The 57,671-nt window shown below is 64.1% G+C and carries 48 protein-coding genes and 1 tRNA gene (1 of these 49 running past the window's edge); 30 read left to right on the top strand and 19 right to left on the bottom strand.

The features are described 5' to 3' along the window. A protein-coding gene (deoC, locus tag F6S87_RS02570) for a deoxyribose-phosphate aldolase (protein WP_163227078.1) crosses the window boundary here: on the bottom strand, positions 1-58 show its 5' portion. Its footprint begins 647 nt before the window's first position; the window shows 58 of its 705 coding nt (coding positions 1-58); its start codon is at positions 56-58; the stop codon falls past the left edge of the window. 554 nt (positions 59-612) lie between these two features. Next, a complete protein-coding gene (locus F6S87_RS02565; protein WP_163227077.1) occupies positions 613-2,001 on the bottom strand; it encodes a NupC/NupG family nucleoside CNT transporter in 1,389 nt (462 codons plus the stop codon). Between the two features lie 702 nt (positions 2,002-2,703). On the opposite strand from F6S87_RS02565, the gene F6S87_RS02560 reads away from it, so the two are divergent. Next, entirely contained in the window at positions 2,704-4,194 is a 1,491-nt protein-coding gene (locus tag F6S87_RS02560) for a hypothetical protein (protein WP_163227076.1), read from the top strand. A gap of 214 nt (positions 4,195-4,408) precedes the next feature. Here the strand turns inward: F6S87_RS02560 and F6S87_RS02555 are convergent. Beyond that, positions 4,409-4,482, bottom strand: a tRNA-Ile gene (locus tag F6S87_RS02555). Positions 4,483-4,672: 190 nt separating this feature from the next. Here F6S87_RS02555 and F6S87_RS02550 point away from each other — a divergent pair. The 13 genes from F6S87_RS02550 (at position 4,673) to F6S87_RS02490 (ending at position 21,095) form a co-directional block, all read left to right on the top strand. After that, on the top strand, positions 4,673-6,403 hold the full coding sequence (locus tag F6S87_RS02550; RefSeq protein ID WP_196779070.1) for a bifunctional aspartate transaminase/aspartate 4-decarboxylase: 1,731 nt from the start codon (positions 4,673-4,675) through the stop codon (positions 6,401-6,403). 116 nt (positions 6,404-6,519) lie between these two features. Then, positions 6,520-6,732, top strand: coding sequence for a 50S ribosomal protein L31 (gene rpmE, locus F6S87_RS02545; RefSeq protein ID WP_163227075.1), 213 nt, complete (start codon positions 6,520-6,522; stop codon positions 6,730-6,732). Between the two features lie 208 nt (positions 6,733-6,940). Then, a complete protein-coding gene (prfA, locus tag F6S87_RS02540; protein ID WP_163227074.1) occupies positions 6,941-8,029 on the top strand; it encodes a peptide chain release factor 1 in 1,089 nt (362 codons plus the stop codon). 7 nt (positions 8,030-8,036) lie between these two features. Beyond that, positions 8,037-8,939: a peptide chain release factor N(5)-glutamine methyltransferase gene (prmC, locus tag F6S87_RS02535; protein ID WP_163227073.1), complete on the top strand. Its 903-nt coding sequence runs from the start codon at positions 8,037-8,039 to the stop codon at positions 8,937-8,939. Between the two features lie 169 nt (positions 8,940-9,108). Continuing rightward, positions 9,109-9,879, top strand: a complete 771-nt coding sequence (locus tag F6S87_RS02530; protein ID WP_163227072.1) for an L-threonylcarbamoyladenylate synthase — start codon at positions 9,109-9,111, stop codon at positions 9,877-9,879. Beyond that, on the top strand, positions 9,876-11,069 hold the full coding sequence (locus F6S87_RS02525) for a glycosyltransferase family 4 protein (protein WP_163227071.1): 1,194 nt from the start codon (positions 9,876-9,878) through the stop codon (positions 11,067-11,069). The genes F6S87_RS02530 and F6S87_RS02525 overlap by 4 nt, the downstream gene beginning before the upstream one ends. 181 nt (positions 11,070-11,250) lie before the next feature. Continuing rightward, on the top strand, positions 11,251-12,789 hold the full coding sequence (gene guaB / locus F6S87_RS02520; protein WP_163227070.1) for an IMP dehydrogenase: 1,539 nt from the start codon (positions 11,251-11,253) through the stop codon (positions 12,787-12,789). Positions 12,790-13,301: 512 nt separating this feature from the next. After that, positions 13,302-14,585: a hypothetical protein gene (locus F6S87_RS02515; RefSeq protein WP_163227069.1), complete on the top strand. Its 1,284-nt coding sequence runs from the start codon at positions 13,302-13,304 to the stop codon at positions 14,583-14,585. Positions 14,586-15,232: 647 nt separating this feature from the next. Next, positions 15,233-15,883 carry an oligoribonuclease gene (orn, locus tag F6S87_RS02510; protein WP_163227068.1) on the top strand — a complete coding sequence of 217 codons (651 nt, stop codon included), beginning with the start codon at positions 15,233-15,235 and terminating at the stop codon, positions 15,881-15,883. Positions 15,884-16,177: 294 nt separating this feature from the next. Next, positions 16,178-17,035, top strand: a complete 858-nt coding sequence (locus F6S87_RS02505; protein WP_163227067.1) for a Cof-type HAD-IIB family hydrolase — start codon at positions 16,178-16,180, stop codon at positions 17,033-17,035. 198 nt (positions 17,036-17,233) lie between these two features. Then, positions 17,234-18,640, top strand: coding sequence for a PIF1 family DEAD/DEAH box helicase (locus F6S87_RS02500; RefSeq protein WP_163227066.1), 1,407 nt, complete (start codon positions 17,234-17,236; stop codon positions 18,638-18,640). A gap of 124 nt (positions 18,641-18,764) precedes the next feature. Further along, positions 18,765-19,199, top strand: a complete 435-nt coding sequence (locus F6S87_RS02495) for a permease (protein ID WP_163227065.1) — start codon at positions 18,765-18,767, stop codon at positions 19,197-19,199. Positions 19,200-19,265: 66 nt separating this feature from the next. Next, complete coding sequence (locus F6S87_RS02490) at positions 19,266-21,095, top strand: proline--tRNA ligase (protein WP_163227064.1); 1,830 nt, start codon at positions 19,266-19,268, stop codon at positions 21,093-21,095. A gap of 74 nt (positions 21,096-21,169) precedes the next feature. On the opposite strand, the gene F6S87_RS02485 is transcribed toward F6S87_RS02490, so the two are convergent. Together F6S87_RS02485 and F6S87_RS02480 are read right to left on the bottom strand one after the other, a co-directional pair. Further along, positions 21,170-21,829: a single-stranded DNA-binding protein gene (locus F6S87_RS02485; RefSeq protein WP_163227063.1), complete on the bottom strand. Its 660-nt coding sequence runs from the start codon at positions 21,827-21,829 to the stop codon at positions 21,170-21,172. 350 nt (positions 21,830-22,179) lie between these two features. Continuing rightward, positions 22,180-24,294, bottom strand: a complete 2,115-nt coding sequence (locus F6S87_RS02480; protein WP_163227062.1) for a M13 family metallopeptidase — start codon at positions 24,292-24,294, stop codon at positions 22,180-22,182. A gap of 200 nt (positions 24,295-24,494) precedes the next feature. On the opposite strand from F6S87_RS02480, the gene F6S87_RS02475 reads away from it, so the two are divergent. The 3 genes from F6S87_RS02475 (at position 24,495) to F6S87_RS02465 (ending at position 27,565) form a co-directional block, all read left to right on the top strand. After that, positions 24,495-25,133: an HdeD family acid-resistance protein gene (locus F6S87_RS02475; protein ID WP_163227061.1), complete on the top strand. Its 639-nt coding sequence runs from the start codon at positions 24,495-24,497 to the stop codon at positions 25,131-25,133. A gap of 131 nt (positions 25,134-25,264) precedes the next feature. Continuing rightward, complete coding sequence (map, locus tag F6S87_RS02470; protein WP_163227060.1) at positions 25,265-26,038, top strand: type I methionyl aminopeptidase; 774 nt, start codon at positions 25,265-25,267, stop codon at positions 26,036-26,038. Positions 26,039-26,272: 234 nt separating this feature from the next. After that, positions 26,273-27,565 (top strand): citrate synthase, encoded by a 1,293-nt coding sequence (locus F6S87_RS02465; RefSeq protein WP_163227059.1) that lies wholly within the window; start codon positions 26,273-26,275, stop codon positions 27,563-27,565. 127 nt (positions 27,566-27,692) lie between these two features. On the opposite strand, the gene rlmH is transcribed toward F6S87_RS02465, so the two are convergent. The 14 genes from rlmH to F6S87_RS02395 form a co-directional block, all read right to left on the bottom strand. Continuing rightward, on the bottom strand, positions 27,693-28,172 hold the full coding sequence (gene rlmH / locus F6S87_RS02460) for a 23S rRNA (pseudouridine(1915)-N(3))-methyltransferase RlmH (protein ID WP_163227058.1): 480 nt from the start codon (positions 28,170-28,172) through the stop codon (positions 27,693-27,695). 105 nt (positions 28,173-28,277) lie between these two features. Further along, a complete protein-coding gene (gene dapD, locus F6S87_RS02455) occupies positions 28,278-29,270 on the bottom strand; it encodes a 2,3,4,5-tetrahydropyridine-2,6-dicarboxylate N-succinyltransferase (RefSeq protein WP_163227057.1) in 993 nt (330 codons plus the stop codon). A 218-nt stretch (positions 29,271-29,488) separates the two neighbouring features. Next, a complete protein-coding gene (locus F6S87_RS02450; RefSeq protein WP_163227056.1) occupies positions 29,489-30,931 on the bottom strand; it encodes a tagaturonate reductase in 1,443 nt (480 codons plus the stop codon). 45 nt (positions 30,932-30,976) lie between these two features. Next, positions 30,977-31,642, bottom strand: a complete 666-nt coding sequence (gene eda, locus F6S87_RS02445) for a bifunctional 4-hydroxy-2-oxoglutarate aldolase/2-dehydro-3-deoxy-phosphogluconate aldolase (protein ID WP_163227055.1) — start codon at positions 31,640-31,642, stop codon at positions 30,977-30,979. A 59-nt stretch (positions 31,643-31,701) separates the two neighbouring features. After that, on the bottom strand, positions 31,702-32,694 hold the full coding sequence (locus tag F6S87_RS02440) for a sugar kinase (protein ID WP_163227054.1): 993 nt from the start codon (positions 32,692-32,694) through the stop codon (positions 31,702-31,704). Between the two features lie 215 nt (positions 32,695-32,909). Next, entirely contained in the window at positions 32,910-34,505 is a 1,596-nt protein-coding gene (locus tag F6S87_RS02435; RefSeq protein ID WP_163227053.1) for a UxaA family hydrolase, read from the bottom strand. Between the two features lie 198 nt (positions 34,506-34,703). Beyond that, positions 34,704-35,342, bottom strand: coding sequence for an RpiB/LacA/LacB family sugar-phosphate isomerase (locus F6S87_RS02430; protein WP_163227052.1), 639 nt, complete (start codon positions 35,340-35,342; stop codon positions 34,704-34,706). Positions 35,343-35,479: 137 nt separating this feature from the next. After that, on the bottom strand, positions 35,480-36,286 hold the full coding sequence (locus F6S87_RS02425) for a gluconate 5-dehydrogenase (protein WP_269202060.1): 807 nt from the start codon (positions 36,284-36,286) through the stop codon (positions 35,480-35,482). A 53-nt stretch (positions 36,287-36,339) separates the two neighbouring features. Continuing rightward, complete coding sequence (locus F6S87_RS02420; RefSeq protein ID WP_163227051.1) at positions 36,340-37,182, bottom strand: sugar phosphate isomerase/epimerase family protein; 843 nt, start codon at positions 37,180-37,182, stop codon at positions 36,340-36,342. Continuing rightward, positions 37,182-38,402, bottom strand: a complete 1,221-nt coding sequence (locus tag F6S87_RS02415; RefSeq protein WP_163227050.1) for a glycoside hydrolase family 88/105 protein — start codon at positions 38,400-38,402, stop codon at positions 37,182-37,184. The genes F6S87_RS02420 and F6S87_RS02415 overlap by 1 nt, the downstream gene beginning before the upstream one ends. 159 nt (positions 38,403-38,561) lie before the next feature. Beyond that, positions 38,562-40,232 (bottom strand): MFS transporter, encoded by a 1,671-nt coding sequence (locus tag F6S87_RS02410; protein WP_163227049.1) that lies wholly within the window; start codon positions 40,230-40,232, stop codon positions 38,562-38,564. A 330-nt stretch (positions 40,233-40,562) separates the two neighbouring features. Beyond that, positions 40,563-40,832: a hypothetical protein gene (locus F6S87_RS02405; protein WP_163227048.1), complete on the bottom strand. Its 270-nt coding sequence runs from the start codon at positions 40,830-40,832 to the stop codon at positions 40,563-40,565. Between the two features lie 47 nt (positions 40,833-40,879). Next, positions 40,880-42,286 (bottom strand): glucuronate isomerase, encoded by a 1,407-nt coding sequence (gene uxaC, locus F6S87_RS02400; RefSeq protein ID WP_163227047.1) that lies wholly within the window; start codon positions 42,284-42,286, stop codon positions 40,880-40,882. A 227-nt stretch (positions 42,287-42,513) separates the two neighbouring features. Beyond that, positions 42,514-43,560: a LacI family DNA-binding transcriptional regulator gene (locus tag F6S87_RS02395; protein ID WP_163227046.1), complete on the bottom strand. Its 1,047-nt coding sequence runs from the start codon at positions 43,558-43,560 to the stop codon at positions 42,514-42,516. 288 nt (positions 43,561-43,848) lie between these two features. On the opposite strand from F6S87_RS02395, the gene F6S87_RS08825 reads away from it, so the two are divergent. The 13 genes from F6S87_RS08825 to F6S87_RS02335 all read left to right on the top strand — a co-directional run bounded on the left by F6S87_RS08825 (position 43,849) and on the right by F6S87_RS02335 (position 57,636). Beyond that, positions 43,849-43,974, top strand: coding sequence for a hypothetical protein (locus tag F6S87_RS08825; protein WP_269202059.1), 126 nt, complete (start codon positions 43,849-43,851; stop codon positions 43,972-43,974). Positions 43,975-44,096: 122 nt separating this feature from the next. Next, the gene (prfB, locus tag F6S87_RS02390; protein ID WP_163227045.1) at positions 44,097-45,227 is read left to right on the top strand and encodes a peptide chain release factor 2; all 1,131 of its coding nucleotides are present in this window, start codon (positions 44,097-44,099) and stop codon (positions 45,225-45,227) included. A gap of 208 nt (positions 45,228-45,435) precedes the next feature. Continuing rightward, positions 45,436-46,902 carry a cell division ATP-binding protein FtsE gene (gene ftsE / locus F6S87_RS02385; RefSeq protein WP_163227044.1) on the top strand — a complete coding sequence of 489 codons (1,467 nt, stop codon included), beginning with the start codon at positions 45,436-45,438 and terminating at the stop codon, positions 46,900-46,902. 3 nt (positions 46,903-46,905) lie between these two features. Further along, a complete protein-coding gene (ftsX, locus tag F6S87_RS02380; protein WP_163227043.1) occupies positions 46,906-47,829 on the top strand; it encodes a permease-like cell division protein FtsX in 924 nt (307 codons plus the stop codon). A 202-nt stretch (positions 47,830-48,031) separates the two neighbouring features. Next, positions 48,032-49,504, top strand: coding sequence for a CHAP domain-containing protein (locus F6S87_RS02375; RefSeq protein WP_407925100.1), 1,473 nt, complete (start codon positions 48,032-48,034; stop codon positions 49,502-49,504). Between the two features lie 137 nt (positions 49,505-49,641). Then, positions 49,642-50,133: an SsrA-binding protein SmpB gene (smpB, locus tag F6S87_RS02370; RefSeq protein ID WP_163227042.1), complete on the top strand. Its 492-nt coding sequence runs from the start codon at positions 49,642-49,644 to the stop codon at positions 50,131-50,133. A 152-nt stretch (positions 50,134-50,285) separates the two neighbouring features. Then, a complete protein-coding gene (locus tag F6S87_RS02365; RefSeq protein ID WP_163227041.1) occupies positions 50,286-51,218 on the top strand; it encodes an ABC transporter substrate-binding protein in 933 nt (310 codons plus the stop codon). Between the two features lie 161 nt (positions 51,219-51,379). Then, positions 51,380-51,571: a hypothetical protein gene (locus F6S87_RS02360; RefSeq protein ID WP_163227040.1), complete on the top strand. Its 192-nt coding sequence runs from the start codon at positions 51,380-51,382 to the stop codon at positions 51,569-51,571. A gap of 322 nt (positions 51,572-51,893) precedes the next feature. Then, positions 51,894-52,832: an ABC transporter substrate-binding protein gene (locus F6S87_RS02355; protein WP_163227039.1), complete on the top strand. Its 939-nt coding sequence runs from the start codon at positions 51,894-51,896 to the stop codon at positions 52,830-52,832. A gap of 129 nt (positions 52,833-52,961) precedes the next feature. Next, complete coding sequence (locus tag F6S87_RS02350; protein ID WP_163227038.1) at positions 52,962-53,948, top strand: amino acid ABC transporter permease; 987 nt, start codon at positions 52,962-52,964, stop codon at positions 53,946-53,948. An 18-nt stretch (positions 53,949-53,966) separates the two neighbouring features. Continuing rightward, positions 53,967-54,749 (top strand): amino acid ABC transporter ATP-binding protein, encoded by a 783-nt coding sequence (locus F6S87_RS02345; RefSeq protein WP_163227037.1) that lies wholly within the window; start codon positions 53,967-53,969, stop codon positions 54,747-54,749. A 162-nt stretch (positions 54,750-54,911) separates the two neighbouring features. Further along, entirely contained in the window at positions 54,912-56,804 is a 1,893-nt protein-coding gene (gene glmS, locus F6S87_RS02340) for a glutamine--fructose-6-phosphate transaminase (isomerizing) (protein ID WP_163227036.1), read from the top strand. Between the two features lie 88 nt (positions 56,805-56,892). Continuing rightward, on the top strand, positions 56,893-57,636 hold the full coding sequence (locus F6S87_RS02335; RefSeq protein WP_331270759.1) for a pseudouridine synthase: 744 nt from the start codon (positions 56,893-56,895) through the stop codon (positions 57,634-57,636). Positions 57,637-57,671: the final 35 nt, after the last annotated feature.

Below are 57,671 nucleotides of genomic sequence, written 5' to 3'. Positions count from 1 at the left end.
CGGCCTTGAGCAGCGTCGCGTCCATGTACTTGGCGAGTTCGGCTTGCGTGAGATTCATCGGTTGGATCCTTTCTTTCCTTCTGTCCCGTCATCGGGACGATCTGTTGCCCAAACGTTTTACCCGGACTCTAGTCCGTTCCGCATGGCCTTTGGCTGAAGGAACACGGAGAAATCGTTGGGGAACACGATTCAATGGGGGAGTGGCCTCCGTTGGCAACACTAACCCTGATTTTTATTATTTGCCCAGTCACTGCGTTGCGCCCGTGGCGAACCGTGGGCGGGCCGTCTATCCGTCCGTGCGCATCGCTGCGGGCGAATCGTGCCAGCCTGGCGATATCCGACGGACGGAACGCAAAAGAGAAGGGACCCCTGCGCGGAGCGGAGGTCCCTATGAAGTGCCGGTGTTCCGGCGATTCCCCGTGGGTATGGCGACGTTGCGTTCCCCCCGGGGTATTCAGTTATCACCTTTCGTCGAAGTGCGTGGCTGGTTGCCGTGCAACGTCGCGAAATGAAAAAATCGGGAATCCAACGAGATTGGCGGCGGGAAGGTGACGAGGTGTCGGCAGCCTTCCCGCCGTTGTGAGTTGGATTCGTGGGTAAGTCAGGCGGTGATCACCACTCGAACAGGCCGACCATGGCGGCGGAGCAGAGGGAGACCAGGATGCCGGAGAGGAAGATGCGGCCGATCTGCTTGGAGATCGCGTCGTTCTTCTCCTTGTTGACCATGGACTTGAAGCAGGCGATGACCATGCCCAGGGTGCCGAGGTTGGCGAACGAGGTCGTGAACACGCAGATCTCGGCCTTGTAGTGCTGGGCGAAGTTGTTGACGGTGTCCTGGATCTCGCCCATGACGACGAACTCGTTGGTGACGAGCTTGAGGCCCATGAACTGCGCGAACTGCCAGGCTTCGTTCACCGGGAGGCCGAGCAGCCAGGCCGGGACGAACAGGATGACGGCGAGGATGTTCTCGAGGGAGAGGTTGCTCCAGATCAGGCCGAGGATGCCGTCGATGAGGCCGGTGAGGGCGACGAAGGCAGTGACGTTCGCGGCGATGATCAGGATCAGCTGGCCACCGGTGAGGATGGAGTCGCCCAGGAAGGTGAAGAACGGTTCCTTCTTCGGCTTGGCCGGGTTGTGCTTGAAGATCTTCTTGTACCACGGCAGGGCCTTGTAGGCGGCCACTTCCTTGGACTCGACCTCGCGGGCTTCCGGAGTGGAGGTGTCGACCGGGATCTCGTCGCCGGCGCCTTCGAGGCCGTAGATGACGTCCTCTTCCGGCGTGACCTCGACCGGGTACAGCATGTGGGAGATCAGCAGGGCGTTGATGCAGTTCAGCGGGATAGCCGTGATGACGAACTCGCCCGGGATCATCTGGATGTAGGCGCCGACGATCGACGCGGTGATGCAGGACATCGACATCATGGCCAGCGTGACGTTACGGTCGGCCTTCATGCGCTCGAGCTGGATCTTGGAGACGGCGAGGGCTTCGGTGTTGCCCAGGAACATCATCTCGACGGCGAAGAACGTTTCGAACTTCGGACGGCGGGTGATGAAGCCGAGGCCACGGCCGATCCACTTGATGAGCCACGGCAGGAAGCCGATGTAGGTGAGGATGTCGAACAGCGGGACGATCAGCAGGATCGGCATCAGCGTCTGGACGACGAAGTTGAGCGAGGTGGTGACGGTACCGATGACCTGGCCGCTGGAGTCAACCGCGTTGTAGACGACGGCGCTGCCGTCCGAGTTGATCCAGTTGCCGAACGTGAAGTTGACGCCCTGGTAGGCGATGTCGACGATCCAGGTGAAGCCGTTCGCGCAGGCCTGGACGGCGGCGCGACCCCATTCGAACGAGGTGAGGAACCAGGAAATCACGAGGTTGAGCAGCACCAGGCAGCCAACCGACTTCCACTGGATGTGCTTGCGGTCATGCGACAGCAGCCATCCAAGACCTATGAACACCAGCAAGCCCACGATGTTCACAATAAGGTAAAAGGGGTTCATGGGAAACCTACTTCCTTTTTTCTTGCCGCGGCTCTCTATTCCGCGGCTTGCTTGGCGCAGGGGCAAAGCACAGGTCGCTCAAGGGCAGGCCGCCATGGCTTCATGGTGGCGGTCGGTCATTCGATGGGTGATCTGCTGATTTGGCGCGTCTACGCGCGAGCAATCCTTTCTCTTTCAGAAAAGGGGAGAGAACTTGCCGTCGCTGGCAGATTCTTCACAAATCCTTCTCACAAGAAACATGGTAAACCCTTTTTCCATGTTTGTGGTTCCGCGTGTCATGCGTAACGTTCTGTGAAGTTTTGTGACACGTTTTTCACTGGAATCACTGGGAATCGCAGGAGCGATGTTACCGCAACTTCACGACTCGCGTTCGAAAATGTTTGTTTTTAGTCGGCAGGAATGGCATCTTGGTCTAATTTTCTTGTTCGTTTCCGTTGCGAAATGAACGTTTAGGCGGCAGTACATTATTGGTCAAAAAATAAATAAATGTATAGACGTCTCGATCTGTCGCCAACCCGGGGAGAACGGGAATGCGGTCGCATGTCACGATGCCGGGATCGTGACATGCGACGGGAGCAGATGCAAATCCAATGCATATTTAACTGGTTGTCGGCTGCGATTACACTGGACGACTGGTACCAACGGTGGGACGACGACCAGTGACGACGTGCCCACAGTCGCGAAGGATTCATCATAGTGGACTTGAACAACCGAAGCACCCGCGCCGCCGACGGCGCGGATATCCCGGCGCCGCCGTCCCCGTCCGAGGCGACCGCCGCCTATGATTTCGCCGACCTGCTCGACGACGACATGAAGCCGGCGGTCTCGCCGACCTTCGCCGGCGGCGGCTGGGCCAACACGGCATTCCCCGCGGCGTCCGCGAGCATCGACAAGGTCTCCCCGCGGGCAACGGCGACCGGAACGCCGGCGACGCCGGCATCCGCGACGACGGCTTTGCCGGGCACGATGGCGATGACATCGATGCCGCACGGCGTCGCGTCGGCCGAGGAATCGACGCTGACGAGCGAGTCGGCCGTGCTGACCGGCGCGAACGGCTTGACCTCGACGATGAAGACGAGGACGATGGCCGCGGCTTACGGCTCCGCTATCGACGACAATCCCGGCGAGGCGACGGTGGCGTTCGGCGCGGGCAACAGGAACGATTCGAGCGCGGCTTCCGGCGCAACGTCGGCTGCCGGCGCCGCCAGCGGCGAGACCGAGATCCTCAATCCCGACGACATCGCGCGAGCCGGCCGGGGCGAGGGCCTGCGCGGCGTCGCCGACGATGCGGACGACGATGACGACGACGGCAACAGTGGCAATGGCGGCAACGGCGGCGGCCACGGTCACGGCGGTCATGGCCGGCACGGCCAGCCGCAGCCCGACGACGACAGCCGGTTCTACAAGTGGATCACGATCGGCTGCATCGCGTTCCTGCTCGTGGCCGCCATCGTGTACGGATCGGTGATGCTGTGGCACCACAACGCCCAGAAGAAGCTCGATGCGGCGCGTGAATCGTGCACGAGCGCACTGGCGACCGTCGACAAGAAGATCGAGGCCTACGACGCGCTCGTCAAGGGCGACGCGGCCACTGCCCACGCCGTGACGAGCGACGAGGTGCTCGACTCGACGACCGTCGACAAGCTGACGACGGCGCTGGCGACGGCGCAGCCGGCCTCGATCAAGTGCAACGCGTCCAGCATCGCCGAGCTCGACAGCCGCACGAAGCAGCTCGACGAGCAGGCCACCTGGTACGACAACCAGCAGTCGGCGCTGCAGACGGCGGTCGACAACGTCAACGCGAGCAAGCAGGCCAAGCAGGTCAACACGGCGCAGGAGGCGCTGTCGACGGCCGTCAACGAGGCGCGCACCGTGCTGACGACGACGAAGGGACTGGTCGCCGACGACTCGACGTGGACGACGCTCTCGTCGCTGATCGACGAGGCCGACCAGCTCAAGACCGGCACCGACACCGACAAGATGGGCGAGATGGTCACGAAGCTGTCCGACGCCGTCGACGCCGTCAACAAGTCGAAGGACGAGAAGACGGCCGCCGACGAGGCCGCCGCCAAGCAGAAGGCCGCGGAAGAAGCCGCCAAGCAGAAGGCCGAAGCCGAAGCGTCGGCTTCGGCGTCCGCCTCCGCGTCCGCGTCGAGCTCCCCGTCGAGCTCGTCGTCGGACTCGTCGCACTGAGGAATCGCGCTCGCCGTGGCTCCCCGGAAGGGAGCTGCCGAGCGAGGTGAGGCTGAGGCCCGACCGCACGACGCCGCGAAGCGGCGAGCGCGCGCTGGAGCGCGAGGTCATGTTTCACGGGCGATTGCGTTCGTAAGTCGACTCCCCGCTTCGGCTTCGCCTCGGCGATCCCCTTCCGGGGGATTCGATGTGCGGGGGAAAAGAAAGAAACAAGTGGGACAGCAGGGGCTTGAACCCTGGACCGACGGATTATGAGTCCGATGCTCTAACCGACTGAGCTACTGTCCCACGTCCGCGAGCGAGTCGTCATGTTGGGTGACGAATCGGCGACGCGCTCAACACTAGCCCAGTTGCCGGACGACCGGGCCGTACTGGAATGTCAGGGAACGCTGTCGGGAAAGTCGGTGACGCAGGCCCTGGCGACTCCGTTACGATGACGGTGACAACGACGGAGACGTGACGGCGGAAGGCGGCGGCGATGGCTGACGGGGCATTGGCGGCGGAGGGACTGGAACAGCGCGAGGAACAGTCGCTCGAGGACATGCGGATCGCGCGCAACGGCGACAGGACGCTCGAGCAGGCCGTCGAGAAGATGTCGCCATTCGAGCGCAAGAACCTGCTGCTGTCGTACGCCCGCGAGGACGAGAAGAAGTCGGCGGCGACATTGCTGGATGCCGGGCGTGGCAATCCGAACTGGATCGCGGCCAGGGCGCGCGAATCGTTCTTCCTCTTCGGCAGGTTCGCGATGGACGAGGCGAGACGCTCGATGAGGGTGCCTGGCGTCGACATCGCCGGCATGCCGAAGGCCGCCGGCGCCGCCGTCCGCTTCCAGCAGTTTCTCGACGCCCATCTCGACGACGCGGCCGCGCCGTTCCTGCGCGACTGCCTGTCGTACGCCGAGTCGCAGGGCTTCGACCTCGACGAGTTCGTGCAGGAATGGACCGAGGGCATCACCGGCTGCGAATATCCGGTGCCGGAACGCATCCTGAAATACACGCAGGAAATCGTGCGGCGCTACCTGCTCGCCGAACTCTGCGGCGGCAAGGAACCCTCCGACGCCGTCCACGGCGCGACGGCCGACGCCGCCGGCCACACGTTCGACCTGTTCGCGACCGAAGGCGGCACGGCGGCGATGTGCTACCTGTTCTACTGCCTCAAGTCGAACTTCCTCATCCACGAAGGCGACACGATGGCGCTGATGACGCCGATCTTCACGCCGTACATCGAGATTCCCGAGCTCAACGACTACGATCTCGAGGTCGTCAACGTCAACGCGTCCACGATGCGCTCCGACGGCACGCACGGCTGGCAGTATCCGCAGGAGGAACTCGAGAAGCTCGCCGACCCGAACGTCAGGCTGCTGTGCCTCGTCAACCCGTCGAATCCGCCGTCATACGCGATGTCGGAGGAATCGCGCGCGGTGCTCGTCAAGATTGTCAGGGAGAAGAACCCGAACCTGATGATCGTCACCGACGACGTCTACGGCACGTTCGTCCCCGGCTACCGGTCGCTCTTCGCCGACCTGCCGTACAACACCGCGTCGATCTACTCGTTCTCGAAATACTTCGGCGCGACCGGCTGGCGACTGGCCGTCGCCGCCGTCGCGAAGAAGAATATTTTCGACGATTCAATCGCGGCGCTGTCCGACGACGAGAAGAAGACGCTCAATTCGCGCTATTCGTCGCTCGGCGACGATATTCCGTCGATCAGGTTCATCGACAGGATGGTGGCCGATTCCCGCCTCGTCGCGCTCAATGGCACCGCCGGCCTGTCCACGCCGCAGCAGGTGCAGATGTCGATGTTCGCGCTGCAGGAGCTGATGGACCGCGGGCACCTGTACAAGACGAAGATGCTCGAGCTTGTCCGCGACCGGTTCGACTGCCTGTGGGAGTCGCTCGATCTCAAGCAGGATCCCGACCCCTTGCGCGCCGACTACTACTCGATCATCGATCTCGACCAGTGGAGCAGGAAACTGTACGGCGATGACTTCGCCGACTGGCTCGAGAAGAACTACCATTCGCTCGACTTCGTTTTCCGGCTCGCGAAGGACACCGGGATTGTCGTCATGGACGGCGGCGGCTTCGACGCGCCGTCGTGGTCCATCAGGGTGTCGCTGGCCAACCTGCAGATCGACGACTACCAGCGCATTGGCGAATACGTGCGCCAGCTGCTCGCCGAGTATGCCGACGTGTGGAAGAACGCGGAATAATTCCGCGGGGACCGGTGTTGCGTCCACCGTACGAGGTAGACTCGCACGTTGTTCCGGTTCACGCCTGGCCATTGGGGCCTGGCGACCCGGGTCCCCCGAATCTCTAGGAGACAATTATGCAGCAGGGAATCCATCCTGATTATCATCCGGTCGAGATCGTGTGCTCGTGCGGCAACACGTTCGTCACCAAGACGACCGCCAAGGGCGATCACATGACCGTGGACGTGTGCTCCAAGTGCCACCCGTTCTACACCGGCAAGCAGAAGATCCTCGACACCGGCGGCCGCGTCGCCCGCTTCGAGAAGCGTTACGGCAAGAAGAGCGCCTGAGTCTTCTCCCGATGACTTACCGGCAGCGCCGGCTTTCCCCGAGAAAGCCGGCGCTGCCGCGTTTAGGGGAGTTAGGGTTGGCGAGCCTCATGGATAGAATGGACAGCTGGATTAGAGCAGGAGCCTCGCCGGGGCAGACGAATCGTTCCATGAAACGTTGAGTTTTCAACGATGCGGCGAGGATTTTTCACAGGAGACAGGCAGGATATTGGCTGACGAACAGTTTGCCGCGGCGAAGACCGCCGTCGACGAGTACCGCAGGATCGAGGAGGAGATGGCGCAGCCGGACGTCGCCTCCAATCCCGACAAGATGAAGAAGCTGGGACGCCGCCATGCCGAGCTCGGCACGATCGTCGGCGCCTACCGGGCGTGGCGCACGCTGAACGACGATCTCGAGGCCGCCCGCGAAATGGCGGACGAAGATCCCGACTTCGCCGAGGAAGCCGACCGGCTCGCCGCGAAGCTGCCGGAAGTCGAGGAGACGCTGCGCACGGCGCTGATCCCGCGCGACCCCGACGACGCCCGCGACATGATCATGGAAATCAAGGCCGGCACCGGCGGCGAGGAAGCCGCGCTGTTCGCCGGCGACCTGCTGCGCATGTATACCCGCTACGCCGAGAAGCGCGGCTGGACCGTCACCATCCAGAACGAGAACTCGACCGAGCTCGGCGGCGTCAAGGACGTCCAGCTCGCCATCCGCGCCAAGGGCACACCGGCGCCCGAGGACGGCGTGTGGGCGTCGCTCAAGTACGAAGGCGGCGTGCACCGCGTGCAGCGCATCCCGGTGACCGAATCGCAGGGCCGCATCCAGACGTCGGCCGCCGGCGTCATCGTGTTCCCGGAAGCCGACGAGGACGACGACGAGATCGAGATTGATCCGAAGGACCTGAAGATCGACATCTTCATGGCGTCCGGGCCCGGCGGCCAGTCCGTCAACACGACGTACTCGGCCGTCCGCATGACGCACATCCCGACCGGCATCGTCGTCAGCATGCAGGACGAGAAGTCGCAGATCCAGAACCGCGCCGCGGCGCTTCGCGTGCTCAAGTCGCGACTGCTCGCGATGAAGCACGAACAGGAAGCCGCCGAGGCCGCCGACATGCGCCACTCGCAGGTCCGCTCGCTCGACCGCTCCGAGCGCATCCGCACGTACAACTTCCCCGAAAACCGCATTGTCGACCACCGCACGAACTACAAGGCGTACAATCTCGACGCCGTCCTCGACGGCGACCTGCAGGCCGTCATCGACAGCGACATCCAGGCCGACGAGGCCGAACGGCTCGCCAGCAACAAGTGAGCCTCCCATGACGGTTGACGAACTGATCCGGGTGATGTCGGCCCGGCTTGCGGACGCCGGCGTCGAGACGCCGCGGATCGACGCGAAGCTGCTCTATGGCCACGTGTTCGGACTCGACCTGTCCGGCGTCGACAAGGCGATGCTGCTCGGCGAACGGCTCGACAACGACGATCCGGCGACGGCCGCGAAGCTCGCCGAGCTCGACGGCCTCGTCGCCCGCCGCGTGGCGCGCGAGCCGCTGCAGCACATCGTCGGCCACGTGCCGTTCCGCTACCTCGACCTGAAAGTCGGCCGCGGCGTGTTCGTGCCGCGCCAGGAAACCGAGCTCGTCGTGCAGGAAGCGATCGACTGGATGACCGGCCACGGGCTGTACAGTCCGCGCGTCGTCGACCTGTGCGCAGGCAGCGGCGCGATCGGCCTGTCGGTCGCCGCCGAGGTGCCCGGCGCGCAGGTCTGGGGCGTCGAGATCGACCCGGTCGCCGCGAAGTGGACGCGCGCCAACATCGACGAGGTCGCCAGGACGCATCCCGACGTCGAGTTCAACTACCATCTCGAATGCGCCGACGCGACGAGCGACGTGACGCTCGCGCAGCTCGACGGCACCGTCGACGTCGTCATCTCCAACCCGCCGTACATTCCGGACGCCGACGTGCCCGAGCAGCCGGAAGTGACCGGCTACGATCCGCACCGCGCGCTGTTCGGCGGTTCCGCCGACGGCATGATGATCCCCGAACAGATCATCCGCCGCGCCTACCGGCTGCTGCGGCCCGGCGGCCTGCTCGTCATGGAGCACGACATCACGCAGGCCGACCGCACCGTCATGTTCGCCCATGCCGTCGGCTTCGCCGACGCCCATACGAACATGGACTACACTGGGCGTCCGAGGTATCTGGTGGCGATCAAGGGCTAGCGACGGCTAGAATGGGACGAATCGTCCCCGCGACAACCGTCCGGCAGGACGCTGGAATCGTGACCAATCACTGAACATGCTGAACATGGCCGCGGCGGCCGCGCAACGGCACGCCGGCGCGGCGCGACTGCGGCGGCGCCGCGGGACCGACATATATAAAGGAGTATCGATGGCCGACGTACGGAAGGTGACCGACGAATCGCTGGAGCGGGCACGGGAGGTCATCCGGGGAGGCGGCCTCGTCGTCATCCCGACCGACACCGTCTACGGCGTGGCCTGCGATCCGCGCAACGCCGCCGCCATCGAGAAGATCTACCGCGCGAAGGGACGTCCGAAGTTCAAGGCGCTGCAGGTCGTCATGGCGAGCGTCGACGAGCTCGGCTCGCTGGGACTGGCGCTGCCGGCGCCGCTCAACCGGCTCGCCGCCCAGTTCCTGCCCGGCGCGTTCTCGCCGATCTGTCTGGCCGAGGAAGGCTGCGAACTCAAGACCGTCAGCCGCAACATGACGACGGGCCAGCTCACACAGGGCATCCGCGTGCCGAATTCCGCCGTCTCGCTGCGCATCCTGCGGGCCGTCGGTCCCGTCGCCTGCTCGTCGGCAAACCTGAGCGGCGGCGAGAGCGCCCAGTCGGTCGAGGAAGCCGTTGCCGCATTCGAGGGCGCCGGCTACGATTCCGGCTACGATTCCGACGATTTTGACGGCTATGGCGAGGCTTCCAGCGAATACGACTACGGCGAGTCCGGCCACTCCGGCTCGCTGATCGACCTCTATCTCGACGGCGGTCCGACGCAGGGCCATGTCGCGAGCACCGTCGTCGCCGCCGATCCGTACGCCACTGCGCCCGGCGGCGACGGCATCGAGATCCTGCGCGAAGGCGTCATCCCCGGCTCCGTCATCCGCAAGGCCCTGCACATGAACGGCGGCGGACTCGGCGCATGAGGGTCTATCTGTTCATCGCGGCGATCGCCGCGGGCGCCACGTTCCTGTTCACGCCGCTGATCCGGCACCTCGCCATCCGCATGGGCGCCGTCGGCGAGGTGCGCGCCCGCGACGTCCACACCATTCCGACGCCGCGCATGGGCGGCCTGGCGATGCTGCTCGGCTTCGCCGTCGCGATGTTCGTCGCCTCCCGGCTGCCGTTCCTGCACACCGTCTTCGCGACGAACGACCAGCCGTGGGTCATCCTGATCGGCGCCGTGCTGATCTGCCTGCTCGGCATCGCCGACGACTGCTGGGATCTCGACTGGATGTTGAAGCTCGCCGGACAGCTGCTCATTTCCGTCTTCGTCGCGTGGGGCGGCCTGCAGATCATCTCGCTGCCGCTGGGGTCGCTGGTGACGTTCTCGCCGACGATCTCGATCGCCATCACGGCACTGCTCATCGTCGTGTCCATCAACGCCGTCAACTTCGTCGACGGACTCGACGGCCTGGCTGCCGGGATCGTGGCCATCGGTGGCATCGCGTTCGGCATCTATTCGTACATTCTCTCGCGCACGTCGCCGTCGTACGCGTCGCTGTCGACAATGATCGACGTCATGCTCGTCGGCATCTGCTTCGGCTTCCTGCTGCACAACTGGCATCCGGCCAAGCTGTTCATGGGCGACTCCGGCTCGATGCTGCTCGGCTATCTCATTACCTGCGCGTCGATCGTCATGACCGGACGCCTGGACCCCGCGTCCATCCACGCCTCGATCTATCTGCCGGCGTTCATGCCGATCCTCCTGCCGGTGCTCGTGCTGTTCCTGCCGGTGCTCGACATGATCATGGCGATCGTGCGACGGTTGAGGAAGGGCCAGTCGCCGATGCATCCGGACCGCATGCACCTGCACCATCGCATGCTTCGCATTGGCCATTCGGTACCGGTCGCCGTGCTGATCCTGTGGGGCTGGGCCGCGCTGTTCGCGTTTGGTTCGCTGATGCTGCTGTTCTTCACCGCCGTGGAGGTCCTGATCGGCTTCGTCATTGCCGCCACGCTGCTCGCGCTGGCGACGATGTCGCCGTACCTGCGCCGTCGCGTTCTCGAGGACGGCGAGCTTCCCGGACCTTTCCATTCGCACGATTCGTCCATCCCCGCGCCGGCCGACGACAGCGCCCCGGCCCGTCACTCCACCGACAGGCGAAACCGATAGGAACTCCGTCTCGAGAGGGGGTCCTTGTCGACGTCATGACTTCGTGCTCACGGTCCGGGTTCATGACATCGACAGGAAGAAAACGCGGGAATCGTGCAGTCAATTCCATATGCTGGAGCGCCGTTTCGAGAAGGTGAGACGGCGGCGAGTCTTCGTCAGGCCGAATCCATATAGTGGTGCCATGGCTACAACCGATATGACTGCAGATTCTGCGTACGCTCCGCTCCCTCCGATTTTCTCCCAGCTCGGCCTCGCCTATGACGACGTGCTGCTGCTGCCGAACGCGACGGACGTCATCCCCTCCGAAGTCGACACGACGACCCACCTGACCCGCAACATCACGATGAAGGTCCCGGCGATCTCCGCCGCGATGGACACCGTCACCGAAGCCGACATGGCGATCGCGATGGCCCGCAACGGCGGCATCGGCGTGCTGCACCGCAACCTGTCCATCGACGACCAGGCCGCGCAGGTCGATGTCGTCAAGCGCAGCGAGTCCGGCATGATCACCGATCCGCTGACCGTCAACCCCGACGTCACGCTCGCCGACCTCGACAAGCTGTGCGGTAAGTTCCACATCTCCGGCCTGCCGGTCGTCGACGCCGACCGCAAGCTCGTCGGCATCATCACGAACCGCGACATGCGCTTCATCGCCTCCGAGGATTACGACCACCTGCGCGTGCGCGACGTCATGACCAAGGAGAACCTCGTCACCGGTCCGTCGAACATCTCGAAGGAAGACGCCCACCGCATCCTCGCCGAGAAGAAGATCGAGAAGCTGCCGCTCGTCGACGACGAGGGTCGCCTGACCGGCCTCATCACCGTCAAGGACTTCGTCAAGACCGAGCAGTACCCGGACGCCACGAAGGACGAGCAGGGCCGCCTGCGCGTGGCCGCCGGCATCGGCTTCCTCGGCGACGCCTGGCAGCGCGCCTCGGCGCTGCTCGAGGCGGGCGTGGACGCGCTCGTCGTCGACACCGCCAACGGCGAGGCCAAGCTGGCCCTCGACATGATCCGCCGCCTCAAGGCCGATCCGGCCTTCGCCGGCGTGGACATCATCGGCGGCAACGTCGCCACGCGCCAGGGCGCCCAGGCGATGATCGATGCCGGCGTCGACGCCGTCAAGGTCGGCGTGGGCCCCGGCTCCATCTGCACCACCCGCGTGGTCGCCGGCGTCGGCGTCCCGCAGCTCACCGCCGTCTACGAGGCCGCGCAGGCCTGCCGCGCCGCCGGCGTCCCGTGCATTGCCGACGGTGGCATCCACTACTCCGGCGACATCGCCAAGGCGCTCGTCGCCGGCGCCTCGTCCGTCATGCTCGGCGGCACGCTGGCCGGCTGCGAGGAAGCCCCGGGCGAGAAGGTCCTGCTGCATGGCAAGCAGTACAAGCTGTACCGTGGCATGGGCTCGCTCGGCGCGATGGCGCCGCGCGGCAAGAAGTCCTACTCGAAGGACCGCTACTTCCAGGCCGACGTCACGTCGAGCGACAAGGTCGTGCCGGAAGGCGTCGAGGGCGAAGTGCCGTACCGCGGCCCGCTCAACGCCGTCCTGTACCAGATGATCGGCGGCCTGCACCAGTCGATGTTCTACATCGGCGCGCACAACATCGCCGAAATGCCGGAAAAGGGCCGCTTCATCCGCATCACCGACGCCGGCCTGCGCGAATCGCACCCGCACGACATCGTGATGACCGCCGAAGCCCCGAACTACTCGAGCCGCTGAGGTCAGCAGGGCGGCGGGTACCGATAAGAAATCGGCAGCCCGTGGCCTCCGAACCAGTCATGAGGTGACCTTGGTTCCAACTTTGCAAGAAGCTGGAACCAAGGTCACCTTTTCTCATTGTGGAAGAGCACCTTCTCTCCAGCTGGTGAGCCGAGCTGGAAGAATCGTCATATTTTGATGGCTAACGACGGCACCTTTCTTCCGCTTGAATCCTGCAACTGGAAAACAGGTCATGTACGGGAGCGCTCAGACAGCACTTTTCTTCCAGTAGTGCGAAGAGACTGGAATCAGGTCATGCTTCGAGCGCGTAATACAGCATCTTTCTTCCAGCTAATTCTGAAAACTGGAAGAATTGTCACGTCTAGAGAGCCCAGTCCGCTACTTTTCTTCCAGCTATGCATGGCAGCTGGAAGAAAAGTTACGTTTTCGTAGGCAATGACGATACCTTTCTTCCAGCTGGACTTTTTGGCGGCGGTCGGAAACAGAAGACATGAAAGACGCCGGTTTTGCGAATGGCCGTAAGCACGAATCGTTCCAATTCAAAACTGGACTGTGTCGCCGGGTTGCGTTGTGGAAAGGAAGACATTCGCACACATGGATCCGGCAAACTGGATGGGCATGCAAAGTTTCCTTACTGTCAAGGCATGACTCTTGACCGACAAATTGGCATTGAACTTCGCGAGGCAAGGAACGAGCGGAGACTGGCTGTCGCCGGCAACCGGAACGTCAGGCTCGCGGTGCGGCGTCGGGCGACTGCCGGCGAACTGATCATTCCATTTCCGCGACTGTATATCGATCCGGAAACGTGGATGCAACTGCACCGGTACGACAAGGTGAAGTGGATTGCCCGCGGTCTCGACGAACTGCACGGCGGCAAGTTGGTGTTCACGGGTCCCACCGGCGTGGCCATCTGGGGGATGGAACATCAGTACTCCATTCATCGCTGCGGCCTGGTCGTCGCCGTGGGCAGCCATAGCGTTCGCCGAACGGCCATGGTTCCATGCAATCCATCTTGCGACCGCTGGTCCGCAAAGACTGGCGAGGAGAAAGGACGATGCGGAAATCATGCGACGTCGAATGGCTGGAAGGATGTTGACAAGTTCAACGTGCCCAACACCAATGACTGGATTGGCGCCAAGACTCGACGGATGTATGTTCCCCAAGGCGAGATCGACCAGTGCGTTACCGTCGATGGCATCAAGGTGATGCCGGCGGCGCGTACCCTTGTCGACTGCGTCAAGCTCTTTCCTTTTGTCCTGCTGCTGCCGATGTTTGATTCCGCCTTCAAGCAGGGAATAGTGACTGCCGAGGATATTCGGGAGGTGGCCGGTCATGTACGCAACGTGGGAATGATGACGGAACAGGTGCTCAAGTACGTCGACGCCCGGAGTTTCAACGGCGGTGAATCGTATGTCAGGGCAGTCATCATCGAGGAAGGATTCATGGTGCCGATTTCCCAATACCGGATTGAGGAACCGGGCAATCCGGCGCATTTCTACGAAACGGATTTTGCATGGGCTCTCCCCGACGGCAGGTTGCTCATTCTCGAACTTGATGGTCATGAAAAGTACTTCAATCCGCAGATGACCGGTGGCTCCAGTGCGGCGCAGGTTGGTCATCTGCAGGCTCAGCGGGAAGGATTCATACGGCAATGGACGGGAGCGAAGATCGAGCGCATTGAGTTTCGCGAGGCTGTGAAACGGCGCCCGCTCATTGACAAGCTCAACCGGTTGGGGGTTCCGCGCATGGCGGCCGGTCCGGGGCCGTTTCCCTGGAACATGGCGGCGCGGTACTGAAATCAATTGGGTACTGCCACGCGAGGAAAAAGAACGGACTTGAAGGGCACTTCCTTTCCAGCTGTCTGTGACTGCTGGAAAGAAGGTGCGGTTAGTTTGCCGAGGAACAGCACTTTCCTTCCAACTTCGATAAGAAGATGGAAAATAGGTGCGGTGATAGTCCCTCGCGATGATCCTTTTCTTCCAGCGAGGTAGGGATACTGGAAGGAAAGTATCGAGTTGCGGGGCTTGGACGGTACCTCCTTTCCAGTTGATTCGGAATACTGGAAATAAGGTATTGGCCGACAGGGTCCGGACGATACTTTCCTTCCAGTTTCCGTGGGATGCTGGAAGAAGGGCATTGGAGGAGAGGGGTCGAACAGTACTTTCTTTCCAGCTGGTAGAAGAAGCTGGAAGAAAGGTGCCGCCGGAAGGACGGGAGACATCACTTTGCTTCCAGTTCGAAGGACGGGAGACATCACTTTGCTTCCAGTTCGAAGGGGAGAGTGGAAGCAAAGTGTAATCGGGACGTCGGCGCCGGCAGGTACTACAGTGGGGTCTGGTTATGAAACGACGGCGCGAGGAACACGGTCTTGACGGGGCGTGTCCCGACGGCCTTGGCCGGGCAGATGAGGCTTGGCGACTGGCTATCGACGAAAGAGGAACGAATGGTAGATGCGCATGATGATCTGACGTATTCGGCGGAGGAGTCGCGGTTGATCTGGATCGACTGCGAGATGACCGGACTGGATATCTTCCATGACGAACTGTGCGAGATTTCCGTCGTGCCGACCGACTTCAACCTCAACGTGCTCGATGACGGCATCGACTTCGTCATCAAGCCGGGGCAGGAGGCCGTCGAGCACATGAACGACTTTGTGCGTGCCATGCACACGCGCTCGGGCCTGATCAACGAGTGGGAACACGGCCTGTCCGTCGAGGAAGCCGAGCGCAAGGTCATCGAATATGTCGAACGATTCACCCCGGACGGCGTCAAGCCGCTGCTGGCGGGCAATTCCATCGGATCGGACAAGAAGTTCCTCGACAGGTTCATGCCCGGACTCATGGAGCGGCTGCACTACCGCGTCGTCGACGTCAGCACGCTCAAGGAACTGGCACGCCGCTGGTACCCGGACGTCTATCTCAACCGTCCGCCGAAGCGCGGCGGCCACCGCGCGCTCGCGGACATCATCGAGTCGCTCGACGAGCTGCGCTACTATCGCAAGGCGTTCATGGTGCCGTCGCCGGGCCCGGGCTCGGTGCAGGCCAAGGCCATCGCCGAGCGGATCGAGAAGACGAGCCTGCTCAGCGAGGACTGAGAAGGTCACCGCGGCCGGCACCGCTCGCGGATGCAACGTGCGCATGCCGTTCCGGTGACCGGACGGATACCGAAACCATCCGGACATGGGGACGGAATTATAAGCGTACCGCACTGTACTCCGCCCTCTCCGAAACCATCCGGACACGGGACGGAATGGCGGTGCGGCTGGTGGCGCCGCATCCCGATGGCGCAGGCCATCAGGATACGGACGAATAGCCGGGGAGACGAGGGTGCGACCGCCACGGGCGAATCGTGCAAAAAACCGATAGTTACCACTGACAGAAAGAAGCCAATGGCTGGAATTGACTGGACCGAAATCAAGACGCTTGACGAGAAGCCGGACGTCAGGCTCGTTGTTGCCGACATGGACGGCACGCTGCTCGACGGCGACTCGCGGATCCCGCAGGGCTTCTGGCCGATGCTGCAGCGGCTGCAGGAGCGCGGCGTGCAGTTCGTGCCGGCGAGCGGACGGCAGTTCCACACGCTCGAGAACATGTTCGGCGAGTATTCCGAGCACATGAGCTTCATCGCCGAGAACGGCAACGTCGTCTCCTACGACGGCGACATCGTGGCCGTCCACGGGATCGGGCTCGACGTCACGCGCGAGGTCATCGACCGCGTGGACGCCGCCGTCAAGAGCGGCAAGTACGACATCGGCCTCGTCATCTGCGGCCTGTCGACGGCGTACATCCAGCGCACCGACCAGCCGTTCGTCGACGAGTGCGCCAAGTACTACGCCAAGCTCATGGAAGTCGAGGACCTGCACGACGTGCTCGACATCGACACCGAGACCATCCTCAAGCTCGCCGTCTTCGACTTCGGCGACGCCGAGTCGATGGCCGCCAACCTGCTCGCCGACCTGCGGCCGCAGTACTCCGTCGTCGTCTCCGGCGCGCACTGGGTCGACATCATGAATCCGACGACCGACAAGAGCCAGGGCGTGACGGCGCTGCAGAAGGCGATGGGCGTCGGCCCCGAGCAGACGGCCGTCTTCGGCGACTATCTCAACGATTCCGGCATGCTCGGCTGCGCCAAGTGGTCGTTCGCGATGGCCAACGCTCATCCGGACGTCAAGGCCGTCGCCAACTACATCGCGCCGGCCAACACCGACGAGGGCGTCATCACCGTCGTCGACGAACTCGTCAAGTAGGCGCCGACGGCCGGGAAACCGGCGTGAAACAGGCGACGCCCGCCGTGAAACACGCGACTATCGTGGTGAATCATGCGAAAGTCACCGTGAACCATGCGCCGGTCGCCGTGAAACAGGCGACCGGCAACAACACCGGCAACAACACCGGCAACAACCGGCGACGACACCGACACGACACCGACAGGGAAGGAACCACCGATGCTGCAAGGCGAGGCGCTCGCGATCATGGAGGCCGGCGCGAACGTGTTCCTGACCGGCGCGCCGGGTGCCGGCAAGACCTACGTGCTCAACCAGTTCGTCGCGGCCGCGCGCGCCGTCGGCAAGTCGGTCGCCGTCACCGCGTCGACCGGCATCGCGGCCACGCACATCAACGGCCAGACCATCCATTCGTGGAGCGGCGTCGGCATTCACAACGCGCTCAGCGAGTCGCTGCTCAAGACGGTGCGCACGCGCCGGCGCAAGCAGATCACCGCCACCGACATCCTCGTCATCGACGAGGTCTCGATGATGCACGCGTGGCTCTTCGACATCGTCGACCGGATCTGCCGTTTCGTGCGCAAGGACGAGCGGCCGTTCGGCGGCCTGCAGGTCGTGCTGTCCGGCGACCTGTTCCAGCTGCCGCCGGTCAACGCCGGCCCGCGCGGCCGCGGCTTCGTGACGCCGTCGCCGGAGTTCGTCGAGTCGCGCGAACGCTACGCCGCCGCCGGCCGCGACCCGGACGGCTTCGTCACCGAAAGCTTCGTCTGGGACGAACTCGACCCAGTTGTCTGCTACCTGACCGAGCAGCATCGCCAGGACGACGGCCAGCTGCTCGACGTCCTCACCGATATCCGCCGCGCCGCCGTCACCGAACATGACCGCGACATGCTGCTCGGCCGGCTCGGCGTGCTGCCCGCCGGCGACCGGCAGGCCGTCAACCTGTTTCCGGTCAACCGGCAGGCCGACCAGCTCAACGACCTGCGGCTCGCCGAAATCGACGCCGACGAGCACGTCTTCGAGGCGACGAGCGCCGGGCCGGCCGACCTCGTCAAGCGGCTCAAGAAGAACATGCTCGCGCCGGAACGGCTCGCGCTCAAGAAGGGCGCCGTCGTCATGGCCGTGCGCAACGACCAGAATCACCAGTACGTCAACGGCTCGCTCGGCACCGTCGTCGACTTCGCAAGCGAGGGTCGCGGCGGCTGGCCGGTCGTCGCGTTCGAGAACGGCAACGTCGTCACGATGAAGCAGGAGACGTGGGACATGATGGACGGCGAGACCGTGCTCGCGTCGGTCGGTCAGGTGCCGCTGCGCTGCGCGTGGGCGATCACGATCCACAAGTCGCAGGGCATGACGCTCGACGCCGCCGTCATGGACTTGAAGCGCACGTTCGCGCCGGGCATGGGCTACGTCGCACTGTCGCGAGTCGAGAGCATGGACGGCCTGTTCCTGCGGGGCGTTTCGGAACGGATGTTCCTTGTCTCGCCGCAGGCCATCGATCTCGACGGGCGGCTGCGCATGGCGTCCGACGACGCCGCGCGCCGGCTCGCCGCGGACGGCGCGGCCGCGCTGGCGCCGGCCGCGCCGGTTTCGCCCGATGATGAATTCTCGGCGGACGTGCTGTTCTAGCATGGAAGACAGAACAACGAAGGAGGGGCGGCCATCGGCGGACGAATCGTTCCCGTCGACGGCGGAATGTTGAACGATTCTTCCCGCCGCGCGCCACCCCGGAACCAAAGCGAGGTCGAGAACGATGCTGAAGTCGTACAAGGGGCTGATTGTCGCCGGGCTGGGCGTGCTGGTGCTGTTCGCCGCGTTCCTGCTATACGGAACGAACGCCAACCCGAACTGGGGCACGATCAAGCTGACCGATATCCTGACGATCATCGGCGGCCTGATGTTCATCATCCCGTTCTATCTGGGATCCGTGCACGCCAAGACGCGTGACGGCGCGCCGAACAACTGGCTGTGGGAAGGCCTGCCGGTCGCCGGCATGGTGCTGGTGTGCGCCGGCATCCTGATCCCGAACTCCGTCGGCGTCTTCTCCGTCATGAGCCTGCCCGACATCATGTATCTCGTCGGCTGCCTGATGATGCTGCCGATCTTCGTCTACCCGATCGGCTCGGTCAACCGCGAGATGCTCGAGGAAGACACGACCGAGATCGTCGACGAGACGACGAGGAAGTAACCGTCGCCGACCTGAGCATTGTCGGGGAAACCGCTTAATTTTGTAGGCATGAGTAAAGCACTTCGCATGTCCACGATGTTCCTGCGCACGCTGCGCGAGGATCCGGCGGACGCAGACGTTGATTCCGCCAAGCTGCTGCAGCGCGCAGGCTACATCCGCAAGGCCGCCCCGGGCATCTGGACCTGGCTGCCGCTGGGCCTGAGCGTCCTGAACAAGATCGAGGCCATTGTCCGCGAGGAAATCGACGGCATTGGCGGCCAGGAAGTCCACTTCCCGGCGCTGCTGCCGCGCGAGCCGTACGAAGCGACCCACCGCTGGGAAGAGTACGGCGACAATATCTTCCGTCTCAAGGACCGTCACCAGGCCGACTACCTGCTCGCGCCGACGCACGAGGAAATGTTCACGCTGCTCGTCAAGGACATGTACTCGTCGTACAAGGACCTGCCGGTCACGCTGTACCAGATCCAGACGAAGTACCGCGACGAATTCCGCCCGCGCGCGGGCCTGATCCGCGGCCGCGAGTTCATCATGAAGGACGCCTACTCGTTCACCGTGGACGAGGAGGGCCTGCGCAAGTGCTACATGGACGAGCGCGGCGCCTACGAGCGCATCTTCCAGCGCCTCGACCTGAAGTACGTGCCGGTCTTCGCGATGTCCGGCCCGATGGGCGGCTCCGCATCCGAGGAATTCCTCGCGCCGATGGCGATCGGCGAGGACACGTTCGCGCTGGCGCCGTCCGGCAAGGCATGGAACGTCGAGGCGCTGAAGACTCCGGAACCGCCGGAGATCGACTACGTGGCGCTCGGCACGCCGGAAGCCTCGAAGAAGGCGACGCCCGACGCCGTGACGATCGAGAACATGGTCGAGCGCGCGAACGCGACGTATCCGCGCACCGACGGCCGCCAGTGGCAGGCCTCCGACATCCTGAAGAACGTCGTCATCGCCGTCAAGCACGCCGAGGACGACGAGCACGACGAACCGTGGCGCGAGCTGATCGTCGTCGGCGTCCCGGGCGACCGCGAAGTCGACATGAAGCGACTGGAAGCCCAGTTCGCGCCGGCCGAGCTCGACGAGGCCACCGAGGAGGAGCTCAAGGCCCATCCGGAACTTGTCCGCGGCTACATCGGCCCGATGGCACTCGGCCCGCAGGCCCGCAAGGAGGGCTTCGTCGCCCCGGCCACCGGTTCGGCTGTCGAGGAGCCGCTGCGCTACTTCGTCGACGCGCACGTCGCTCGCGGCTCCGCGTGGTTCACCGGCGCCGACGAGTTCGAGCAGGACTACTACGACCTCGTCTACGGCCGCGACTTCGAGGCCGACGGCGTCGTCGAGGCCGTCGTCGTGCGCGACGGCGACATGAGCCCGGACGGCTCCGGCCCGCTGTCGTTCGAACGCGGCGTCGAGATCGGCCAGGTGTTCCAGCTCGGCCTCAAGTATTCCGAGGCGCTCGGATTCAAGGTCCTCAACGAGAACGGCAAGGCCGTCCCGGTCTGGATGGGCTCCTACGGCATCGGCGTCTCCCGCGTGCTCGCCTGCATCGCCGAGACGCACCACGACGAGCGCGGCCTGGCCTGGCCGGCGAACATCGCCCCGGCCGGCGTGCACGTCGTCGCCACCGGCAAGGACGCCGCCGCGTTCGAGGCCGCCGAGAAGCTCGTCGCCGAGCTCGAGGCCGACGGCATCGAGGTCATCTACGACGACCGCAAGAAGGTCTCGCCGGGCGTCAAGTTCAAGGACGCCGAACTGATCGGCGTGCCGCTGATCGCCGTCGCCGGTCGCGACACCGTCAACAACGGCACGATCGAGATCCGCAACCGCGACGGTTCCGACAACGAGGCCGTCCCGGCCGAGTCCGCCGCCCGCGTCCTCGCCGACCGTCTCGCCAAGCTGATGGCCTGACGGACGATATTCTCCTGAATGTCACAAACCCGAGCTTCTGGCTCGGGTTTGTGACATCCGGGCATCAACAAGACCTAGAATCTTCCTCCGCCGAATTCTTCCTGCTCATTCTGGGCGGCGTCCTCTTCCTCGGGACTCATCAGTGACCTGCCAGCGGAAGCCGCACTGCCCGGGGGAGCAGGGCTGTCCGCGGGCGGTACGCCGTAGGTCACGGATGAATCGCCCGGGACCGGCCTGACTGGCAGGGCCGGGCTGACTGGGCTGTTGGCCAGCGGAGCGTTCGTCGTCATGCTCTGGTTGTTCTGGTTGTTCGGGATGTTCGGGATGTTCTGTCCGTCGGGCTGCTGGTCGTTTGCCGGCGCCGAGGCGGGCCGGAGTCTCTTGGCTTCCGAGACGTAGAAGTTGAGGTCGTGACCGATGACGGTCGCCTCGATGACGATCCTCGACATTGGTTCGCCGGCCTGCGTCATCCATTCGTCGGTGTTGAGCAGGCCGTGGACGAAGACAGCCTCGCCCTTGTGGATCGACATCATGACGTTCTTGCCGAGCGTGCGGAACGCCTTGACGGTGATCCACGTCGTCGGCATCTTGCACCACTCGCCGTTCCGGCCCATGTACGAGCGCGTGCATCCGAGGCGGAACTGGCAGCCGATGAACTCGCCGTCGCGCTCGAATTTCTGCGGTTCGCCGCCCACCCGCCCGGTGATCGTGACCAGTCCCTGCTGCAACGCCATCCGAAGCTCCCTTCGTCTTCCGCCGGCGCACCGTCGCGCCGGCTCATGGCTCCAGTTTGGGACGATTCGTGCGCGCGGGTCAACTTCGGAAAGTTGGTGTGGACGAATGGGGCGGTTTCCACAGTGAAAAGCGCCCTGGAAGGGAGCTGCCGAGCGGAGCGAGGCTGAGGGTCGACCGCCAATGTCGCCGAAGGCGACGAGCGCGCGCTGGAACGTAAAGAGTCCCGTAGAACTCAATTTCTACGGGACTCTCCGGCTTCCAGCGCGCACGCGCTGCCTCCGGCAGCGACGTGCGGTCGACCCTCAGTCGGCTTCGCCGACAGCTCCCTTCCAGGGCGCTCGGGATAGGGTCACCAGATGTGAACGCGCTCGCCTTCGGCCAGCCACATGCCGTTTTCGGGCTTGACGTCGAAGGCGTGGTAGTAGAGGTCGACGTTCCTCGCGATGCCGTTCGTGCGGCTTTCGGCGGGGGAGTGGGGGTCGATCTGCAGGTATTGCTCGGCCAGCTCGTCGCGGTTCTTCGAACGCCAGATCGAGGCGTACGAGAGGAAGAATCGTTGCAGGCCGGTGAAGCCGTCCATGACCGGCGCCGTCTCCAGCGACGCCTCGATGGCCCGCGGATCGCCGTCGATCGGGCGGCCGGCCGCCTCGTCGAGCGCGAACGCGTAGGCCTTCAGCGCGATGTTGACGCCGGACAGGTCGCCGATGTTCTCGCCGATCGTCAGCGCGCCGTTGACATGCGGCGCCTGGTCGGGCTCGCCGGCGGCCGCGTACTTCTCGGCCAGCTGGACCGGCACGAACTCGTTGTACTGCGCGATCAGCTTCTTTGTCAGCTCCTCGAAGCGGGCGCGGTCTTCCGCCGTCCACCAGTCGTTGAGCTTGCCGTCGCCGTCGTACTGCGAACCCTGGTCGTCGAAGCCGTGGCCGATCTCGTGGCCGATGACGGCGCCGATGCCGCCGTAGTTCGCGGCGTCCTCGGCCTCCGGGTCGAAGAACGGCGGCTGCAGGATGGCGGCCGGAAACACGATGATGTTGAGCGACGGCTCATAGTAGGCGTTGACGGTCTGCGGGTTCATCAGCCACTCGTCCTTGTCGACCGGCTTGCCGACCTTCGACATCTGGTAGCCGAACTCGTAGAGCGAGGCGCCCTCCATGTTCTTCACGAGGCCGTAGTCCTCGGCGACGTCGAGCGCCGTGTAGTCGCGCCAGTGGTCGGTGTAGCCGATCTTCGCGGAGAAGTGGTCGAGCTTGTCAAGGGCGCGCTTCTTCGTCTCGTCGCCGAGCCAGTCGGAGTTGAGGATGGAGACGTGGTAGGCCTCGATCAGGTTGTGGACGAGCTGCTCCATGCGTTCCTTCGACGACTCGGGGAAGTGCAGCCGCACGTACTCGCGGCCGACGTCCTCGCCGCAGATGCCGTTGACGAGCGCCACGCCGCGCTTCCAGCGGTCGCGCTGCTTCTTCGTGCCGGACAGCGTCTTGCCGTAGAACTCGAAGTTGGTCTTGTCGAACTCGCACGACAGCGTGCTCGCCGCGCCGACGATCATGTGGACGCGCGCCCACAGCTTCAGGTCGTCGAGCAGGGCGTCGCGCCAGAAGGCGTCCAGTCCCTCGAGGAACGACGGCTCGTGGACGATCGTGTGCTCGAGCGTGCCGCGCACGTCGACCGGCATGCTCTTCGCGGCCAGCGAACGGTCGTAGGAGCGCTGCGCGGCGGCCGCCCAGCGGACGATGTCGAAGTCGGCCAGCGTCTCGGCCAACGTCGCGAAGTCGTACGGATTGTAGGTCTTCTGCGGATCGCGGGTCGTCACGTTGTCCCAGTGCGACTTCGCGATCGTTGTCTCGATCCCGAGGAAGCGTTCGGCTTCCTGCTTCGCCTCGTCGGCCGACGGGAAGTAGCCGGCGTTCGCGAGCTGAGCGGCGACCATCGCGACGTACTCGCGACGGATCGGCTCGTAGTGATCGTCACGGTAGTAGGCCTCGTCGGGCATGCCGAGGCCGGACTGCTCGAGGTGGACGATGTTGTGGTCGGGATCCTTCGGGTCGCCGTAGATCGCGAAGTCGATGAGGTCGGGGCCGCCGGCCGGCGACAGCTCGCCGAGCACGTCGACGAGGTTGGCCTTCGTCGCGGCGTTGTCGATGAGGTCCAGCGCCGGCCTGATCGGCGTCACGCCGGCCTTGTCGATCGCCTCGACGTCGAGGAACGAACGGTAGATCGCCTTCGACTTCGTTGCGGGCCACGCCGTGGCGGACGAATCGTCCGACTCGAGAATGTCCCTGACCTGGTCCTCGGCGTTCTCGGCGAGCCGGTCGAACGATCCGTAGCGCGGGCGGTCGTCCGGCAGCCGGTACGTGTCGATCCACGGGCCGTTGACGTAACGGAAGAGATCGTCGGCAGGCGAGATCACCGACGAAAAGGACGCCGGATCGATGCCGGCGTTCAGCTGGGAGTTCTGTTCAGTGCTCATGCCTTCCCACTATAGCTTTGCCGACGGGCAGAAACGGCCGTCGGCGGCCGGCCACGTTCGCTGGGCGGCGAACGCTACGCCATTCGTTGCGTATTCGGCAAGACTGGGAGATGGACCATCGTCCCGGGGGAGTCGGGGTCGGCAGTTTCGCGGCCACGATTCCCGCGCCGGACACACTAGCGTTACGAGAAGGAGACGCCATGTCTGACTACGATTTCCACGACAGCAACTACCACGCTGAATACAACCGCCGCCACGGACCGTTCCGCCTTGCCGAGGACATGCTGCCGACCGGCGCGAAGAACGCCGTGCGCGCCGCCTACGGCATCATCGGCGTCGCCGCCGCCATCCTCGGCGTCGCGCTGCTCGTCTGGCCGGGCGCCACGCTGAAGGTCGCCGCCGTCTGCCTCGGCATCTACTTCCTGATCTCCGGCGTCGTCAGGATCGTCAGCTCGATCGTCGAGCTCGGCCTGCCGGCCGGCTGGCGCATCCTCGACATCATCGTCGGCATCCTGCTCATCATCGGCGGCATCGTGGTACTGAAGAACATCACGCTGTCGACCGGCGTTCTCGCCGTCATGTTCACGATGATCGTCGGCATCGGCTGGATCATGGAAGGCATCATGGCGCTGACCGAGTCCTGGAGCATGCCGAGCTCCGGCTGGGCCATCGCCTACGCCGTCATCTCGATCATCGCCGGCTTCGTGCTGCTGTGCATGCCGCTCGCGTCCACCGTCTGGCTCATCATCTTCGGCGGCTGCGCGCTGATCGTCCTCGGCGTCTGCGCCGTCGTCCGCGCGTTCACGTTCGGCCGTCACGGCAACGACTACGTCGACTGACCGGCGTTCGGAGCCGCGAACAGGCGGGCGAATCGTTCCGGTAAATTTTGCCGGAACGATTCGCCCGCCTATTTGTTTGGCTCGGCGACTAACGTAGGTCCCATCACTTCTCCAAGGTGGAAAGACACGCAATGATTGAACTCAAGACTCCGAAGGAAATCGAAGAGATGAAGCCGGCCGGCAAGTTCGTCGGCGGCATCCTGACGGAACTGCGGGAAACGACGAAGGTCGGCACGAACCTGCTCGAGATCGACGAATTCGTCCACAAGAAGATCGTCGACCGCAAGGGCGCGGAATCCTGCTACGTCGACTACGCCCCGGACTTCGGCACCGGCCCGTTCGCCCACTACATCTGCACGTCCGTCAACGACGCCGTCCTGCACGGCGTCCCGTACGACTACACCCTCAAGGACGGCGACCTCGTCAGCCTCGACCTCGCGATCAACGTCGACGGCTGGGTGGCCGACTCCGCCATCAGCTTCGTCGTCGGCAACGCCGATCCTTCCGACCTCGAGATCATCAAGAGCACCGAGGAAGCCCTCGCCGCCGGCATCGAGGCGGCCGTCGCCGGCAACCGCCTCGGCGACATCTCCCACGCCATCGGCGACGTCGCCCGCTCGTACGGCTACCCGGTCAACCTCGAGTTCGGTGGCCACGGCGTCGGCCACATCATGCACGGCGACCCGCACGTCGCCAACGACGGCAAGGCCCACCACGGCTACAAGCTGCGCCCGGGCCTCGTCATCGCCATCGAGCCGTGGTTCATGAAGACGACCGACGAGATCTACCAGGATCCGAAGGACGGCTGGACGCTGCGCTCGCAGGACGGCTCCCGCGGCGCCCACAGCGAGCACACGATCGCGATCACCGAAGACGGCCCGATCATCCTGACGGCCCGCGACTGAAGTCCGAAGCCATGGCTCCCTGGAAGGGAGCTGTCAGCGAAGCTGACTGAGGATCGACCGCCGATGCTGCCGAAGGCAGCGAGAGTGCGCTGGAAACCGACGATGTCCCGTAGAACTCAAGTTCTACGGGACATCTTGCGTTCTAGCTGACGCCTGCCGAATTTGAGACGCAACCCCCCGTGCGCAACATGGCCGCAATAGACTGGGCCGAATTGCGACGAAAGGGAGGTACCGATGGGAAACGCGCAGCTCAACGTCGATTCCGAGGAATTCAAGCTGCCGCTGGTCAAGGCGACGGAAGGCCCCAACGGCATCATGATCTCGGAACTGCGCAACGACCAGTGGGTGACGCTGGACCCCGGCTTCCTGACGACGGCGCAGTGCGAATCGAAGATCACCTACATCGACGGCCAGAATTCCATCCTGCGCTACCGCGGCTACCCGATCGAGCAGCTATGTGACCAGTCGGATTTTCTCGAGGTCGCGTGGCTGCTGCGCCACGGCGAGTTGCCGAGCAGGGAAGAATATGAACGATTCGTCGGAGAAATTAATCACCGGACAATGGTCGGCGAGGACTTCCGCACGCTGATGAGCTCGTTCCCGCACGAAGCGCACCCGATGAGTGTCATGGCGTCGGCCGTCAACGCCCTGGCGACGTTCTATCCCGAGACGACCGACATCGACGATCCCGAACAGCTCGACGAAGCGGCGACGATCATCATGGCGAAGGCCCGCACGATCGTCAGCTACATCCTGCGCCGCCGGCGCGACGAGCCGATGCTCTATCCCGACTACGCGCGCGGCTACGTCGACGATTTCCTGCGCATGTGCTTCGCCGTGCCGTACGAACCGTACGATTCCGACCCGATGTTCGTCCACGCGCTCGGGCGCCTGCTCATCATCCACGCCGACCACGAACAGAACTGCTCGACGTCGGTCGTCCGCATTGCCGGCTCCGCGCATGCCAACCTGTATTCGGCCATCGCCGCCGGCATCAACGCGCTGTCCGGACCGCTGCACGGTGGCGCGAACGAGGCGGCGCTGCGACAGCTGCGCGAGATCCAGGAATCCGGCCTGTCGGTGCGCGAGTTCGTCGAGAAAGCGAAGAAGGAAGGCCGCCGCATCTCCGGTCTCGGCCACCGCGTCTACAAGTCGTACGATCCGCGCGCCGCGATCGCCAAGCAGTGCCTGCAGCTCGTCATGACGCGCAAGGACTCGATCAAGCTGACCGACGAGGAAGTCGGGCTGTTCGACGTCGCGATGGAACTCGAAGACATCGCATTGAACGACGACTATTTCATCTCGCGGCACCTGTACCCGAACGTCGACTTCTACACGGGCCTGGTGTACCGCGCCATCGGCTTCGGACCGTCGATGTTCACGACGCTGTTCGCGCTGGGCCGCATCCCGGGATGGATTGCCCAGTACCGCGAGATGCTCGACGACCCGATGACGAAGATCGGCCGGCCCCGCCAGGTCTACACCGGCCCCGAGCAGCGCGACTACATCCCGCTCGACGAGCGGTAGTCACACTCCCTCTTCAGAGGGAGTCGGTGAGCGCGTAGCGCGAACCGGTGGGAGTTCCCGGCCGGTCACGAACTCCCACCAAAAATCGCTCCGCGATTTTTGACTCCCTCCAAGGAGGGAGTGGGACTTACTTGTGGTAGGGCTCGCCGGCGTTGATCTTGTAGGCGCGGTAGATCTGCTCGAGCAGGATGACGCGCATCAGCTGGTGCGGGAACGTCATCTTCGAGAAGCTCAGCAGCATGTCGGCACGCTTGAGGACGCGCGGATCGAGGCCGAGCGAACCGCCGATCACCATCGCGATGTGGCTGGTGCCATGCAGGCCGAGCTGGTCGATCTTCGCGGCCAGCTCCTCGCTCGACAGCTGCTTGCCCTCGATGGCCAGCGCGATGACGTAGTCGTCGTCGCGCAGGTGCCTGAGGATGCGCTCGCCTTCGCGCTCCTTGATCTGTAGTTCCTCGTTCGCGCTCGCCTTGTCCGGCGTCTTCTCGTCCGGCACCTCGACGATCTCGAGCTTGCAGTAGCGGGAGAGTCGCTTCGAATACTCCGCGATGGCGTCCCGCAAATACTTTTCCTTGACCTTGCCGACAGTGACGAGCGTAATCTTCATGGCTCCATCGTCGCCGCCGGCGGGGACGACGTCCCTGTTGGTGTCACAAACCCGAGCTGCCAGCTTGGGTTTGTGACACCAACAGGGAGGGGATCGGAATTCGCCTCAGTTCTTGTGGAGCGAATCGTTCAGCGCAATGCCGACCTTGCGGTAGCGGGCCTCGATGGCGCCGGTGACGGAATTGCGGATGAACAGGATGTTGTCCTTGCCGGACAGGTCGGCGCCCTTGACGACGTCAAGCGGCTCGCCGGCGGCGACCTTCGCCTTGTCGTAGATCGTCACCTTCGTGCCGGCGGTGACGTACAGGCCGGCCTCGACGACGCAGTTGTCGCCGAGCGAGATACCGATGCCGGCGTTCGCGCCCAGCAGCGAATGCTCGCCGATCGAGTTCTTCAGCTTGCCGCCGCCCGAGAGCGTGCCCATGATCGACGCGCCGCCGCCGACGTCGGAGCCGTTGCCGACCGTCACGCCCTGCGAGACGCGGCCCTCGATCATGCAGGTGCCGAGCGTGCCGGCGTTGAAGTTGACGAAGCCGGCGTGCATGACCGTCGTGCCGGAGGAGAGGTAGGCGCCGAGGCGCACCTGATCGGCGTTGGCGATGCGCACGCCGGTCGGGACGACGTAGTCGAGCATGCGCGGGAACTTGTCGATCGACAGCACGTTCACGTCCGTCGTCATCGGCGGGAACTGGCTCGTCGCGTTGCCGGCCATGACATCGAGCTTGCGCAGCGCGAAGTCGTCGACGGCGAACGGACCGTAGTTCGTCCAGACGACGTTGTTCAGCGCGGCGAAGATGCCGTCGAGGTTCAGCGTGTTCGGCTTGGCCAGGCGCATGCTCATCAGGTGCAGGCGCAGGTAGGCGTCGGCGGCGTCGACGATCGGCCCGTCGACGTGCGAGACGGTGAAGACCGGCACGCGCTTGACGCCGCGCAGGTCCGGGCCGTCGTGCACGAGCGCGCCGAAGTTGTGGTTCGGCCGGTCGCTCTCCGCCGGCGGCTCGCCGAGCGTCAGCTCCGGATACCAGACATCCAGCGTGTTGCCGGCGGCATCCACGCTCGCCAGTCCCCATCCCCATGCCTGCCTGTTCTGTTCAGTCATCGGAGTCTCCTTATTTGCGACGATTTGGTACGATTCCCACCTTACTGACCACCCCCGTCCGCTGCATCCCCTTTTCCACGTCTCCATCCTGAGGGGCGATCACGGAATTATGACATGGAAAAGAAGCCGGAATGATAAGGAAAACCCGCGGGCCGGCGAGGTGAGTCGGTGACCGCGGGTCTTCAGGAGAAGGAAAGAAATGGAAGGAGAAAAGATCGTTACGCTAGGCTCACCTCCAGTTCCGGAAGGCGACCGTCGACGATTGCAAGGACATCGTCAACGACAAGGTCGGCGAAGCCGTCAAGCTTCGTGAGATCCTCTCCCCAAAGCGTGCTGTCGGCGAGGACCGCGCGAATTGACTCCGGATCGGTGGTAACGGCCGCGAGCCGTTCGGTGACGGACGGCATGTCGGTGACAGTGACGTCGGCGCCGGTAAGGTTGGCATAGCTGACGATCAGCGCGGCGAGCGCGAGCGCGATGCGACGGGGAACGGGGCGTCCCTGTTCGGCGTTTTTGTGGACGATCGGCAGCAGGCGTGCCGTGAACTTGGAGACCGAGTTGAGTGCGATCGAGTCGAGTTCGTGGCGCACGAACGGATTGGCGAAGCGTTCAAGGACGGCGGCGGCGAATTGGTCGAGTTCGTCCTTTGGCAGGTTGATGACCGGGATGATTTCCTCGTCCATCTCGCGTTCGATGAAGCAGCGCATTGCCGGATCATCGATGACTTGGCCGACGGTCTCGAAGCCGAGCAGCCGGGCGACGAGGGCCATCGTCGTGTGTGGGCCGTTGAGCAGGAAGACCTTGCGCTCGCGGTATGGCTGGACGTCGCCGGTGACGACGATGTCCATGTCGACGGCGTCGGTCGGCAAGATCTCGCGCAACGTGCGGCGGACTTCCTCGTCGCCGCCGAGGACCCACAGGCCGAATGGCTCGGCCTTGACAAGGCTCGTGTCGCGGTAGCCGAGTTCATTGCACAGTTCGTCGGCGCGGTCGGCGGGATAACCGGGCACGATCCTGTCGACGAGCGTGGTGGCGAAGACATTGTCGCGGCGAAGCCAGTCGATGAAGTCCTGGTCGTAGCCGAACTTGTCGGCGGTGGCGATGAGGCATTCCTCGAGATGCGTGCCGTTGTCCTCGATGAGTTCACAGGGAATGATCAGCAGGCCAGGTAGGTTCTTGTCGTAGCGGCGCTTGAGCAGCATGAGCAGCTTGGCGGGATAGCTGTCTGGCGGGCAGGCGTCGGGGCTGTCGGCGTCGCTGGTCGCGATGCCCGCTTCGGTGGTGTTCGAGACGATGACCTTGAGGTCGGGGTTGTCGGCGAGGGCCAGATAGGCCTCCCAGTCGTCGTACGGGTTGACGGTCGTGGCGACCGAGTCGATCAGGTCGTGACGCTGGACTGGCCGGCCGTCCTTGAGGCCCTCGAGGATGACGGTGTAGAGGTCATCCTGGGCATCGAGGTCGGCGACGCGTCCCTTCGGCAGCGGCTGGACGATGGCAATGTTGCCGTCGAAGTCGCCGTGGTCGTTCATTTGCTGGATGGACCAGTCGACGAAGGCTCGCAGGAAGTTGCCCTCGCCGAACTGGACGACGCGGATCGGCCGCTGCCTGTCGGCGACGATGCGGTCGTGCTCCGGTGCAGTCGCGATGGTGAGTTGCTCCATGGTGATGGTTGACTCCGTTTCTTGTTCGTGCGGATGGACTGGTGATCAGGCGGCGATCGTCATTGTCGTGGAGGCGATCTGGCGGGCGCGGCGGCAGGCCTCGGCAATCGCGTCCCAGTCGCCGGCGTGCTGTGCGGCGGCGGGTACCGGGAAGGAGCCGCCGATCGCGAAGACATTCTTGAGGGCCGCGTAGTCGGCCGCGTTGCGTTCGTTGACGCCGCCGGTCGGCAGGAACTTCATGTCGGCGAACGGCCCACCGAGCGCCTTGAGCGTCTTGACGCCGCCGTAGGCCTCGGCCGGGAAGAACTTGACGTAGCGCAGGCCGTGATCGTAGGCGCGTTCGACATCGGACGGGCAGGCGGTGCCGGGCACGATCGGAACGTGATGGTCAATGGCCCAGTCGACGACGGCTTCGTCAAAGCTCGGCGTGACAAGGCCAGCGCAGCCGGCCTCGATGGCCTCGCGGGCCTGGTCGACAGTGTGCACGGTGCCGGCGAGCAGCGTGACGCCCGGCACTTCCTCGTGGATGCGGCGCATGCCCTCGACAGCGCAAGCCGAACGGAACGTCACCTCGGCGACCGGCAGGCCGCCGCGTTCAAGGGCGTGCGCCAACGGCACGGCTTCCTCGACGCTGTTGAGCGTGACAAGCGGGACGACGCCGAGCGAGCCGAGGTAGTTGGTCAGTTCCGTTGCGTTGGCGAATGAGTTCATCGGTGATTCTCCTTTGATCGTGATGAGCGTGAATTGAAGTGTTGGTATCGGGGCGGGCGTCAGGCGCGCAGTTCCATGTCGATGCCCTGCTGGGCGAGGCGGAACTCCGCGAGCTGGGTGCGGTTGGGCAGTCCTTCGTTGTCGGAGACGTGCTGCGTCTGGATAGCGCCGAGCATGCAGCCGCGGTAGGTTGCTTCCTCGATGTCGAGTCCCTCGAGCAGCGCGGACAGCACGCCGGCGGCGAAGCCGTCGCCACAGCCGACCGTGTCGACGACATGGTCGACATGGCAGCCTGGCACGTAGATGTGCTGAGCGCCGTCGGTAGCGTAGGCGCCCCGCGGACCGTCCTTGACAATGACGCATCCGGCACCGTTGTCAAGGAAGGCGCGGGCCGTGTCCTCGAGGCTCGTCGTGCCGAACAACACTTCGCCCTCGTGGATGCCGGGCAGGATCAGGTCACAGCGTGATGCGATCCTGCGCAGCACGCTGCGCATTGTCTTCTCGTTGGGCCACAGCGTCGGCCGCAGGTTCGGGTCGAAACTGACGAACATGTCGCGGGCGTGGGCCCGGTCGAGCAGTGCGAACGTGGCCTCCTGACAGGAAGCGGACAATGGCGGAAGGATTCCTGTCAGGTGCAGCGTCGTCACGCCGGTCAGGTCGATGCGGCGCACGTCGTCGGCGCCGAGCGTGCTGGCGGCCGAATGGCGGCGGAAGTAGTAGGTCTGCGGGTCGCCCTGATGCACGCGCGTCTTCATCATGAAGCCGGTGCTCGTTCCCGGACAGGTCGTCACGAGCGAAGTGTCGAGGCCATTCGCCGTCATGAAATGAACAATGCGTTCGCCGATCGGGTCGTCTCCGAGTTTCGCCAGGTAGAGCGGGTCGTGTCCGAGACGCTTGAGCCCGATCGCCACGTTGAGTTCGGCGCCGGCAACCGAGGCGTCGAACGTGTCCACCTCGCTGCAGGCGCCTTCGCTGTCCGCCGTGAACAGGCCCATCGGTTCGCCGGCCAGCAGCACCTTGCCCGGCCGGACGTGTTCTAGCGTAAAAGTCATGTGATGTCGTTCCTTAGTTTCGAGCCATAGTGTCGAGACAATGCACGGCAATCGCCGTGCGGCAGGGGGAGGGACCGCGCCTTTACAGGTCCATCCCGAACGTCGATGTTCAGCGTACGCGGCCGATGCCGATCCGTTGCAAGCTGTTGCCAACGGTTGCAGCAGATCGGAGCAAATGTTGCATGACTGCCGTCACCGACCCCTGAACCGCCGTTCTATTCGGTCGGACCGTCCTTGAAGATCGCGATCGCCTGCATCGCGTTGCGTTCGTTGGAGGCCTGCTCGCCGTTGACGACGCGCAATACGAGGTCGCGGAAATCGCGGTCGACATCGTCGGCCGACTCGTCGAGCAGGCGGCCGGCGTCGAAGTCGATCCAGCGATGTTTTTTCGCGGCGAGCGCCGAGTTCGTCGCGATCTTGACGGTCGGCACGAAGCAGCCGAACGGGGTGCCGCGGCCCGTCGTGAACAGGATCAGGTTGCAGCCGGCCGCCGCCTTGGCCGTCGTGGACACGAGGTCGTTACCCGGCGTCTGCATCAGCTGAAAGCCGTTGCGCCGGATGCGCTCGCCGTAGTGCAGCACGTCCTCGACCTCGCAGTGGCCGCCCTTGCGGATGCAGCCAAGCGACTTGTCCTCGAGCGTCGTGATGCCACCGGCCTTGTTGCCGGGAGAGGGGTTGTCGGAGATGACCTCGCCATATTTGCGGAAAAATCCCTTGAAATTGTTGATCAGGTCGACGATGTCGCCGAAGACCTCCTCGTCACGGGCCTGTCCCATCAGCACCGTCTCGGCGCCGAACATTTCCGGAACCTCGCTCATGACAACGGTGCCACCCTGGGAAACAAGCCATTCGGCGAATCGGCCGACCATTGGATTGGCGGTGATGCCACTCATGCCGTCGGAGCCGCCGCATTCGACGGCTACCCTCAGCTCGCTTATCGGCACGTCGACGCGTTTGTCGCCGGCGGCGGCCTCGTTGAGCTCCTCGAGCAGGTCGGCGGCGGCGTCGAGTTCGTCGTCCTCATCCTGGCAGATCAGGAAGCGCACGCGGTCGGGATCGTAGTTGTCCAGCTTCGCCTGCATCAGTGCCATCTGGTTGTTTTCGCAGCCAAGGCCAACGAGCAGTACGCCGCCGGCGTTCGGATGCTGCACGATGTTGCGCAGCAGGTTCTGTGTCCATTCGAGGTCGCCGCCGAGTTGCGAGCAGCCATAGGGATGCGTGGTGACCACGACGGAGTCGAAGTTGCCGGCACCACCGTGGCGTGCGCGGAACATGCGGGCGATGTGTTCGGCGATGCCGTTGATGCAGCCAACGGTCGGCACGATGTACAGGTCGTTGCGGATGCCGACGAGACCGGTCCTGCGCCGGTACCCGCGGAACGTCGTCGTCGGCGAGCCAGGCTTGACGGTGCTGTCGACGGGTTCGTAGCGGTATTCAAGGTTGGGACCGAGGTTCGTCGCGATATTATGCGTGTGCACCCACGATCCGCGCGGAATATCGATGGTAGCGTGGCCGATTGCGAAGCCGTACTTGACAACATCGGTGCCGGCGGGAATGTCGGTCAGCGCGATCTTGTGGCCGCGCGGAACATCCTCGATGACGTCGAGGACGCCGTGGCCGTCGACACGGACCTGTTCGCCGGCCCTGATCGGCCGGGTTGCCACGGCGACCATGTCGCCGGCGTCGAGCAGGATCGTGTCGCGTCCGGCATCCGCCGGCAGGTCGTCAAGATAGTCATGACTGCGTGCGCCGTCATTGCCGCACGTGGGAAGAAAACCTGCGGAGCAGGCATGAATCGTCGTTGTGTTCATGCCCTTCATGCTAGGAAACAGGCGGCTTGGTGACCCGGTTTGTTGCCACCGGTTTCAGTCGGAATGGTTCGTGCGTTGCACGGCGCAATATAAGCGCCGGCGGCGGCGACTTGTGTTTGTAGCACAGACCACCGCCGCCGGCGACGGGAAGGAGGAAAAGGAAACGGGATTGACTGATAATCGACAATCCCGGTGCGGTCAGCCGAGCAGCGAGAGGACGTAGTCCTTCACGTCACCGTCGTGGGCGTGGTCCTCGAACAACTCGCGGAAATGCTCGCCAGCGAATGCGCCACGCACGAGATCCGGATCAAGATCGCGGTAGATGTCGACGAGCGGGCGGTACGCTGCCGCGCGGACGGCGTCAAGGATCTTCTTGTTGGCCTGCTCGGGCTCGCGACGTTCCTTCGGATAGCCATTGCCGGACGGATCGGCCCACAGTTTCTCAAACAGGTACTCGAGGTTGAGTTCCTGTCCCCATCCGTTCTTCAGTGCGAACGGGATGGCGACGGCGTTGCCATCGTTGATCTGCGCGAACGTGTAGGCGTCGAGCGCGTCTTCGACATGGCCGCAGATGACGCCCGGGAAGCTATTGAGCGCGAGCATGGCGCCCTCGCCGGTGCCGCAGCCGGTGACGACAAAGTCGGCGGCACCGGAGTTGAGCAGTGCAGCCGCCAGGATGCCATTCTGTACGTAGGTCAGCTGTGCCTCGTCGGAGGACGAGTACATGCCGTAGTCGTCGACGTCGAAACCGTGGATGTCGGCGACCTTCTTCAGCGCGCTCAGGATCATCGCGTTCTTGTCGGCCTGGGAATTCTCGTTGATCAGCGCAATGCGCATGGGATGATGCTCCTTGATGGGTTGGGATGCCGGAGCCCAGAGACCAAGAGCGGAACTCCGGCACGAAAAACAATGGGTGAATGGATAGAATCGATCGGTCGGGGAGCCATGCGGGTGTTGCTCCCCGACCTTCACGCTCACTGAGGCTGCTTGCCGAGGTAGGCGAGGATGCCGCCGTCGACGTACAGCACGTGACCGTTGACGAAGTTCGATGCGTCGGAGGCGAGGAAGACGGCCGGTCCCTGCAGGTCCTCGGTGGAGCCCCAGCGAGCCGCCGGCGTCTTGGCGATAATGAACTGGTCGAACGGATGGCGCGAGCCGTCGGGCTGCTTTTCGCGCAGCGGGGCCGTCTGCGGCGTGGCGATGTAGCCCGGTCCAATCGCGTTGCACTGGATGTTGGCCTCGCCGAACTCGGAGCAGATGTTGCGCGTGAGCATCTTCAGGCCACCCTTCGCGGCAGCATAGGCGGAGACGGTCTCGCGGCCGAGCTCGCTCATCATCGAGCACAGGTTGATGATCTTGCCGTGGCCCTTCTTGATCATGCCGGGAATGACGGCGCGGGAAACGATGAACGGGCCGTTGAGGTCGACGTCGATGACCTTGCGGAAATCCTCGACGCTCATGTCGAGCATCGGGATGCGCTTGATGATGCCAGCGTTGTTCACGAGAATGTCGATCGTGCCGAGATCCTGCTCGATCTTCGCGACGAGATCGGCAACCTGCTGCTCGTCGGTCACGTCCGCGACGTAACCGTGCGCCTTAATGCCGACCTCGCGATAGGCGGACAAGCCGCGGTCGACGAGCTCCTGGTTGATGTCGTTGAACGCGATCTTCGCGCCGGCGGCAGCATAAGCCGAGGCGATCGCGAAACCGATGCCGTAGGATGCGCCGGTGACGAGGGCGACCTTGCCTTCGAGGGAGAAGGAATTCATGTTGAAAGCCATGAGAATGGCTCCTTTCTTGTTCTCTTGCTTGGGGATTGAAGTGGTTGGAAAAACTAGAGGCTTCGGTAGCGGCGGATGGCCTGTCCTATGCGCTCGCCGTGCGTGCGTTCGGTGAGGACGGGCAGGAAGGGCCGGTGACGTTCGGCCGTGCGCAGCACGGCCTCGACATTCATGACGCCATCGCCCAGATCGACCATCTCGAGCTCTTCGGTACCGTCCTGCGGACGAAAGTCCTTGAGATGCATCGCGCAGATGCGCTCGCCGAAGCGGTCGAACGCCTGCTCGACAAGTTCGGGTTCATCCTGCCAGTTGGAGCCGTCGATCAGGACGGCCGGATCGAACACGATGCAGACCCATTCGCTGTCGACGTCCTCGAGCAGCCGCTCGACGGTGTCGAGATCGTGGATTGGATGGTTGCGGCCCGGCTCGATGCCGACGTAGGTGCGGTAGCGTTCGCCGGCCCCGGCCAGCCTGCGGACCGATTCGACGACACGGCGGTAGGCGTCCTCGGTGAAGTTGTCGGTCGTGTAGCCGTCGGCCGGCTCGTGCATTGAACCGGTTTCGCTGGCCACGATCGGCGCTCCGAAAAAGCGGGCGATCGACAGGTAGGATTCGAACTTCGACAGGATCGCGTCGCGGGACGCCGGATCTGGATGAATCAGGTTGGCGTAGCAGCTGAGCACGGCAATGTCGATGCCGCGCTCAGCCAGCGTACGTCGCATATGCTGGCCGTAGCCGGGAGAGAGGTTGGCACCCTCGGCCGGCAGCGACGGGAACAGCTTGCATGGTGCGAACTGCACGGTCTCGACGTCCTGATCGGCCAGGGCAGCCGCGAGACTTTCCGGCGTCCTGTCGAAATCGACGTCGTGGGCGCGCGCTCCAAAGACGAGGTTCATTACCGTTGCGCCTCCCCGCGTCCGTTGCGGACGACCGGCTGGCCGTTGGCGCCGACGAGTCCGTCCATGTCGGCGGCAGCTTGCTGCTGGTCATGGCGGATCGTCTCGATGTAGGCGAGGATGAGCGGGGCGACACCCTTGGCGTCGTTGCGTACCTTCGGCTCGCGCATGTAGTAGTCGAACGTGCCCTCGCGGTGGTCGGTGTTGCCCAGGCCTGCGACGAGACAGATGTTGTCGAGCAGCAGCTTGCCGTCCTGCTCGTTGAGGTTGAGGTCGCAGATACCCTGGAAGGCCTTGTGGCCGTAGTCGTAGTAGTGCTCGTCGAGCACACCGAGGCGGGCGCCCTTCATGATGGCGTTGGCGAAGATCGCCGAACCCGATGTCTCGAGGTAGTTCGGGGCGATACGTCCGAGGTTGATGACCTGATACCACATGCCGGTGTCGGCGTCCTGATAGGGCAGCATCGCGTCGATGAGCTCCTGGAACATGCGGCGCAGCGTGTCCTTTTCCTCGCTCATGTTCGCTGGCATCAGCTCCCAGGTGTCGATGAGCGCCATCGCGAACCAGCCTTCGGCGCGCAGCCAGAAGTTGTTGGACAGGCCGGTGACCGGATCACACCAGAAATCCTTGCGGGACGAATCATAGGCGTGGTAATACAGGCCGTTGCGACTGTTACGCATCAGCTCGCGCACGACCTGGAACTGGTGAAAGCTGTCGGAGCAGGCATGGCCGTCGCGGAATGTCAGTTCATACTGCATGTAGAACGGCTGGGCCATGTACAGACCGTCCAGCCACACCTGATGCGGATAGATAAGCTTGTGCCAGAAGTTGCCCTCCTTCGTGCGGGGCTGTTCCTGCAGCTGGCCGTAGATCGTGTCCATGGCCTTGCGGTACTTTCGCTTGCCGGTGATCTCGTAGAGACGGTACAGCGTCTTGCCGGCATTGACGTTGTCGAGGTTGTATTCCTTCGGGTCGTAGTACTTGATCGTGCCGTCGTCAAGGACAAAGTGGTCGATGAAACGGTCGGCGAAGTCGAGGTAGACGTCCTTGCCGGTGATGCCGTAGAGCTCGATGAGGGCCTTGATCATGCAGCCGTCGATGTAATTCCAGGTATTGGTGCTGCCGGCGCGGCTTTTCTCGATGTTCCACGCGGGATTTTCCGGCGTGCTGTCATCGATGAGTTGCTGAATGTACGTGTTGAGGATGCGGGAGCTTCCCATGTGCCGTACCGTCCTTACGAATGATCTGTGGTTGGGTGGTGAGTGTTGTGATGGATGGAGTCTGGTGGACATGACACGGGCCGGAACCGGCGCGGACCATCCGGTCCGCATCATGTCATCGTGAGAGTCGTGCCGCCGGGAGAATCCCGGCGACGGCGATCAGGCAGCCTTGCCGAGGTCGGTTTCGGCTCCGAAGTCGAGCTGGCGGCGTGCCGGCATTTCGGCGCGGATGACAGCCAGTTCTTCCGGCGTGTGGTAGCCGATCGTGTTGTGGCCGAAGCACAGTTCGTACTGCACGCCCGAAAGCTGCTCGCAGACGTGCTTGACTTCCGGATCGACGTCTTCCATGCGGCCGCCCTCGCGGACGCGCTTGGCCTCGGCGAGCGCGATGTCGTCGCTCTTCTTGTCGAGCTTCATCATCTTGGCGCTGAGCATGCCGAGCAGCGACAGGCCGCCGACACCGACGAGCATGACGATCAGGATAGCGTTGCGCACGGCAACAGGCTGGTCGGCGGCGGCCACCTGGTGGCTGGACGTCGACTCGATGAAGCCGGCGGCGCTCATGGCCATGCCGAGGATGGCGACGACAGCCGAGTTCATCAGCTTGCCGCACAGGTGCATGGCGGCCGAGAAGTTGCCTTCGCGGCGGCGCCCGGTGACGATCTCGTCGACGTCGGCGACGAACAGGTAGGTCTGCCACGGAATGTAGTAGACGGCGCCGGTGCCCAGGCCGAAGACGGCGACGATAGCGGTGATCGCGACCATGCCGGCGGTGCTGGCGGCGTTGAGGTGGGCAAAGCCGCAGATAACGTAGGCGACGACGCAGGTGACGATAACGCCTTCGGCAATCATGTACGGCTTGCGGAAGCCGATCTTGGCGACCAGGAACATGACGGCGAGGGTGGAGACGGCCTGCAGGATCGAGTTCATCGACGACCACCACGAGGCGTTGGCTTTCTGCAGCAGCAGGACGTAGACGACGTAGTAGGAGAACGCGGAAGTGAAGAGCCATTCGGCGCCGAAGCCGAATAGGTACATGCCCAGCAGGTGGCGGAACGTGCGGATGCGCAGCGTCGAGTACAGGTCGACGAACATCTTCTTGATGGCCTGGCCGGTGCTGCCGACCTTCTCCATCGTCGTCTCGTCGACCGGACGTTCCCAGGTCGTCAGGTAGACGAAGAGCATGGAGCCGCCCATCAGCACGCCGAATACGCAGCCCATGATGAAGAACGCCTTCGGGTTGGATTCGCCGTAGATCGTGAAGAAGACGCCCGGCAGGGCGGCGGTCAGGAAGTTGGCCCCCTTGCCTACAAGGGAACGCAGGCCGGACAGGTAAGTGCGCTCGCTGAAGTCGGAGGTCATTTCGGCCGGCAGGGCGTCGTACGGGATCATCACCATCGTGTACATCAGGTTGTAGGCGAGGTAGACGCAGAAGTAGTACCAGAAGCCGTGGTTGACGACGATCCACATCAGCGGGTTGAGCACGCCGAGGACCGGGACGGCCAGCAGGATGAAGAAGCGGCGGCGGCCGAGCTTGCGGCCAACGCGCGTGTTGTTGAACGAATCCGAAATGAAGCCGGCCAGCGGGTTCATCACCATGTCGGCGATCAGCGTGAACGAGTAGATGAACGTGGCCTGCGCCATTGTCAGGCCGCAGTAGGTGACGTAGAAGATCGTCAACCATGCGCCCGAGATGGCCAGTGCGCCCGATCCAACGAGGTTTCCGGAACCGTAACCGATCCTGTTGATCAGCCTGATCTTGCGGTGCTTGTTCGCTGAGGGCGGAGCCGCGGGTTCTGGTGACGCCGGAGTCTGCGTTACTGTGGTCATGAATACTCCTTTGTATTGGTGGTTGGTGCTGGAGGCGGACAGGCCTCCGGTCCATGCCGGAACCGGTGGGCAGAAACGGCGGGGATGCCGTATTCGGTCCGTGAACACCGGCCAGATCGCTTCGTCGCGACTGTCCGGTCTTCCGGCAATCCGTGTGATGCATGGAGATTTCGCGAGTCACCCTGGAAAAGGGAGCTTGCTATTGGCGTCGCCGTCACCTTCGATATCGGCGACGCCACATTTTTCTTTTTGTTCTATGTTGATCGATGGTCCCGGAAACACGACCGGCCGGTATGCCGGCGGCCGGTCGTGTTTCCGGACAGTCAGGGGTCAGGCGGCGATCGCCGTTCGGTAGGTCGCGCGCTCGGCCGGCAGCGTGACGGTCGTGTCCTGATAGGAGCTGAAGTCCTCATGCTGGACGGCGAGCGAGACGGTGCGTCCGGGAAGGAAGCCATCGACGTACGTCTCCACCGTGTTCGTCGTGCGCACGAGGATATCGTTGACGTAGATCTGCCATGGCTGTTTGGTATGGAAGATTCCGCCGTCGTTGATATGCACCACGATGCCGCGCGGGCCAATCCATGCAATAGAGAGTTCCATGATGCCTTCCTTTCCTTCGTTGGAAAATCGTTCCGGAGGAGCCGGAACTAGATGAAGAGTTCCTTGGCGTTGTGATAGGAGATGTCGCACACGAGCGGGGCGAGACGTTCGGCGTCACCGGGAATTTCACCGCGCGACGCCCATTCGCCGAGCAGTTCGCATAGGATGCGGCGGAAGAAGTCGTGGCGCGGGAAGCTCAGGAAGCTGCGCGAATCGGTCGTCATGCCGACGAAGTTGCCGAGCAGCGAACCCTCGGCGAGCGTCTCGATCTGCTGGCGGATACCACGGCGCGTGTCGTTGAACCACCAGGCGTTGCCGAGCGACAGTTTCTGCTTCATGCCACCCTGGAAGCATCCCATGATGGTCGTCAGCGCTAGGTAATCGTTCGGATTGAGCGAGTAGACGAGCATCTTCGGGATGCTGTCGGTCTTGGCAGCCTCGTTGAGCAGCGCGGCGAACGGTTCGGCGATCGACCGGTCGTTGATCGAGTCGAAACCGGTATCCGGACCGTGCTCGGCGAACTCGTGCTCGTTGATATTGCGCAGCGCGTGGATGTGTAGCTGCATTGTCCAGTCGTGCTTGCGGTAGATGCGCATCAGGCCCAGCAGGAGCGCCGTGCGGTACTGGCACAGCTCATCGGCGTCAAGTTCCTCGCCACGGCGCGCCTTCTCGAGGATGGCGTCGCGTTGCGCCGTGGTGCTCGGGCGGTAGGTCATCAGGTCGGCGGCATGGTCGGACAGCTTGCCGCCGTGGGCGGAGAAAAACTCGACCCTGTTGTCGAGGGCGGCGAGCAGGTCGTCGAACGATTCAACCGACATGCCGGTGACGTCCTCGAGCTTGCCAAGCCAGTCGGCGAAGCCGTCGGCCTGCGGATTCAGGGCCTTGTCGGGGCGCATGGCCGGCAGCATGACGAAACTGTCTCCGCCCTCGCGCTCGAATGCGATGTGGTACTCGAGGCTGTCGACGGGGTCGTCGGTCGTGCAGATCGTGTCGACGTTCATGCGGCGCAGCAGGTTCCTGCGCGAGAATTCCGGCATGGCCAGCATGGCGTTCGTCTGGTCGAAGATTGCACGGGCCGTGCGGGAGTTGAGCTCCTCGTCGATGCCGAAGTAGCGGCGCAGCTCCTGATGCGTCCACAGGTAGACAGGCGAACCGATGGCCTTTTCCATCGTCTGCGCATAGGCGAGGAACTTGTCCCAGGGATCGGCGTCGCCGGTGATCAGGCGCTCGGGCACGCCGTTGGCGCGTTCGAGGCGCCACTTGTAGTGGTCGCCGTAGTTGTTACCGTCAGTCAGCCATGCCTCGACGATGCCGGAAAAATTGGGGTCGCGGTAGATCTCCTCCGGATGCAGGTGGCAGTGGTAGTCGACGATCGGCATTGCCTTGGCGTGCTCGTGGTAGAGCTCGCGGGCCAGGTCCGTCGTCAGCAGGTAGTCGTCGTCCAGAAACGGCATTGTGGTTGCCTCCCTTGGTTCCACAACGGTGCGTGCGCAGTAGTCGTGCATCGGTCTTGTTGGCCACATCCATGTGGCTTTCGCTACCGAGAAAAGATAGGAGTTCGGCACCGTCATCCCGGGGTTTGTTGCCAAGAGTTGCATCCCGTGTTGCCATTGTTGCACGGCGGTGTGCGCAGGCGCTGCGAAACGGGGATGATGACGGGGGTGGCGGTGCCTTGCGGCGACTACGATTCGTCCGGCAACGCCCGCGTGCTGTCGCGGGTGATCAGCGACGTCGGCAACGTCAGGTATTCGGTGCCGTGCCGATCACCGTGAATGCGTTCGAGCAGCATCTGGGCAGCCTTCGCCCCGATGATCTGCGACGGCTGCTTGACGGTCGTCAGCTGCGGCTGGCTGATTTCGGCGAGCGCGCCGTTGTCGAAGCCCGCAATCGAGAAGTCGCGTGGCGCCTCGAAACCGAGGTGGCGCATCGCCGACAGGAATCCAAGCGCCATCAGGTCGTTGTGCGCGACGACCATTGTCGTCGGATGTTCCAGATAGTGCGAAGCGGCCACCTTACCTCCCTCGAACGTCGGGGCGTTGGGCCATACGCGCCGGATGATGATGTTGCGTTCGGCGCAGGCCTTGCGGATGGCGTTCCATCGCGTGCCGACCGACCACGACGATGCCGGCCCGTCGAGGTAGGTCATCGTCGTGAACCCGGCCTTGCGGATGTAGTCGGTGAGCTGGCGCACGCCATTCGTCACGTCGAACACGACGCTGTTGACACCGAGGACCTGCCGGTTGGTCAGCACGAGCGGACGTGTCTGCGCGCATTTGCGCACCATCGAGTCCGGCATGCGCGACGATCCGAGAATGACGCCGTCGACGTGTGCGGCCATCCGGTCGAATGTCTCGCGCTCGACGAGCGGGCTCTCGCGCGACTCGTAGATACTCAGGCAGAACCCCTCGCGGGAAACGACGCCGTGGATCGAGCGAATGAGGTCGGAGAAGAACTGGTTGGCGACGTCCGGCACGATGACACCGATCATGCCCTTTGTGCCGCGCAGCGGCACGTTCTCGACTTCCTCGCTGTGATAGCCGAGCTTGGCGGCCGCCTCGAAGATACGCCGGGTCGTGGCGGCACTGACGCGGTCGGGCTTGGCGAATGCGCGGGACACCGTCGACGGTGAAACTCCAGCCGCTCTTGCGACATCGCGGATTGTGACCTTGTGGCCGGAAGATTCCGTGGTGGTCTCGTCGAGTGTGCCGTGCGTGTCTTCGTCGTCCATGCTGTTGCCCTTCCGTATGCAAACCCTCGGCTAGGCGGTGGCCGGTCGTCATCGTCGTTGATGGAGGGTTATCACTGTTAGAGTGTACAACGCCCGTTTTTGCGCGCGTCGTGCCGGTATTTCGCGACAACATGCGGTCGATTCTCAGGCCCGCTGTGTTTGCAGGCTCCGGGAAAGGCCGCGAACGTTCGTGCGCTCGCGCTTGTGTATCTCGGCGGTGGCTGCCGTCATGGCATGCAGGAAAGATTCAGGACGGCTCATCTAGATGGGCGAGTAAGATGTGGCGGCGTGAGTCATCAGCATAGGAACAGCCACGAGGAGCGCAATCGCAACGTCACGCGCATTGTCGTCATCGTCGTCGCCGTCGCGATGCTGGTCTGCTTTGCCGTGCCGGCATTCTCCGCGATGTATTGACGTCGCCGCGCGAATCGTTCCTTATTATTAGCCGAACGATTCTTCCGCAACGAGGGCGCCCGAGCCCCTTGTCACCGTCGGGAACCAACAAGCATTACCAGCAGATCCGGAAGAGAACATCAATGGCAGAATATGATTACGCGCAGGCCATCAACGACGCCCGCGCCAAGTACGAGGAGATCGCGCTCGCGCTCGACACCGACCGACTGGCGAAGGAGGCCGCCGATCTCGAGCAGCAGGCCGCCGAGCCGGGCCTGTGGGACGATCCCGAGCACGCCCAGAAGATCACCAGCAAGCTGTCGGCCGTCCAGTCGCAGCTCAAGCACCTGAAGTCCGCAGCCTCGCGCATCGACGACGTCGAGACGCTCGTCGAGCTCGGCCAGGAGGAGAACGACGCCGAAACGCTGCAGGAAGCCCGCAACGAAGTCGAGTCGATCAACAAGGATCTCGAGGACATGGAGATCCAGACGCTGATGGACGGCGAGTACGACGAGCGTAGCGCCGTCGTGACGATCCGTTCCGGCGCCGGCGGCGTGGACGCGGCTGACTTCGCGCAGATGCTGCTGCGCATGTACCTGCGCTGGGCCGAGCGCAACGGCTTCAAGGCCAAGGTCATGGACACGTCCTACGCCGAGGAGGCCGGCATCAAGTCGGCGACGTTCCAGATCGACGCGCCGTACGCCTACGGCCGCCTGTCCGTCGAGGGCGGCACGCACCGCCTGGTGCGCATTTCGCCGTTCGACAACCAGGGTCGCCGCCAGACGTCGTTCGCCGCCGTCGAGGTCGTGCCGCTCGTCGAGGCGACCGACCACATCGACGTGCCGGATTCGGAAATCCGCGTCGACACCTACTGCTCGTCCGGCCCCGGCGGACAGGGCGTCAACACGACCTACTCGGCCGTGCGCATCACCCACCTGCCGACCGGCATCGTCGTGACGATGCAGGACGAGCGCTCGCAGATCCAGAACCGCGCGGCCGCGATGGCCGTCCTGCAGTCGCGACTGCTCGTGCTGCGCCGCGAGGAGGAAGCGAAGAAGAAGAAGGAACTCGCCGGCGACGTCAAGGCCAGCTGGGGCGACCAGATGCGCTCGTACGTGCTGCATCCGTACCAGATGGTCAAGGACCTGCGCACCGGCTACGAGACGTCGCAGACGCAGGCTGTCTTTGACGGCGACATCGACGAGTTCATCCAGGCCGGCATCCGCTGGCGCCACGAGCAGCGTCGCCAGGCCGCCGCCGAGGAAGAAGAGTAAACGGGAGCGGCCCGGCCGTTTCCGGCGATGCGTCATTCTCGTCCTGGATGTCACAAACCCGGGCTTTCGGCCCGGGTTTGTGACATCACGGTAGACGGCGGCGGGCGTTTCGCAGATTGAGTCGCTACACTTGGGCGGCAGCACGACGGCATGACCGGCACGGGGATGTCCGGCACCGGTCATGGACAGGACAAGGATTGGAGAGCACATGGCGCTGATCTCGCTCGACCACGTCAGCAAAATCTATCCGAAGGCGACGAGGGCGGCCCTCGACGACATCACGCTGCACATCAACCGCGGCGACTTCGTGTTCCTCGTCGGCGCGTCCGGCTCGGGCAAGACGAGCCTGCTGAGGATGCTCACGCACGAGGAGGAGGCGACCGGCGGCGAAATCCGCGTGGCCGGCCACGACCTGCGCCGCATGAAGAACCGGCAGGTGCCGCAGTACCGCCGCCAGATCGGCACGATCTTCCAGGACTACAAGCTGCTGACGAACAAGACGGTCTGGCAAAACGTCGCGTTCGCGCTCGAGGTCATCGGCACGTCGCGTTCGACGATCAAGTCGCTCGTCCCGAAGGTCCTCGAGACCGTGGGACTGACCGGCAAGGAAAAGAACTATCCGCACGAGCTGTCCGGCGGCGAGCAGCAGCGCGTGACGATCGCCCGCGCCTACGTCAACCATCCGCAGATCCTGCTCGCCGACGAGCCAACCGGCAACCTCGACCCGACGACGTCGCTCGGCATCATGGAAGTGCTCGACGCCATCAACCGCACCGGCACGACAATCGTCATGGCCACGCACAACGAGGAAATCGTCAACTCGATGCGCAAGCGCGTCGTCGAGCTGCACACCGGCAAGATCGTGCGCGACCAGGAGCACGGTGTCTACGATTCGACGCTCTACTTCCCGGACGCGAAGACCGAGGCGCAGGCCCATGTCGCGATCAGCTCGCTCGGCGTCGAGGACACGGACGCCGCCACCGTCAGCGAGCATCGTCACGGCGACGCGGCCGGCATCGCCGCCGTCGAGGAAGGCGCCCGCGGTCTCGCCGCGCTCGCGAGCTCGGCATCCTCGAATTCAGACGATTCGTCCGACACCGCCGCGACCTCGGACAATGCCGCCACCGCGGCGACTGCCGCCGGCTCCGCGGCCGATACCGCGGCGACTGGCTCCACCTCCGACGCCGACGATCCGAACGCCCGCTTCCGTCCTGGCCATGCCGGCGACGACGCCAAGGACGCCAGGGACGCCAAGGACGGCAAGAAGACGGCTACGGACACCGGTGCGGCGGCTTCCGGCGAGCAGACGGCCGCCGACCGCGAGCAGACGGCCGCCGACATGGTCACGGCCGTCTCCGACGCCATCCATTCCGACTACAGCGACGAGGGCATCGCCCGCCTGGCCAAGTCGGTCCACTCCGGCAACACCGGCCGATATGGCGAGGCCTTCGCCCCGCTCGAGCACACGCTGACCTGGGGCAAGGGCCTCGACCTCGACGAATATGCCGAACGCGCTACCTCCAGGGAAGAGGCACAGGCCCCTGCGGCCACACCCGCGCCGCCGGCGCCCCCGGCTCCGCCGAAGCCTCCGGTGCGGGAATCGTCCGACAAGAAGGACGACGACGGCGAGGCGGCCGACGAGCAGCGCAACGCGACCGACGGACACAAGGAGTAAGCAGTGCGGTTCCGATTCATCCTTTCCGAAACCTGGACGAGCCTCAAGCGCAACATCCCGATGCTGCTGTCGGTGATGCTCGTCACGTTCATCTCGTTCCTGTTCATCGGCGCGTCGCTGCTCACGCAGGCGCAGATCCAGAAGGCGAAGGGCGACTGGTACGACAAGGTCGAGGTCGTCGTCTGGCTGTGCCCCGACGGCACGAGCTCGTCGGCGAACTGCTCGACCGGCACGGCCGCGACGACGTCGCAGATCAACGCGCTGCAGAAGGTCATCGAGACCGAGCTCGCCGACGACGTCTCGCAGATCACCTACATGAGCAAGCAGGAATTCTACGAGAACACGTTCCTCAAGCAGTATCCGAACGGCCAGTATCAGGGTCGCACGCTGACCGCCGACGACATGCAGGATTCGCTGTGGCTCAAGCTCAAGAATCCGGAGAACTACAAGGTCGTCGCCGAGGTGCTGTCCGGCCAGGACGGCGTCGAGGAAGTCGTCGACCAGAGACAGATCTTCGAGCCGGTGTTCTCGGTGCTCAACAAGGCGACCGTCGCGACGGCCGCGCTGGCCGTCGTCATGGTGATCGTCGCCATCCTGCTGACGGCGACGACGATCCGCATGTCGGCGGCGTCGAGATCCGAGGAAACCGAGATCATGCGTCTCGTCGGCGCGTCCAACTGGACGATTCGATTGCCGTTCGTCCTCGAGGGCGTCGTCGCGTCGCTGCTCGGCTCGATCCTGTCGTGCGGCGCGCTGGCGGCGATCGTCAAGGTCTTCATTACCGACTGGCTCGCGAACTCGATCACGTGGATCCCGTACGTCAACCAGACGACGGTGCTGCTGATCTCGCCGATCCTGATCGTGGGCGCCGTGCTGCTGTCGGTCATCGCGTCGACGATCTCGCTGCGCCGTTATCTCAAGGCGTAAGCGTTCCGTCGGAAACGGCATGGGCCGGGGCTTGCCGTCCGCGGGCGAATCGTTCCAAATGATTGAAAATATTGACGATTCGCGCGCCGATTGTGTAAAGAAATGAAAAAGCCGTGCCGTGTCGGTGCCGTTTCCAGATTCGTTTGTTAGGCTGAAAAAGTCGTTCTGTCAACAGTCGTTCTGTCAGGGGAGGAGTTTTCTGATGACACTTCGCAGGTTGAAGCAGGCAAGATGGTTCAGGCCGGCGGCCGCCACCGGCGTGGCGACGCTGCTGTGCGTCGCGATGATGGCGATGCCGGCGTCGCCGTTCGTGCCGGAAGCCCAGGCCAACACCTACAGCGACCTCGTCAACTCCCAGAACGCCACGCAGGCCAGCCAGCAGCGCGAGGCCGAACTCAAGGCGCAGCTCGCGAACGTCAGCTCCGACCTCGCCGACAAGATCCTCGAGCTCGACGACCTGACGAACAACCAGATTCCGGCCGCCCAGGAGAAGGTGACGGCCGCCAACCAGGCCGCCGCCGACGCGCAGTCCGAAGCCGACGCCGCCGCGTCGCGACTCGAGGCCGCGCAGAAGGACAAGTCCGACCTCGAGGAGCAGATCAAGCAGACCGGCGAGGACTACGACGACGCGCACGCCGCCGTCGCGCAGATGGCCCGCGAGTCGATGCACGGTTCCGACACCTCCGATGTCATGAGCGTCGTCACCGGCTCGAAGAGCACGACCGACTTCATCGACTCGATGCAGTCGCGCGACGCGATCTCGCGTTCCGAGTCGAACGCCGCGTCCGACTACGCCAACGACCTGTCCACGTCGATGACGCGTTCGCAGCGACTCGCCGCGATCGAGCAGCGCATCGAGACGCTCAAGAGCGAGGCCGACCAGAAGAACGCCGCCGCCCAGACGGCCGCCGCGACGGCGCAGTCCGAACGCGACGCGCTCGACGCGCTGCGCGCCGAGGGCGAGACGAAGTGCGCCGAGCTCGAGGCCCAGAAGTCCGAGCTGACCGACTCGGCCGCCCAGCAGGCCGCCCAGACCGTCATCCTGCAGTCGCAGACCGACTCGCTCAACCGCCAGTACGCCGCCGAGCAGGCGGCGGCCGCCGCGCAGGTCCAGGCGACGACGCAGGCCGCGACGACCTCGTCGTCCTCTTCTTCCTCGTCCCATTCGTCGTCTTCGTCGTCCTCCTCGTCGTCCTCGTCCTCGAGCAACGTGAGCAGGCCGTCGACGTCGAACTCGTCGTCCTCGTCGTCCGGTTCTTCGTCGTCCGGCTCCTCGTCGGGCTCGACGACGATCGTCCAGCCGTCGACGTCCGGCTCGATCCCGGCATCCGACTACGTCAAGAACAACCTGTACCCGTATGGCCAGTGCACGTGGTGGGCCTACGAATGGCGCCTGAACAACGGCCTGCCGGCGTCGACGACGTTCGGCAACGCCCGCACGTGGGGCACCCGCGCGGCCGCCCGCGGCTACACGGTGAACAACACGCCGTCCGTTGGCGCGATCGTCGTGTTCCAGCCCGGCCAGGCCGGCGCCGACGCCACCTACGGCCACGTCGCGATCGTCACCGGCGTTTCCGGCAGCACGATCACGATCTCCGAATCCAACGTCTACGGCCTCGGCGTCATCTCCTCCCGCACCGTCTCCAGCGCCTACAGCTACACCTACATCCACTGACGGCAGGTTGATCCGCCTGTTCTTGATGTCATGAACCCGAGCTGGAAGCCCGGGTTCATGACATCAATGCATATGAGGGGTCATGTGCGGTAGAATACCGACCAGTATTGCCGAAATTGGAACGAAAACGAGGAACGGTGGCGAAGAAGAAGGAAGATCCGCGCAACCATCTCGTCGCGCAGAACAAGAAGGCGCGGCACGACTACGCGATCGAGGACACCTACGAGGCCGGACTGGCGCTGACCGGCACCGAGGTCAAGTCGCTCAGGGAAGGGCGCGCGTCGCTGGCTGAAGCCTACGTCTCGATCGACCGGCGCGGCGAAATGTGGCTCGAGGGAGCGAACATCCCCGAATATCTCAACGGCACGTGGAACAACCACGCGCCCAAGCGCAAGCGCAAGCTGCTGCTGCATCGCCAGCAGATCGACAAGCTCGCCCGCCAGACCGAGGCGAAGGGCTACACGATCGTGCCGCTGTCGCTGTACTTCAAGGACGGCCGGGCCAAGGTCGAGATCGCACTGGCCCGGGGCAAGAAGGAATACGACAAGCGCCAGGCCCTGCGCGAGGAGCAGGACAAGCGCGAGGCGCTGCGCATCATGCGCTACAGGAACATGCGCGCCCGCGGCTAAGTTACCCGTTCGTAGCATGACGGTCCTATTCTTGGCGCTATTGTCTTTCGCGTGACCGGCTTCGGTTTCCCGGGGGCACCCTGTCCGGCGGCGGACACGATCCGGCCGTGACGGACGGGGAGAGCATAAGAAGTATCAAGAGGGAATCCATCATGACTGTTTTCGCAAGCAGGCTGCGTCTCGTCGTCGCCGTCGCGCTCGGCGCGGCGCTGTGTCTCGGCGCCGGCGCCTGCGGCACCACCGACGACAGCGCGTCGGACGATTCGTCGGCCACCGTCTCGTCCTACGACGTCAGCAATGTCCAGGAAGACGCGACGATCGCCGCGCTCGTGCCCGACGCCGTCAAGTCGGACGGCAAGCTGACCGTCGGCATGGACACGTCGTACGCGCCGGCCGAGTTCCTCGACGCCGACGGCAAGACGCCGGTCGGCTTCGACGTCGACATCGTCAAGGCGCTCTCGAAGGTCATGGGCCTCGAGGCCGATCCCGAGACGGCGAGCTTCGACCTCATCATTCCGTCGGTCGGCTCGAAGTACGATCTCGGCGTCTCGTCGTTCACGATCACGAAGGAACGCATGGAGGCCGTCGACTTCGTCAGCCTCTACAATTCCGGTTCGACGTGGGTGGTCCAGAAAGGCAACCCGAGCAACGTCGACCCGTCCGACATCTGCGGCCTGAAAGTTGCCGTCCAGACCGGCACGATGCAGGAATCGGCCGTCAACGAGATGAGCCAGCAATGCGTCGCCGACGGCAAGTCGAAGGTCGACGTGCTGTCGAGCTCGCTGCAGACCGACGTCACGACGAACGTCGCGACCGGCAAGGCCGACGCCTTCTACGCCGACACCCCGGTTGCCGGCTACGCGATCGAGCAGACCAGCGACACGTTGCAGACGATCGGCGAGGAAGAGGGCACCGCGCTCGAGGGCATCGTCGTCCAGAAGGGCGACACGGCGATGGCGCAGGCCACGCAGCAGGCGCTGCAGAAGCTCATCGACGACGGCACCTACGAGGCGATCCTGAAGAACTGGGGCGTCGAGGCCGGCGCGATCAAGACGGCGGAAATCAACCCGACGCCGGCGAGCTGATCGGGCTTCTCTCCCGATGCTTCCGGCGACACCCGAAAGGGGAGGGCCGCGGCGGTAACAGGACCGGGTGAACAACCGCGACGGGACTGACGAGTCGTGAGTAGAATGGAGGGTACTCGTTCACGGACGCAACGACGCGTGACTTGGGAAGGAGTGCTGTCATGAATACCGCGCATAGGGGTTGGACCCGTCACGACGACGCCATGCACGATCCGCCGCGCAACCGGACCGGTGTCTGGCTGGCCGGGGCGCTGGCATTCCTGCTGGCGTTCGGCTTCATCAACGGTGCCGTGCAGGCACAGAAGGACATCGGAGTCGAGGGCGAATCGTTCTCGATCGTCGAGACCGGCTGAGTGCCGGACGGCATATCGAACGAACCCACGGGCGGACGGCCGCTAGACCGTCCGCCCGTTCGTTCTCCGGGGTGTTCGTGCGGTGTCGCGGTCCTGGGATTCCATCCCGGAATCGTGACATCATTTGTGACATCATGAGAGGGTTTTTATGCAACGCTATGCATATTCATGCAGAAATAACCCTTTCGGCGTTTCGTTGACATTGCAACGATTCTTACATTCTCCGAGGGAATCGTTCCTGTTCAAGATATTCACTTCACAGTATATTGTTAGGTAACTTTTCGCGGATATTCACAGTGCAGTTTGTAGAAAGAGAGATTCCATGACCTTCGGTTCGAAGACTTCCAGCCTGCTCAAGCGGGGCGCCGCGGCAATCGTCGCCGTCGCCGCGCTCGTCTCGTTCGCGGCGTGCGGCACGACCGACTCCTCCGACGAGTCGTCCAGCTCGTCGTCGGCGACCGGCTACGACGTGTCCGGCGTCCAGAAAGTCGACAAGATCGCCGCCATGCTGCCGAGCGACATCGCCGACTCCGGCAAGCTGACCGCCGGCATGGAACTGTCCTACGCGCCGGCCGAATTCTACGAAGCCGACGGCAAGACGCCGACCGGCTACGACGTCAATCTCGCGCAGGCCCTCGGCAAGGTCCTCGGCCTGGACACGCAGATCGTCTCGTCGACGTTCGACACGATCGTCGCGTCGGTCGGCTCGAAGTACGACATCGGCATCACGGCGATGACGATCACGAAGGAACGCGAGGAAGCCGTCAACTTCGTCAGCTACTTCAACGCCGGCTCGATGTGGGTGGTCCGCAAGGGCAACCCGGACAAGGTCGACACCAGCGACCTGTGCGGCATGAAGATCGCGGTGCAGACCGGCACCGTCCAGGAGGACGAAGCCAACACGATCAAGCAGCAGTGCTCCGCCGACGGCAAGGCCGACGTCGAAGTCCTCAGCTACCAGCAGCAGACCGAGGCGGCGACGAACGTCGTCTCCGGCAAGGCCGACGTCTTCTACGCCGACTCGCCGGTCGGCGGCTACGCGATCGAGCAGTCCGACGGCGCGCTCGAGGAGCTCGGCGACATCCAGGACTCGGCGCTCGAGGGCATCGCGATCGCGAAGGACGACGAGCAGCTCGCCAAGGCCATCCAGGCGGCGATGCAGCAGCTGATGGACGACGGCACCTACACGAAGATCCTCGAGGCGTGGGGCGTGGAGTCCGGCGCCGTCAAGACCGCCGAACTCAACCCGTCGGTCGACTGATCCGTTCACACGCTTACCGGGGAGCGGCTGCGCCGCTTCCCGACTCCCGTCAAAAACACTTCGTGTTTTTGACTCCCCCTGAAGGGGGAGTGAGTATTTGACAATTGATAAGTAGAGAGAACTAGAGCCATGCCACACCATGAACCCCTCGACGGGGAAGGCCTGCCGATTCCGAACCGGATCAAGGCGAAGCCGGTGCGCAAGACCGGCCAGGTCGTCGCCGCCATCATCGTCGTCCTGCTGGCCGCGATGCTGATCAAGGGCATCGTCACGAACCCGCGGTTCGAATGGAACGTCGTCTGGAAATACCTGTTCAACGAGAACGTCCTCGAGGGTGTCTGGTACACGCTGCTGCTGACGTTCATCTCGATGATTGTCGCGATCATCCTCGCCGTCATCCTCGCGATCATGCGCAAGTCGCTCAACCCGGTGCTGCGCGGCGTCAGCTGGGTGTACATCTGGTTCTTCCGCGGCACCCCTGTGTACACGCAGCTCGTGTTCTGGGGCCTGTTCGCCGTGCTCGTGCCGCGCCTGTCGCTCGGCATCCCGTTCACGTCGGTCGAGTTCTGGAGCGTCGATTCGTCCACCGTCATCACGGCGTTCAACGCGGCGTGGCTGGGCCTGGCGCTCAACGAGGCCGCCTACCTGTCCGAAATCGTGCGCGCCGGCCTCGAGGCCGTCGACCCCGGCCAGTCCGAGGCCGCCCAGGCCCTCGGCATGAAGCGCGGCCAGATCATGCGCCGCGTCATCCTGCCGCAGGCCATGCGCATCATCATCCCGCCGACCGGCAACGAGACGATCGGCATGCTCAAGACGACGTCGCTGGTCCTCGCCGTCCCGTTCACGCTCGAGCTGCAGTTCGCCACCAACGCGATCGCGAACCGCATCTACAAGCCGATCCCGCTGCTCATCGTGGCCGGCGCCTGGTACCTGCTCATCACGTCGATCTTCATGATCATCCAGTCGCGCCTCGAGAAGCACTTCGGCAAGGGATTCCAGGCCCGCCCGATCGGCACGAAGGGCAAGCAGCCGCCGCTGCCGGGCAAGACCGACGGCGAGCCGAAGGACGACGTCAAGAAGGAAAACGACGCGACGATGCTCGGGTTCAACGCCTAGCGTCGAAGGAGTGAATCGATGAACAACGAAACGAAGCCGGCCGTCGTCGCCAGGCAGGTGCACAAGGCGTTCGGCGACCTGCATGTCCTCAAGGGCATCGACATGACCGTCATGCCGGGCACCGTCACCGTCATCCTCGGACCGTCCGGCTCGGGCAAGTCGACGTTCCTGCGCCTGATCAACCAGCTCGAGACGCTCACCGGCGGCGAGATCGACGTCGACGGCGAACGCATCGGCGTGCGCGAGGTCGAGAAGAACGGCAAGAAGTACCTGCAGACGCTCAACGACAAGGAAATCGCCGCCCAGCGCTCGCAGCTGGGGATGGTGTTCCAGAAGTTCAACCTGTTCCCGCACATGACGGCGATCGAGAACGTCATGGAGGCGCCGGTCCACGTCAAGAAGATGGACAAGAAGGAGGCGCGCGAGCTCGCCGAGCAGGAGCTGAAGCGCGTGGGCCTCGGCGAGCGGATGGACTACTATCCGTCGCAGCTGTCGGGCGGCCAGCAGCAGCGCGTCGCGATCGCCCGCGCGCTGGCGATGAAGCCGGAGATCATGCTGTTCGACGAGCCGACGTCGGCGCTTGACCCGGAGCTCGTCGGCGAGGTCCTCGCCGTCATGCGCGAGCTGGCCGACGAGGGCATGACGATGATCGTCGTCACGCACGAGATCGGCTTCGCCCGCGAGGTCGCCGACCAGATCGTCTTCATGGACGGCGGCGTCGTCGTCGAGCAGGGCGGCCCGGAGATCATCGACCATCCGACCGAGCCGCGCTTCAAGGACTTCCTGCAGCACGTGCTGTAATCGTGCCGTTCCCGCACGTCTTTTCCATGTCACGAACCCGAGCTTGCAGCTCGGGTTCGTGACATTCGGGGGAAGGCGGTGAGACGGACGAATCGTGGCCGGTGGCGGAAATTCACACCCTTCATACGAGGGCTTGGCGAAAAGTCAAGTATGCTGGAACTCATGTGTGGAATTGTTGGTTACGCAGGAAGTGTCAAGACGGCGTGCGGCAAGCCGCTGGAAGTGTGCCTGCAGGGACTGAAACGACTCGAATACCGCGGCTATGATTCGGCCGGCGTGGCGCTGACGGCGCCGGGCATGGGCCATGTCGAGGTGCGCAAGAAGGCCGGCCGTCTGGCCAACCTCGTCGACGACATCGAGGCGCATCCGATGCCTGACGCGACGGTGGCGATCGGCCACACGCGCTGGGCGACGAACGGCGCGCCATCCGACAGCAACGCCCACCCGCACACGAGCATGGACGGCAAGGTCGCGATCATCCACAACGGCATCATCGAGAACGCCTCGCAGCTGCGCCTCGACCTGCAGGCCGAGGGCTACCACTTCACGTCGGCCACCGACACCGAAGTCGCCGCCAAGTTGCTCGGCAAGATCGTCGACATCGTCATCGCCGAGAAGGGCGAGCCGGACCTGTTCGAGGCCATCCGCCGCCTCGCGAGGATGCTGGAGGGTGCGTTCACGATCCTCGCGGTCGACGAGCGACAGCCCGGCATCGTCGTCGGCGCCCGCCACGACTCGCCGCTCGTCGTCGGCCTCGGCGACGGCGAGAACTTCCTCGGCTCCGACGTCGCGGCATTCGTCGCGTACACGAAGCGTGCGATGGAAGTCGACCAGGACCAGTGCGTGTGCATTTCCGCCGACGACGTGACGATCACCGACTTCTTCGGCAACGTCGTCGACAATCCGGTCGTCTTCACCGTCGACTGGGACGCCTCCGCCGCCGAGAAGGGCGGCTGGGACTCGTTCATGGACAAGGAGATCCACGAGGATCCGGCCGCCGTGCAGCGCACGCTGATCGGCCGCATGGACGACGACGGCCACATCAACCTCGACGAGGTGCGCATCGACGAGCACGAGCTCAAGTCGATCGACAAGATCATCGTCATCGGCTGCGGCACGGCGAGCTACGCCGGCATGGTCGCCAAGTACGCGATCGAGCACTGGGTACGCATTCCGGTCGAGATCGAGCTGGCGCACGAATTCCGCTACCGCGACCCGATCCTCACGCCGCGCACGCTCGTCGTCGCGATCTCGCAGTCCGGCGAGACGATGGACACGCTGATGGCGCTGCGCCATGCCCGCGAGCAGGGCTCGAAGGTCCTCGCGATCTGCAACACGCAGGGCGCGTCGATCGCCCGCGAGGCCGACGCCGTGCTGTACACGCAGGCCGGCCCGGAAGTCGCCGTCGCCTCGACGAAGGCGTTCGTCGCGCAGATCACGGCCGCCTACGTGCTCGGCCTGTACCTGGCGCAGCTCAAGGGCGCCGTCTACCGCGACGAGATCCACAGCACGCTCGCCTCGCTCAAGGACATGCCGGCGAAGATTCAGTGGGTGCTAGACACGCAGGCGGCGGCCATCGAGCAGGCCGCCCGCGAGCTCGCCGACTCGAAGTCGTTCCTGTTCCTTGGCCGCCACGTCGGCTACCCGGTCGCCATGGAAGGCGCGCTCAAGCTCAAGGAAATCGCCTACACGTTCACCGAGGGCTTCGCGGCCGGCGAGCTCAAGCACGGTCCGATCGCGCTCGTCGAGCCCGGCGAGCCGGTCGTCTTCATCGTGCCGCCGAAGCGCGGCCGCGACGTGCTGCACGCCAAGGTCATCTCCGGCATCGAGGAAGTCAAGGCCCGCGGCGCGACGATCATCGCCGTCGCCGAGGAGAACGATCCGGACGTCAAGCGCTACGCCGACATCGTCTTCTGGCGCCCGGCCTGCCCGACGCTGATGAGCCCGCTCGTCGATGTCGTCCCGCTGCAGCTGTTCGCGATGGACGTTGCCAAGCAGAAGGGCTACGACGTCGACAAGCCCCGCAACCTCGCGAAGTCCGTCACCGTCGAGTAGTCCTTGCAAGAGCTTCCGGAAAGGGAGCTCTTGCCGTTCATGGGGAGGGAGGGCCATGGCGGGAGAATCGTCCCGGCATCATCGCTGGGTGACCGACGAACCCGACGTGCCGTTCGACCTGCCGGTGCTGTACGAGGACGAGAACATCGTCGTCGTCGACAAGCCGCATTTTCTCGCGACGATGCCGCGCGGCATGTGGTACCGGCAGACGGCGCTGATCCGCATGCGCGAGCGGCTGGGGGAGCCGCAGCTCGTGCCGGCGCACCGGCTGGACCGGCTCACCGCCGGCGTGCTTGTCCTCGTCCGCCGGCCCGGGGCGCGCGGCGCCTACCAGATGCTGTTCCAGGAGCATTACGCGACGAAGACCTACGAATGTCTGGCGCCGATCGCGCCGGTCCGTCCGTCCGGCGTCGGCGGCCGTCCGTTCGCCGGCACCGTCACGCCGCTCGAGCCGCCGCGTCCGTTCCCGCTCGTGCGCCGCTCGCACATCGTGAAACATCGTGGAACACTACAGGCCCACGAAGAGCCCGGCGACGTCAACGCCGAATCGCTGATCGAACGCGACGAGCTCGTCGGGCGCGACGGCATGACCGGCCGGCTCGTCGGACGGTACACGCTGCGTCCGCGCACCGGCAAGACGCACCAGCTGCGCGTGCACATGGCGTCGCTCGGCCTGCCGATCGTCGGCGACGACCTCTATCCGACGGTGCGTCGCCCGGACTACGCCGACTTCTCGAGGCCCCTGCAACTCGTCGCCCGCCGCCTCGAATTCGCCGATCCGGTCACCGGCGAGGAGCGCGTCTTCGTCTCCCGGGTGCCGCTGGGCGCCTGACATCGGGAATGGCACGTTCCAGCGCGCGGCTGCGC

This window comes from Bifidobacterium choloepi, from assembly GCF_010667615.1.
Lineage (GTDB): Bacteria > Actinomycetota > Actinomycetes > Actinomycetales > Bifidobacteriaceae > Bifidobacterium > Bifidobacterium choloepi.
Note: the sequence above shows the minus strand (reverse complement) of the source record. Positions and strands in the feature narration are given on the sequence as shown.

What these genes read in the sequence shown, in the direction of transcription:
- F6S87_RS02565 (WP_163227077.1), bottom strand. Translation starts at nt 2,001, where the DNA reads ATGAACCCCTTTTACCTTATTGTGAACATCGTGGGCTTGCTGGTGTTC.
- F6S87_RS02550 (WP_196779070.1), top strand. Translation starts at nt 4,673, where the DNA reads ATGGCTGACGGGGCATTGGCGGCGGAGGGACTGGAACAGCGCGAGGAA.
- rpmE (WP_163227075.1), top strand. Translation starts at nt 6,520, where the DNA reads ATGCAGCAGGGAATCCATCCTGATTATCATCCGGTCGAGATCGTGTGC.
- prmC (WP_163227073.1), top strand. Translation starts at nt 8,037, where the DNA reads ATGACGGTTGACGAACTGATCCGGGTGATGTCGGCCCGGCTTGCGGAC.
- F6S87_RS02530 (WP_163227072.1), top strand. Translation starts at nt 9,109, where the DNA reads ATGGCCGACGTACGGAAGGTGACCGACGAATCGCTGGAGCGGGCACGG.
- F6S87_RS02525 (WP_163227071.1), top strand. Translation starts at nt 9,876, where the DNA reads ATGAGGGTCTATCTGTTCATCGCGGCGATCGCCGCGGGCGCCACGTTC.
- guaB (WP_163227070.1), top strand. Translation starts at nt 11,251, where the DNA reads ATGGCTACAACCGATATGACTGCAGATTCTGCGTACGCTCCGCTCCCT.
- F6S87_RS02515 (WP_163227069.1), top strand. Translation starts at nt 13,302, where the DNA reads ATGGCCGTAAGCACGAATCGTTCCAATTCAAAACTGGACTGTGTCGCC.
- orn (WP_163227068.1), top strand. Translation starts at nt 15,233, where the DNA reads ATGGTAGATGCGCATGATGATCTGACGTATTCGGCGGAGGAGTCGCGG.
- F6S87_RS02505 (WP_163227067.1), top strand. Translation starts at nt 16,178, where the DNA reads ATGGCTGGAATTGACTGGACCGAAATCAAGACGCTTGACGAGAAGCCG.
- F6S87_RS02500 (WP_163227066.1), top strand. Translation starts at nt 17,234, where the DNA reads ATGCTGCAAGGCGAGGCGCTCGCGATCATGGAGGCCGGCGCGAACGTG.
- F6S87_RS02495 (WP_163227065.1), top strand. Translation starts at nt 18,765, where the DNA reads ATGCTGAAGTCGTACAAGGGGCTGATTGTCGCCGGGCTGGGCGTGCTG.
- F6S87_RS02490 (WP_163227064.1), top strand. Translation starts at nt 19,266, where the DNA reads ATGTCCACGATGTTCCTGCGCACGCTGCGCGAGGATCCGGCGGACGCA.
- F6S87_RS02485 (WP_163227063.1), bottom strand. Translation starts at nt 21,829, where the DNA reads ATGGCGTTGCAGCAGGGACTGGTCACGATCACCGGGCGGGTGGGCGGC.
- F6S87_RS02480 (WP_163227062.1), bottom strand. Translation starts at nt 24,294, where the DNA reads ATGAGCACTGAACAGAACTCCCAGCTGAACGCCGGCATCGATCCGGCG.
- F6S87_RS02475 (WP_163227061.1), top strand. Translation starts at nt 24,495, where the DNA reads ATGTCTGACTACGATTTCCACGACAGCAACTACCACGCTGAATACAAC.
- map (WP_163227060.1), top strand. Translation starts at nt 25,265, where the DNA reads ATGATTGAACTCAAGACTCCGAAGGAAATCGAAGAGATGAAGCCGGCC.
- F6S87_RS02465 (WP_163227059.1), top strand. Translation starts at nt 26,273, where the DNA reads ATGGGAAACGCGCAGCTCAACGTCGATTCCGAGGAATTCAAGCTGCCG.
- rlmH (WP_163227058.1), bottom strand. Translation starts at nt 28,172, where the DNA reads ATGAAGATTACGCTCGTCACTGTCGGCAAGGTCAAGGAAAAGTATTTG.
- dapD (WP_163227057.1), bottom strand. Translation starts at nt 29,270, where the DNA reads ATGACTGAACAGAACAGGCAGGCATGGGGATGGGGACTGGCGAGCGTG.
- F6S87_RS02450 (WP_163227056.1), bottom strand. Translation starts at nt 30,931, where the DNA reads ATGGAGCAACTCACCATCGCGACTGCACCGGAGCACGACCGCATCGTC.
- eda (WP_163227055.1), bottom strand. Translation starts at nt 31,642, where the DNA reads ATGAACTCATTCGCCAACGCAACGGAACTGACCAACTACCTCGGCTCG.
- F6S87_RS02440 (WP_163227054.1), bottom strand. Translation starts at nt 32,694, where the DNA reads ATGACTTTTACGCTAGAACACGTCCGGCCGGGCAAGGTGCTGCTGGCC.
- F6S87_RS02435 (WP_163227053.1), bottom strand. Translation starts at nt 34,505, where the DNA reads ATGAACACAACGACGATTCATGCCTGCTCCGCAGGTTTTCTTCCCACG.
- F6S87_RS02430 (WP_163227052.1), bottom strand. Translation starts at nt 35,342, where the DNA reads ATGCGCATTGCGCTGATCAACGAGAATTCCCAGGCCGACAAGAACGCG.
- F6S87_RS02425 (WP_269202060.1), bottom strand. Translation starts at nt 36,286, where the DNA reads ATGGCTTTCAACATGAATTCCTTCTCCCTCGAAGGCAAGGTCGCCCTC.
- F6S87_RS02420 (WP_163227051.1), bottom strand. Translation starts at nt 37,182, where the DNA reads ATGAACCTCGTCTTTGGAGCGCGCGCCCACGACGTCGATTTCGACAGG.
- F6S87_RS02415 (WP_163227050.1), bottom strand. Translation starts at nt 38,402, where the DNA reads ATGGGAAGCTCCCGCATCCTCAACACGTACATTCAGCAACTCATCGAT.
- F6S87_RS02410 (WP_163227049.1), bottom strand. Translation starts at nt 40,232, where the DNA reads ATGACCACAGTAACGCAGACTCCGGCGTCACCAGAACCCGCGGCTCCG.
- F6S87_RS02405 (WP_163227048.1), bottom strand. Translation starts at nt 40,832, where the DNA reads ATGGAACTCTCTATTGCATGGATTGGCCCGCGCGGCATCGTGGTGCAT.
- uxaC (WP_163227047.1), bottom strand. Translation starts at nt 42,286, where the DNA reads ATGCCGTTTCTGGACGACGACTACCTGCTGACGACGGACCTGGCCCGC.
- F6S87_RS02395 (WP_163227046.1), bottom strand. Translation starts at nt 43,560, where the DNA reads ATGGACGACGAAGACACGCACGGCACACTCGACGAGACCACCACGGAA.
- prfB (WP_163227045.1), top strand. Translation starts at nt 44,097, where the DNA reads ATGGCAGAATATGATTACGCGCAGGCCATCAACGACGCCCGCGCCAAG.
- ftsE (WP_163227044.1), top strand. Translation starts at nt 45,436, where the DNA reads ATGGCGCTGATCTCGCTCGACCACGTCAGCAAAATCTATCCGAAGGCG.
- F6S87_RS02375 (WP_407925100.1), top strand. Translation starts at nt 48,032, where the DNA reads ATGACACTTCGCAGGTTGAAGCAGGCAAGATGGTTCAGGCCGGCGGCC.
- F6S87_RS02365 (WP_163227041.1), top strand. Translation starts at nt 50,286, where the DNA reads ATGACTGTTTTCGCAAGCAGGCTGCGTCTCGTCGTCGCCGTCGCGCTC.
- F6S87_RS02360 (WP_163227040.1), top strand. Translation starts at nt 51,380, where the DNA reads ATGAATACCGCGCATAGGGGTTGGACCCGTCACGACGACGCCATGCAC.
- F6S87_RS02355 (WP_163227039.1), top strand. Translation starts at nt 51,894, where the DNA reads ATGACCTTCGGTTCGAAGACTTCCAGCCTGCTCAAGCGGGGCGCCGCG.
- F6S87_RS02350 (WP_163227038.1), top strand. Translation starts at nt 52,962, where the DNA reads ATGCCACACCATGAACCCCTCGACGGGGAAGGCCTGCCGATTCCGAAC.
- F6S87_RS02345 (WP_163227037.1), top strand. Translation starts at nt 53,967, where the DNA reads ATGAACAACGAAACGAAGCCGGCCGTCGTCGCCAGGCAGGTGCACAAG.
- glmS (WP_163227036.1), top strand. Translation starts at nt 54,912, where the DNA reads ATGTGTGGAATTGTTGGTTACGCAGGAAGTGTCAAGACGGCGTGCGGC.